Source organism: Microcoleus sp. bin38.metabat.b11b12b14.051, assembly GCF_013299165.1.
GTDB lineage: Bacteria > Cyanobacteriota > Cyanobacteriia > Cyanobacteriales > Microcoleaceae > Microcoleus.
Genome location: NZ_JAAFKD010000003.1, coordinates 292,066 through 349,736 on the forward strand (window position 1 = coordinate 292,066; position 57,671 = coordinate 349,736).

Annotated in this window: 45 protein-coding genes, 1 tRNA gene and 1 pseudogene; 19 read left to right on the forward strand and 28 right to left on the reverse strand. The window is 46.2% G+C overall.

Going from position 1 to position 57,671, the window contains the following annotated elements:
* Nucleotides 1-472: 472 nt before the first annotated feature.
* The 10 genes from QZW47_RS05565 to thrS form a co-directional block, all read right to left on the reverse strand.
* Nucleotides 473-739, reverse strand: coding sequence for a hypothetical protein (locus QZW47_RS05565; protein WP_293124855.1), 267 nt, complete (start codon nt 737-739; stop codon nt 473-475).
* Between the two features lie 81 nt (nt 740-820).
* The gene (locus QZW47_RS05570) at nt 821-1,450 is read right to left on the reverse strand and encodes a fasciclin domain-containing protein (protein WP_293124857.1); all 630 of its coding nucleotides are present in this window, start codon (nt 1,448-1,450) and stop codon (nt 821-823) included.
* A gap of 168 nt (nt 1,451-1,618) precedes the next feature.
* Nucleotides 1,619-2,401, reverse strand: coding sequence for an MBL fold metallo-hydrolase (locus QZW47_RS05575; RefSeq protein WP_293124859.1), 783 nt, complete (start codon nt 2,399-2,401; stop codon nt 1,619-1,621).
* Between the two features lie 439 nt (nt 2,402-2,840).
* A complete protein-coding gene (locus tag QZW47_RS05580) occupies nt 2,841-3,428 on the reverse strand; it encodes an aminodeoxychorismate/anthranilate synthase component II (protein WP_293124861.1) in 588 nt (195 codons plus the stop codon).
* Between the two features lie 180 nt (nt 3,429-3,608).
* The gene (locus QZW47_RS05585) at nt 3,609-4,067 is read right to left on the reverse strand and encodes a diacylglycerol kinase family protein (protein ID WP_293124863.1); all 459 of its coding nucleotides are present in this window, start codon (nt 4,065-4,067) and stop codon (nt 3,609-3,611) included.
* A 213-nt stretch (nt 4,068-4,280) separates the two neighbouring features.
* Nucleotides 4,281-4,817, reverse strand: a complete 537-nt coding sequence (gene ybeY / locus QZW47_RS05590) for an rRNA maturation RNase YbeY (RefSeq protein WP_293124865.1) — start codon at nt 4,815-4,817, stop codon at nt 4,281-4,283.
* 442 nt (nt 4,818-5,259) lie between these two features.
* The gene (locus tag QZW47_RS05595; RefSeq protein WP_293124867.1) at nt 5,260-5,481 is read right to left on the reverse strand and encodes a DUF3285 domain-containing protein; all 222 of its coding nucleotides are present in this window, start codon (nt 5,479-5,481) and stop codon (nt 5,260-5,262) included.
* 302 nt (nt 5,482-5,783) lie between these two features.
* Nucleotides 5,784-7,496: a tetratricopeptide repeat protein gene (locus QZW47_RS05600; protein WP_293124869.1), complete on the reverse strand. Its 1,713-nt coding sequence runs from the start codon at nt 7,494-7,496 to the stop codon at nt 5,784-5,786.
* A complete protein-coding gene (locus QZW47_RS05605) occupies nt 7,453-8,808 on the reverse strand; it encodes an AAA family ATPase (protein WP_293124871.1) in 1,356 nt (451 codons plus the stop codon). The genes QZW47_RS05600 and QZW47_RS05605 overlap by 44 nt, the downstream gene beginning before the upstream one ends.
* A gap of 378 nt (nt 8,809-9,186) precedes the next feature.
* Nucleotides 9,187-11,010: a threonine--tRNA ligase gene (gene thrS, locus QZW47_RS05610; RefSeq protein ID WP_293124873.1), complete on the reverse strand. Its 1,824-nt coding sequence runs from the start codon at nt 11,008-11,010 to the stop codon at nt 9,187-9,189.
* A gap of 329 nt (nt 11,011-11,339) precedes the next feature.
* Between thrS and QZW47_RS05615 the strand changes: the two genes are divergently transcribed.
* Together QZW47_RS05615 and QZW47_RS05620 are read left to right on the forward strand one after the other, a co-directional pair.
* The gene (locus tag QZW47_RS05615; protein ID WP_293124875.1) at nt 11,340-11,669 is read left to right on the forward strand and encodes a DUF2605 domain-containing protein; all 330 of its coding nucleotides are present in this window, start codon (nt 11,340-11,342) and stop codon (nt 11,667-11,669) included.
* Nucleotides 11,670-11,828: 159 nt separating this feature from the next.
* Nucleotides 11,829-12,140, forward strand: a complete 312-nt coding sequence (locus QZW47_RS05620) for a DUF2973 domain-containing protein (RefSeq protein ID WP_293124877.1) — start codon at nt 11,829-11,831, stop codon at nt 12,138-12,140.
* A 549-nt stretch (nt 12,141-12,689) separates the two neighbouring features.
* Here QZW47_RS05620 and QZW47_RS05625 read toward each other — a convergent pair.
* Both QZW47_RS05625 and QZW47_RS05630 read right to left on the reverse strand, forming a co-directional pair.
* Complete coding sequence (locus QZW47_RS05625; RefSeq protein ID WP_293124879.1) at nt 12,690-13,625, reverse strand: cobalamin-binding protein; 936 nt, start codon at nt 13,623-13,625, stop codon at nt 12,690-12,692.
* A 204-nt stretch (nt 13,626-13,829) separates the two neighbouring features.
* Nucleotides 13,830-16,490 carry a phospholipid carrier-dependent glycosyltransferase gene (locus QZW47_RS05630; RefSeq protein ID WP_293124881.1) on the reverse strand — a complete coding sequence of 887 codons (2,661 nt, stop codon included), beginning with the start codon at nt 16,488-16,490 and terminating at the stop codon, nt 13,830-13,832.
* Between the two features lie 130 nt (nt 16,491-16,620).
* Here QZW47_RS05630 and QZW47_RS05635 point away from each other — a divergent pair.
* Nucleotides 16,621-16,693 (forward strand) — tRNA-Phe (locus QZW47_RS05635).
* A 189-nt stretch (nt 16,694-16,882) separates the two neighbouring features.
* Here QZW47_RS05635 and QZW47_RS05640 read toward each other — a convergent pair.
* Entirely contained in the window at nt 16,883-18,247 is a 1,365-nt protein-coding gene (locus QZW47_RS05640; protein WP_293124883.1) for a DUF4339 domain-containing protein, read from the reverse strand.
* A gap of 157 nt (nt 18,248-18,404) precedes the next feature.
* A complete protein-coding gene (locus QZW47_RS05645) occupies nt 18,405-18,599 on the reverse strand; it encodes a type II toxin-antitoxin system ParD family antitoxin (protein ID WP_293124885.1) in 195 nt (64 codons plus the stop codon).
* A 422-nt stretch (nt 18,600-19,021) separates the two neighbouring features.
* Between QZW47_RS05645 and ribBA the strand changes: the two genes are divergently transcribed.
* The 7 genes from ribBA to QZW47_RS05680 all read left to right on the forward strand — a co-directional run bounded on the left by ribBA (nt 19,022) and on the right by QZW47_RS05680 (nt 30,955).
* Complete coding sequence (gene ribBA / locus QZW47_RS05650) at nt 19,022-20,806, forward strand: bifunctional 3,4-dihydroxy-2-butanone-4-phosphate synthase/GTP cyclohydrolase II (RefSeq protein WP_293124887.1); 1,785 nt, start codon at nt 19,022-19,024, stop codon at nt 20,804-20,806.
* A gap of 33 nt (nt 20,807-20,839) precedes the next feature.
* Nucleotides 20,840-22,273, forward strand: a complete 1,434-nt coding sequence (locus QZW47_RS05655) for a pentapeptide repeat-containing protein (protein WP_293124889.1) — start codon at nt 20,840-20,842, stop codon at nt 22,271-22,273.
* Nucleotides 22,274-22,760: 487 nt separating this feature from the next.
* Complete coding sequence (locus QZW47_RS05660) at nt 22,761-24,497, forward strand: ATP-binding protein (RefSeq protein WP_293124891.1); 1,737 nt, start codon at nt 22,761-22,763, stop codon at nt 24,495-24,497.
* A 1,120-nt stretch (nt 24,498-25,617) separates the two neighbouring features.
* Complete coding sequence (locus QZW47_RS05665; RefSeq protein ID WP_293124893.1) at nt 25,618-26,622, forward strand: RNA polymerase sigma factor, RpoD/SigA family; 1,005 nt, start codon at nt 25,618-25,620, stop codon at nt 26,620-26,622.
* Nucleotides 26,623-27,081: 459 nt separating this feature from the next.
* Nucleotides 27,082-27,591 (forward strand): hypothetical protein, encoded by a 510-nt coding sequence (locus QZW47_RS05670; RefSeq protein ID WP_293124895.1) that lies wholly within the window; start codon nt 27,082-27,084, stop codon nt 27,589-27,591.
* A gap of 458 nt (nt 27,592-28,049) precedes the next feature.
* Complete coding sequence (locus tag QZW47_RS05675) at nt 28,050-28,208, forward strand: hypothetical protein (RefSeq protein ID WP_293124897.1); 159 nt, start codon at nt 28,050-28,052, stop codon at nt 28,206-28,208.
* Nucleotides 28,209-28,405: 197 nt separating this feature from the next.
* A complete protein-coding gene (locus tag QZW47_RS05680) occupies nt 28,406-30,955 on the forward strand; it encodes a CHASE4 domain-containing protein (RefSeq protein WP_293124899.1) in 2,550 nt (849 codons plus the stop codon).
* A gap of 93 nt (nt 30,956-31,048) precedes the next feature.
* On the opposite strand, the gene cobO is transcribed toward QZW47_RS05680, so the two are convergent.
* From cobO to QZW47_RS05695, 3 genes are all read right to left on the reverse strand, one after another.
* The gene (cobO, locus tag QZW47_RS05685) at nt 31,049-31,684 is read right to left on the reverse strand and encodes a cob(I)yrinic acid a,c-diamide adenosyltransferase (protein WP_293124901.1); all 636 of its coding nucleotides are present in this window, start codon (nt 31,682-31,684) and stop codon (nt 31,049-31,051) included.
* 520 nt (nt 31,685-32,204) lie between these two features.
* Nucleotides 32,205-32,783, reverse strand: coding sequence for a Uma2 family endonuclease (locus tag QZW47_RS05690; RefSeq protein ID WP_293124903.1), 579 nt, complete (start codon nt 32,781-32,783; stop codon nt 32,205-32,207).
* Between the two features lie 155 nt (nt 32,784-32,938).
* Nucleotides 32,939-33,562 (reverse strand): hypothetical protein, encoded by a 624-nt coding sequence (locus QZW47_RS05695; protein ID WP_293124905.1) that lies wholly within the window; start codon nt 33,560-33,562, stop codon nt 32,939-32,941.
* 112 nt (nt 33,563-33,674) lie between these two features.
* On the opposite strand from QZW47_RS05695, the gene glp reads away from it, so the two are divergent.
* The 3 genes from glp to rimM all read left to right on the forward strand — a co-directional run bounded on the left by glp (nt 33,675) and on the right by rimM (nt 36,645).
* On the forward strand, nt 33,675-34,949 hold the full coding sequence (gene glp, locus QZW47_RS05700) for a gephyrin-like molybdotransferase Glp (RefSeq protein ID WP_293125065.1): 1,275 nt from the start codon (nt 33,675-33,677) through the stop codon (nt 34,947-34,949).
* 198 nt (nt 34,950-35,147) lie between these two features.
* A complete protein-coding gene (locus tag QZW47_RS05705; protein WP_293125067.1) occupies nt 35,148-35,780 on the forward strand; it encodes a response regulator transcription factor in 633 nt (210 codons plus the stop codon).
* Between the two features lie 217 nt (nt 35,781-35,997).
* A complete protein-coding gene (rimM, locus tag QZW47_RS05710) occupies nt 35,998-36,645 on the forward strand; it encodes a ribosome maturation factor RimM (RefSeq protein ID WP_293124907.1) in 648 nt (215 codons plus the stop codon).
* 238 nt (nt 36,646-36,883) lie between these two features.
* Here rimM and QZW47_RS05715 read toward each other — a convergent pair whose 3' ends face one another.
* The 5 genes from QZW47_RS05715 to QZW47_RS05735 all read right to left on the reverse strand — a co-directional run bounded on the left by QZW47_RS05715 (nt 36,884) and on the right by QZW47_RS05735 (nt 45,681).
* The gene (locus QZW47_RS05715; protein ID WP_293124909.1) at nt 36,884-37,345 is read right to left on the reverse strand and encodes a phosphate-starvation-inducible PsiE family protein; all 462 of its coding nucleotides are present in this window, start codon (nt 37,343-37,345) and stop codon (nt 36,884-36,886) included.
* Nucleotides 37,346-37,677: 332 nt separating this feature from the next.
* Entirely contained in the window at nt 37,678-37,983 is a 306-nt protein-coding gene (locus tag QZW47_RS05720) for an RNA-binding protein (RefSeq protein WP_106151106.1), read from the reverse strand.
* A 625-nt stretch (nt 37,984-38,608) separates the two neighbouring features.
* Complete coding sequence (locus QZW47_RS05725; RefSeq protein WP_293124913.1) at nt 38,609-40,792, reverse strand: molybdopterin oxidoreductase family protein; 2,184 nt, start codon at nt 40,790-40,792, stop codon at nt 38,609-38,611.
* 800 nt (nt 40,793-41,592) lie between these two features.
* Complete coding sequence (locus QZW47_RS30100; protein ID WP_366930811.1) at nt 41,593-43,545, reverse strand: nitrate ABC transporter ATP-binding protein; 1,953 nt, start codon at nt 43,543-43,545, stop codon at nt 41,593-41,595.
* Between the two features lie 105 nt (nt 43,546-43,650).
* Nucleotides 43,651-45,681, reverse strand: a complete 2,031-nt coding sequence (locus tag QZW47_RS05735; protein ID WP_293124915.1) for a nitrate ABC transporter ATP-binding protein — start codon at nt 45,679-45,681, stop codon at nt 43,651-43,653.
* 30 nt (nt 45,682-45,711) lie between these two features.
* Between QZW47_RS05735 and QZW47_RS05740 the strand changes: the two genes are divergently transcribed.
* A complete protein-coding gene (locus QZW47_RS05740) occupies nt 45,712-45,843 on the forward strand; it encodes a hypothetical protein (protein WP_293124917.1) in 132 nt (43 codons plus the stop codon).
* A gap of 83 nt (nt 45,844-45,926) precedes the next feature.
* Here QZW47_RS05740 and ntrB read toward each other — a convergent pair whose 3' ends face one another.
* The 4 genes and pseudogenes from ntrB to QZW47_RS05755 all read right to left on the reverse strand — a co-directional run.
* A complete protein-coding gene (gene ntrB / locus QZW47_RS05745) occupies nt 45,927-46,796 on the reverse strand; it encodes a nitrate ABC transporter permease (protein ID WP_293124919.1) in 870 nt (289 codons plus the stop codon).
* Nucleotides 46,797-47,010: 214 nt separating this feature from the next.
* Nucleotides 47,011-48,345, reverse strand: coding sequence for a CmpA/NrtA family ABC transporter substrate-binding protein (locus tag QZW47_RS05750; RefSeq protein WP_293124921.1), 1,335 nt, complete (start codon nt 48,343-48,345; stop codon nt 47,011-47,013).
* A gap of 181 nt (nt 48,346-48,526) precedes the next feature.
* Nucleotides 48,527-48,856 (reverse strand): 2Fe-2S iron-sulfur cluster binding domain-containing protein, encoded by a 330-nt coding sequence (locus tag QZW47_RS30105; protein WP_366930817.1) that lies wholly within the window; start codon nt 48,854-48,856, stop codon nt 48,527-48,529.
* A gap of 15 nt (nt 48,857-48,871) precedes the next feature.
* Nucleotides 48,872-50,401, reverse strand: a pseudogene (locus QZW47_RS05755) (ferredoxin--nitrite reductase); the annotation flags it as partial.
* A 611-nt stretch (nt 50,402-51,012) separates the two neighbouring features.
* On the opposite strand from QZW47_RS05755, the gene QZW47_RS05760 reads away from it, so the two are divergent.
* The 5 genes from QZW47_RS05760 to QZW47_RS05775 all read left to right on the forward strand — a co-directional run bounded on the left by QZW47_RS05760 (nt 51,013) and on the right by QZW47_RS05775 (nt 53,659).
* Nucleotides 51,013-51,228, forward strand: a complete 216-nt coding sequence (locus tag QZW47_RS05760; protein ID WP_293124925.1) for a hypothetical protein — start codon at nt 51,013-51,015, stop codon at nt 51,226-51,228.
* Nucleotides 51,229-51,480: 252 nt separating this feature from the next.
* Nucleotides 51,481-51,780 (forward strand): YjbQ family protein, encoded by a 300-nt coding sequence (locus tag QZW47_RS05765; protein ID WP_366930812.1) that lies wholly within the window; start codon nt 51,481-51,483, stop codon nt 51,778-51,780.
* Between the two features lie 5 nt (nt 51,781-51,785).
* Nucleotides 51,786-51,920, forward strand: a complete 135-nt coding sequence (locus QZW47_RS30110; RefSeq protein WP_366930813.1) for a YjbQ family protein — start codon at nt 51,786-51,788, stop codon at nt 51,918-51,920.
* Between the two features lie 148 nt (nt 51,921-52,068).
* Nucleotides 52,069-52,290: a hypothetical protein gene (locus QZW47_RS05770; protein ID WP_293124927.1), complete on the forward strand. Its 222-nt coding sequence runs from the start codon at nt 52,069-52,071 to the stop codon at nt 52,288-52,290.
* Nucleotides 52,291-52,747: 457 nt separating this feature from the next.
* Nucleotides 52,748-53,659: an XDD3 family exosortase-dependent surface protein gene (locus QZW47_RS05775; RefSeq protein WP_293124929.1), complete on the forward strand. Its 912-nt coding sequence runs from the start codon at nt 52,748-52,750 to the stop codon at nt 53,657-53,659.
* A 147-nt stretch (nt 53,660-53,806) separates the two neighbouring features.
* Here the strand turns inward: QZW47_RS05775 and QZW47_RS05780 are convergent, their stop codons facing one another.
* Together QZW47_RS05780 and QZW47_RS05785 are read right to left on the reverse strand one after the other, a co-directional pair.
* The gene (locus tag QZW47_RS05780; protein ID WP_293124931.1) at nt 53,807-56,461 is read right to left on the reverse strand and encodes a C39 family peptidase; all 2,655 of its coding nucleotides are present in this window, start codon (nt 56,459-56,461) and stop codon (nt 53,807-53,809) included.
* Nucleotides 56,462-57,064: 603 nt separating this feature from the next.
* Nucleotides 57,065-57,505, reverse strand: coding sequence for a peroxiredoxin (locus tag QZW47_RS05785; protein WP_293124933.1), 441 nt, complete (start codon nt 57,503-57,505; stop codon nt 57,065-57,067).
* Nucleotides 57,506-57,671 lie beyond the last annotated feature (166 nt).

The window sequence follows — 57,671 nt, forward strand, 5'->3', positions numbered from 1 at the left end:
GTATCTGATACATTGATGCCTGATGATGCAACTTTTGAAGTTTTATCATGCTAGCAATAGCCCTTAGGCGAATCTAAGCTGAGGTATTTTTCAAAGACCTTGAGTTAGTCCCAAAGTCACTCATAAACCAATACGGTTCGGTTAACGTTTTTTGTGATAGACAGCTCGCCCGCTCCTTCGTAGCGAGCTGTCTATCGCAGCCATCGCAGTATCTGTTTTTCACAGGTATTGCCTCCAGCACAGTCTTCTCTCAAGCGTATTGACTTACAAACACCTGTGTTTGCGTCTTGGTTTTGACGCTCACCGATCTATTCAGACCGACTTCGGCCGCAAAACCGTCCCAGCATTGAGACTGGTTAGGCGCCCCACTGCGTATCTCTTGCACTATTATACTATCCTAGAGCTATTTGATATCGTGCCACAGGTATCGGTTGTTGGCTTTTGATATCGCGATCGCGGTTGCTGTTTTTCTTCAACGGTGGCGATCGCCTGGAGTTTTTCTCGACGGATAGCAGCACTCGCGCTGGCTGCTATCCGTCATATTTTCGATTTGAGCCTGAAGGATGACTGCATCAAACGTGGGAAACACTCGCGGGCGGGGTGGCATTCTTTTTTTGCAATTCTTTTTTTGCAACGGTATCAGCAGAGCCAATGCTTCTGGGAAGCTACCGCAGCGCCGACTCAAAATGCCACTAAAGCTGAAGTTCCGCTCTCGGGGAACCTCAGCTTCAGCTAACACTTTCCTAAAAGTATGCCGCCGTCTCCTTAAGTTGCGTTCATTTCACCAAACCGATCTCATTTGATGCAAACAACGCCAGTCCTACTTAGCATCAGCCGGAAGCAGCACCTTGTCAATTACGTGAATAACGCCGTTGCTAGCTTTGATATCAGCTTTGACAACATTAGCGCCGCCGACAGTAACTTTACCTGGTGCAACTACCACTTTCAGCGAGGAACCTTCCACACTTTTAACATCACCAGATTTCAGGCTAGTAGATAAAACCGCACCAGGAACAACGTGGTAAGTCAAAATCTTAGTAAGTTTGGCTTTGTTGGCTGGTTTGAGCAAATCATCCAAGTCTGCTTTTGGCATAGCAGCAGCAAATGCCGCGTCTGTCGGTGCAAACACAGTGAAAGGCCCTTTTCCTTGTAAAGTTGTCACCAAACCTGCTGCTCCCAAAGCCTTCGTCAATGTCTTGAATTGAGCGTCGCCAGATGCAATTGCGACAATATCCTTAGCAGCGCCAGTAGATGCCGGCGAAGCAGTTGGTTTTGGTGAAGCAGCGATTTTCACATTTTCTGCAACTTGTTGAGTTGGAGTCGTATTAGCAACAGTTGTGTTGGAGTTGATGTGAGCCCAAGCGGGGAAACCTATCAACGCGCTAGCGCCGATTACTCCTGCGCAACCTGTGAGTTGTTTCATCCAGCTAGGTACGTTTTGATTTTTCATTGCGCTTGCTTTTCCTTATGACAATAAAACAGTGAACATGAATTCTTATGTTAGCCAAATTTTCTCAAAAGGTAAGGTTGGGAAAGGCTAAGATAGACAGAAAAATTTCTCGGATTGTCGATCGGCTCACAACTCCCTAACTATAGCGCAAGCTAACGGATAGTCGCCTCAACCGTTAAATCTGTAACTCAAAACCTCAATCACCGAACCAGTTGGCGGTAAGTCAGTAGATTTGACCGAAATCGTGTCATTATCCAAGCGGCGCATCGGCGTGCCCTGCATCAGCCCCAAGAATTCATCTACGGGCACCAAATCGCACGCAGCAGCATCGGCGGCTTGGGTTTTGAAGTGCGTGGGAATCACCATTTTCGGTTTGAGAAGTTGCACAGTTTGCTTTGCTTCCGCCGGAGTGTAAGCTTTCGGCCCTCCGCCCACGGGAATTAGCAAAATATCCGGCCGCCCAATCAGGATTTGTTCTTCAATGCCGATCGGGCCAGCGACTCCACCCAAGTGTAAAATCTTAACACCAGCTTGCTGCCAGAGCCAAGCCACATTCACCCCAAACCGCCTTCCTCCCTCACGGTCTTTTTGCGTGCGAATGCCTTGAATCCGCAGCCCGTTCGATCGATAAGTGCCAGGTTCGTACAACAGACCGGGATTGCCCGAAAATCCGTCCACCGCCCCTTCATCGAGCAATCTGCTGCTAATCAGAATCAAATCAGTTGGCACCTTAGGAGAACGATAGCCTGCGGTACAGCCCAAGGGGCGAAAAGGATTCACCAGCACCCTCGCACCGCCACCGGCGAACAAGAAGCAAGTGTGGCCCAACCACTGAATCGACAAAGAACCAGCAGTTTGAGCTTGATAGCTTTCCCATCCAGAAGGCAAACCAGCGAAGAAAGCTGCTAGCAAACCCGTCTGTGCGTAACGTATTAATTGTCGCCGTTTCATCTTGTGGTTGGGTTATCGGGTGTTGGTCGTTTGTTGTTATACCATAAAATGTCACAAGGTGCGAAATGTGCGATCGAGTTTTACAGTAAAGTGTGTATTGCGTACTCTACAAATCTAGAGAAATTCAACTAAGGAACGACAATTTAATCACTTAAACACCTTATTAGGACTTACGCACGGATGGCCAGAAACCGGGTTTTTTGCGAAATACTTCGTTGGCGCTACGAGATTCGGTAAAAAACCCGGTTTCTTTGGTCTTGATGCGTAAGTCCTGCTTATATATCCTTTTTGCTATAAGCTGCGAGGTAAAATGAGGCAGAGCCTCAAGATATTCGTTACCAGGCTCTGCCTGGTAACAAGAAATACGTATCGATAAAAAGCTGGCTGTGTCTTCTTCCTTCTTCCTTCTTCCTTCTTCCTTCTTCCTTCTTCCTTCTTCTTAAAGTCTTTCCAAGAAATTCCGTAATAATTGCTTTCCCGCAGTCGTCAAAATACTTTCCGGGTGAAATTGTACGCCTTCAATGTGCGGATATTCCCGATGGCGCACGCCCATAATCGTGCCATCTTCCACCCAAGCCGTAACTTCCAAAACCTCCGGACAACTCTGTTTTTCAATTACCAAACTGTGATAACGAGTTGCCAACATGGGAGATTCTACACCTACAAAAACTCCGACTCCTGCGTGTTCTACCTGAGAAGTTTTGCCGTGCATTAATACTGGTGCAGACACAATTTTGCCGCCAAATACTTGACCGATACTTTGATGTCCGAGACACACGCCTAAAATTGGTAGAGTCGGCCCCAATTCTTCGATTAATTTCAGAGAAATCCCCGCATCTTCCGGCCGCCCTGGGCCTGGAGATATCACCACTGCTGCGGGCTGCAATCGGCGAATGTCTGCTAAACTAATTTGGTCGTTGCGGTAAACTTGGACTTCACTAGCTACAGGCAAATCAGCACCTAGTTCTCCTAGATACTGTACCAAATTATATGTAAAACTGTCGTAGTTATCGATGACTATAATCACGGGTTAACTGGGATTTTAGGTTTTAGAATTGTGATTTTAGATCGAGTCGCTGCCTGAATGCAATAGTTTGAAGATTTTAGATAGATGCCCAAGATTAAAATAGCTGCTATCTTGTTACGAATAAAACCAAAAATCTCAAATTGGTCATCTAAAACCTAAAATTTAGCTTGCTCAATCAGCTTAACGGACGATCGCAATTTGAACCACTGTCCACAACGGAGGAAGCAGAAGCGCACCAGCAACGATTGTAGCAGCCATTGCCGATACCAGCACAGCTCCGGCAGCGCAATCTTTAGCAATTTTGGCTAGTTCGTGGTAAGATTGCCCCACGGTTAAATCTACCACCGATTCGATCGCCGTATTCAACAATTCCATTGCTAAAACTATACCAATAGTGACGCCGATCACTGATATTTCTACAGGTTTGAGGTGCAAAAATAGCCCGAGTCCGATCGCCAAAGTGCCTATAACAGTGTGAATCCGAAAATTGCGCTGAGTTTCAAAAGCATAGGTTAACCCACCCCAAGCGTATCTAAAACTGGTAGCTAAGCTAGATGCGATTTTCCAGGACAACTCTCGCTTGTATTTCAAGGGTTTTTTAGGCTCGTGGACTGTCGGAGTGGCAGAGTCTTGAGGCATAATCGCAAACTTTGCAATGTTTGATGAAATTGACGGTTGATCTAGTGTCATAAACAACCAACTTTAAGTTACAGAGATTAACGAAAGCTAGACTTTGAAAATTTCCTTCATCAAGTCTAGTTAACTTTCCTCAGTTTTTACTAAAGTTTTGGTATGATTTCAGAAAGTTATGTTTTGCTAGACATGATTTGTTAACTGACGATCCCGCGTCAGTTATGCTGTTTGGATCTCTAGTCCGATCGCCCGCAGCAGTGTTTCTTGTCGATCGAGCATTTGAGTCAGACTCTCTTCATCCGGGTGATCCCACCCCAAAAGATGCAGAAAACCGTGGGCTGCGAGCCAAGCTAGTTCAGTCTTCAGGGGATGTCCTTGCTGCTGGGCTTGTCGCTGAGCCGTATCGATCGAGATAATGATATCACCCAAGTATAGAGGTTCCGATGACTGCATCTCCTCTAGCTGAGGACAGTCTACTTCCAAAGCTGCGAAAGCTAATACATCGGTCGATCGATCTTGTTGACGATACTGGGCGTTGAGGGCTTGGATCTCAGCATCGGCGGTTAAACGCAGACTGACTTCGTAGCCTGGGGCCTCTGGTAAATCTGCTTGTTGGTTTTCCAGCCAAATGCTAAACCAATTTTCCCAGGTTTCGGGTAAAATCTCACTGCTGGGTGTTGGCCCACGATGGTTAGAACTATCGATCGACTGCTGAGAAAGTCCATAACAATCTTCGACGTTCACCTCAATTAGCATTATCCGGCTCTCCTGTCAAGGGATATATTCAATTTTTCGACAATTGTAAGAATGGGCGATCGGGCTAATCGACTTTGTGGTTGTAGCAGGCAGATTACAGGAATCTCTAGAAAATTGCAACAGGTCGATCGGGCGATCGAACAAAACAAAAATTTCACCCCCCCACTCTTCAACCCGCGGAGGTGGTCGCTGAGCTTGTCGAAGTGCGGGTTTTGTCTGTGTAGACGCGGTTTCAACCGCCGGGTTTTCTTCAACCCTCGGAGGCGGGTTTCGTCTGTGTAGACGCGGTTTCAACCGCCGGGTTTTCTTCAACCCTCGGAGGCGGGTTTCGTCTGTGTAGACGCGGTTTCAACCGCCGGGTTTTCTTCAACCCGCGCACCATCCGGGTTTCGTCTGTATCGACGCGGTTTCAACCGCCGGGTGTTGTATCGCCACATTGAGACTAAGAATTGAAATATCGATCGAGAAAAGCCAAACCGACGAGTACGCCCAAAAGTCCAGCCGCCGTCAAAGCAAAATGAAACAGAGAAGTCGCCCGCTTGCGAACCATATTCCGCATCGCCAGCTTCACATAACTCGGTGGAGGCGCATTGTTTGTGGGCTGTGTCGCAGTTTCGGCGACGGACTCTTCGGGGGCGGGAGTTGTGGAGGGAGGTTGATTCATAATCGTTAGTTTAGGAGGTTAACAGAGGGGCTGCTGAGCACAGACTCGCCACGATGTTAACAAATATGTAACGTTTTGTGTAGGATTTTTTTGAGAACTTACTCACCAACAGTCAGAAACCGGGTTTTTCACGAAAATACTCGCCACACATCGCAAAAACCCCGAAAAACCCGGTTTCTTTGGCCCCCACAGCCAACTCAGAAACCGGGTTTTTCTCTAAAAATCCTTGATTGTCACCGACAGATTAGCTAAAAAACCCGGTTTCTTTGACCTTAATTGCACATCCTAGATAAATCCCAAATTCAACCATCAGCCATCTGCTGAACTCTAGCAATAATTTCCTTCACTGTCTCCGCGTCGGGAGAATCCAAATGCTGTAAAATCTCCAAAGATTGCTGTAAATAATTCAAGGCTTGCTCAAAATTTCCCTGCGATGCTAACAATTGTCCTAACATTGCGAAACTAGCAGCTTTCCCTTGAACATTGCCAATTTTTTCCTTAAGTTCGAGAGATTGTTGATAAAGTTCGATCGCCTCTTCTACATCCCCTCGATGGGCATAAATTCCTGCAAGACAGTGCAAACTAGCAGCTTTCCCTCCAACATCGCCAATTTTTTCCTTAAGTTCGAGAGATTGTTGATAAAGTGCGATCGCCTCTTCTACATCCCCTCGATTCGCATAAATTCCTGCAAGTTGGTGCAAACTAGCAGCTTTCCCTCCAACATCGCCAATTTTTTCCTTAAGTTCGAGAGATTGTTGATAAAGTGCGATCGCCTCTTCTACATCCCCTCGATTCGCATAAATTCCTGCAAGTTGGTGCAAACTAGCAGCTTTCCCTCCAACATCGCCAATTTTTTCCTTAAGTTCGAGAGATTGTTGATAAAGTGCGATCGCCTCTTCTACATCCCCTCGATTCGCATAAATTCCTGCAAGTTGGTGCAAACTAGCAGCTTTCCCTTGAACATCGCCAATTTTTTCCTTAAGTTCGAGAGATTGTTGATAAAGTGCGATCGCCTCATCTACATCCCCTCGATTCGCATAAATTCCTGCAAGTTGGTGCAAACTAGCAGCTTTCCCTTGAACATCGCCAATTTTTTCCTTAAGTTCGAGAGATTGTTGATAAAGTGCGATCGCCTCTTGTTTATTTCCCGAATCATTTTCAATCCAGCCTAATTCATATAAAGTATTGGCCTTTAAAGATATGAAATCTTCATCATCTTTCGCCAAATCTAACGCTTGTTTCAAATAGTATGTTGCTGTTTTATATTCACTCCGGGTGCGATAGGCAATTCCCAAATCATTCAAAACTCTAATGCGAGTTTTCAAATCCTCGTGAGTTTCCTCGCGTCCATTCGATGGAGTATATTCAATCAATAACCTTTTCAATAAATCGATCCGTTCCTGCTTTTCCGGCAACTCACAATAGCTAATCCCTTTGCTAGCATCCAGAGTTTGAGAAATCGCATCATCTCTAGTATTTGCAGGAGTCTTAAATACAAAAGTTCCCGAATTCCAGGCCCAGAAATCCGGCGCAAAATTAGCAACTCGCGTAATCGCATAATCCGGCAAACAAAACAGCATTAGATGCGGCACTTTAACCGGATAAGCATCTCGCACCCAATTAAAATCAACCAACATCGGCGGGTATTCTCCCGTCATCCCGATCGCATTTTCCACCCCCCGCACTATGAAAATCAACTTCTTATCTGGTTGAACCTTGACTGTTGGCAAAACCTTCAGAATTTCATCCATCAAAAAGCGCATATCAGGATCGGGAAAATCCCAAATCTCAAACTGCATATCTTGACAATCGGGATGATTAATCAATGCCTGAATAATCGCATCTCTATCCTTCGCAAAATTACTTTGGATAAATCCCAAATCAAAGGCATCGTCGGGAACAATATCAACAAATGTCAGCAATTCGTCAAAAGATTGTTGATTGAGTTCAACAATCCTTTGTTGGTATATTTCAGGGATTTTCTTGGATTGATTTAAGGGCTTGTTGGAAAGCATAGCTTTGTTTTACGAGTGGGTTGACATAATTCCACCGACTATTGCCGTTATATTCCAAAACGGAAAGATTGAATAATAACTGTTGTCCGATTTCGTCTTTAGCGATATCTTTGTCGATGCAAACTCGCGCTAATATAGTATAATATTCTGGTGTAGGAGTAGACCTTTCAAAATCAAATTGCTGTTGATTTAAAGCGTAAGTGACATCTTCAGCCAAAATTTTACTGTGTTTGCGAGTAATGGCTGTGCGACAAGCCGATCGAGTCATCTGCATCAATTGTCGCACATGACCACCACTAGCTTTTGCCAAATCTAGTAGTCGTTGTCGATCGTCAAATACGGCACTAACATCAACCCGCTTCTCGATCAAACTGGCAACTCCCTCTAATTTTTGCTGATTATGATTTAAATCGCACTCAGTACGATTAGATTCATAAATATTCACCATTGGCACGATATTGGGATTGTTAAACAAGTTGCTAACATTTTTATTGGAATAAATCACCGAAATCGGCACTGTATAGATAATTGTAGAGTCTAATTCTTGAAGTTGAGGAGCGTAATCAAAAAACAAATGATTACCAACATTTGGAGGAATCCGGTCTAAGTTATCAACAATTAGCAAAAATCCTTTTTCGTAGCGGCCTGAATATTTTCGTATCAGCTTTTCAAAAGCATTTTTCAATAACAAATTAATATCTGTTTGCAATCGGGACAAATTACGCTGAAGAGTTTCCCGAATCACTTTTTTTTGTTGACTCGAACCTTTGATTTGACCGAGTAATTTCGCTGTCAACTTAGAAACAAACGGAATTTCTAAACCTGCGCTTGCTTCAGTTTCGAGGCTGACGGAAGATTGAACAATTTCTTCATTTTCTTGAGTAATATCTTTAAACCATGATTCAAAACTCTCTAAAAGTTTGGAGTCAAACTTCAATCCTAATTTAGTTAAATCATCAGCTACTTTGTTGATAACTAGCAAATACAAATCGGTATATTCAGCATCAAGAACATCTAGTTCCTGATCGAATTCTATATAAATCACCCGATATTCATTTTGCCATCGCGACTGAATCCGTTTTAATTCTGTACTTTTGCCGCATCCCCGATGGCCAGTAAACAAAATTGTGCTAAATTCTCCCGATTCTTGAATATCCAAATCCGTGCTAACACCGTCGATCGCTACTGTGTTGCGTACTGCGGACAAATCCACATAATATCGTGCAATATCATCGCCCGTTAGAGGCTTGACATCGCAAGCGCGGTAAGCTTCTTTAAGTGTTTTCGCGCGGTTGGTGGGGAGTGAAGTCATGGGATGAGTCGGGTAAATGGGAATATTGGTAGATTTTAAGATTGATGGAACCTAATTTTAGCATGAGGTTTGGCTGCTGTGGCCAAGGAAATTTCTTGCTTATTTAATTGCACAGTTTCGCCGTTGGTGCGGCTGGAAGCGAGAAACCCGGTTTCTGAATTCTGTGAAACGGGCGTCTCGATCCCGGTTTGTAGTGAGGACTTCAGTCCTTCTTAAAAGTTTGTAATCAAGAAGGACTGAAGTCCTCACACGGGCGTCTCGATCCCGGTTTGTAGTGAGGACTTCAGTCCTTCTTAAAAGTTTGTAATCAAGAAGGACTGAAGTCCTCACTACGAACCTAATTTTATTGTTACTGTTCAAGCAGATACAATATTTAGCTTAAAAATCGCCATAACTACTAATCGCAGCCTGCAATCTCCCAAGAACTTCATCAACCGAAATCGACCCCAACTCCCCAGAAGCCCGAGTCCGAATATTCAAACTATTCGCCTCAACCTCCTTAGCGCCCACAACACACATCACCGGAATTTTATCCTTCTCAGCATTGCGAATTAACTTGCCCAAACGCTCGCTACTCTCAACTTCTGCGCGAATATTCAGCGCCTTCATCCTCGCTTCTACTTCCTTAGCAAACGGCAAGAATTCCTCGCTCACAGGCAATAACCGCACCTGAATCGGCGCTAACCATATCGGGAAATCCCCCGCATACTGTTCGATCAAAATTCCGATCAAGCGTTCCAAAGAACCAAAAGGAGCGCGGTGAATCATTACCGGACGCTGGCGAGTCCCGTCTTCAGCAACGTATTGCAAATCAAAACGTTCTGGCAAATTGTAATCTACCTGAACAGTTCCTAATTGCCATTCTCTATCCAACACGTCTTGGAAAATGAAATCGAGTTTCGGGCCATAAAAAGCGGCTTCGCCAATTCCCTCAAAATAATTCATGCCCAAAGTTTCCACCGCGCGGCGGATTGCACCTTGAGATTTTTCCCAAGCTTCATCAGAACCGATGTATTTGTCAGATTCTGGATCACGAAAACTCAGTCTAACTCTGAAATTTTTTAGCTGCAAACTCTTAAATACGGACAGGGTTAAATCCACCACATTTAAAAATTCTTGATCCAACTGTTCCGGTGTCACGAACAGGTGGGAGTCATCCTGCGTAAATCCGCGAACTCGGGTTAAGCCTCCCAATTCACCTGACTTTTCGTAGCGGTAAACCGTGCCGAATTCTGCCAAGCGCATTGGCAGTTCTCGATAAGAACGCAGTTCGCTTTTGTAAATTTGAATGTGAAAGGGACAATTCATCGGTTTGAGTACAAAACCCTGCTGTGATTCTGCCGCTTCTTCATCCTCTGCCATCAGCGGAAACATATCGTCTTTGTAGTAAGGCCAGTGTCCAGAGATTTTGAACAAATCGACTCTGGCGATATGCGGGGTAACAACTTGCTGGTAGCCGCGTTTTACCTGTTCCTTTTTGAGAAAATCTTCTAAAATACTTCTCACAATTGTGCCTTTGGGTGTCCACAAAGGTAAGCCGGGGCCCACCGGATCGGCAAAAATAAACAAGCCTAATTCTTTGCCGAGTTTGCGGTGATCTCGCCTTAAGGCTTCTTCTTTGCGGTGCTTGTATGCGGCCAATTGTTCGGGGGTTTCCCAGGCTGTGCCGTAAATCCGCTGCAATTGAGCTTTGGTTTCGTCGCCGCGCCAGTATGCGCCTGCGAGACTCTCTAGCTCGATCGCCCTTCCGTTCAACTCACTGGTATTATCCAAGTGGGGCCCAGCGCACAAATCCCACCATTCGTCACCCAAATGGTACAGAGTAATCGGTTCAATCAAACCCGCCAAAATTTCTAATTTGTAAGGTTCGTTTATCTCCTCTATTCGGCGTTGGGCTTCCTCGCGGCTGACTTCTTCCCGAATTACAGGCAATTTGCGATTGATGATTTTGATCATTTCTTTTTTAATTGCCTTGAGATCCTTTTCAGTAAAAGGTTCGGGGCAATCAAAATCGTAATAGAAACCGTTTTCAATCCAAGGGCCGATTGTGACTTGGGCCTTGGGGAATAATTTCTGTACCGCCATCGCCATAACATGAGATGTGGTGTGGCGAATTTTTTTTAGTTGTTCCGACTCACTCGTGCGGGGCAACTCTATCTTAACGGACTCTTCTGGAGCGTTCATGGATTCTGAGCTAGACATCGGCTAAATTAGCAATTAATTTCTTTGCAGTTGCTTCTATCTTACTCAGAATGGGGCGACAAGCGCCGAATTCCGGCTGTGGAGGACTCTTATAAGAGTGGGAATTTGTAGTGCTAACTAACCGTGGGGTGCGTCAGCGGGGCATTTTATTGAGTATGTGTCCGTCACTTTGGGCCCGCTGACGCACCCTACAATAACTGCTGACACTGTTAAATTTATTTACACCCACCTGCTAATTTTTGTGAAATTATTGAATTTTTATTAAAAATATGTTACAATTTGTAAAGCACGTTTAAGGTTAGAATAAATAAATAACCCAATTTTAATCAATGCTTAATTCCAATTTGCCAGAATCAGAATTGCTCAAATCCCTACTGGAACCGCTGTTAGAGGATTTTAAATACTGGTTCGAGCGATCGGCTACTCTATTAGAAACTGAGGAAATTCATTTTCTGAGCGGCGACGATCAATCCAACTTGTTGGCGCGAGTCAAACAGGCTCAGCAAGAAGTAGCGGCTGCTAAAGCTCTATTTCAAGCAACCGGAGGGCAAGTTGCCATAGAAACCGCAGCACTGATGCCCTGGCACAAACTGCTCGCCGAATGCTGGCAAGTATCGGCGCGCTTTCGCTCATCGCAGTCACATTCCCCTGGAATATAAAGAGGCGAGTTCAAGTTAAACCGGCAGTCAAATCCCAAACCTTGGGAAATGTCCCGCCTCGCTTGACAAGCTCGAACAGATTTCCAGTTAATAAGTTATTACTTGCTGAAACACTTTTGTAAATTGCTGTGTGGCTATCAGAGCCCGGAGGAGAAAATAATGTTACACCTGCTTTATATTTTAGCTTTCACCGTTCTGGCATTTTTGGCTGTCGGTAACTTAATCCGCAGTCTTGTCACCGTAGGTATGGAATCCCAACGCCCCCAACAATTCAGGGCAAACAATCGTTACGCATCCTATTCCCGCACCCAAACCGTACCCCATCCCGAATTGTTAGATGAATACGGAAACTTTGTCAACGAGCCGCTGTTAGTGATGCGCTCGCTGACTGTCCAAGACGCTCGCGAGCAATTAGATGCTCTCTACAAATCATCTCCCGGCGGTAGCGATGAAGAAGGCGAATTAGCCTGAACCAGGCACAGCCTGTATATTTGACATTGACTCGGAAAATGAATCAGGGAGCTTAAATAAAAGTCTAAATTTTAAGCCGCTTTAAAGATATTCTGTAGGGACACAACATTGTTGTGTCCTTATTTGTATAGCAACCGCCACGTCGGTGAGGACATAAATAACTTCATGAATAGAGCTGATACCCGTCAGTCATCAATGGTTTGATTCCCGTTATGCAACTGTCAACTGTCAACTGTCAACTGTCAACTGCTATATATCTGGCTATTCATATCATATTCGGTCGATTGACCGCAATAAGGAATGAAAATTTAATAACTTACACTTTTCTTCTTGTGGGATGGGCGTCTCGCCCGTCCCGAAAGGGCGGGCGAGACACCCCACAAACTTGTGTAAATTATTTAATTCGCGATCCTAAGTAAGGATATGTACCCACGCAAATCCGCAGCATGAAAGCGGACGCCAGGACGCACTACGAACCGTTTTTTTGGTGTTAATCGACTGGACACTATCTCGGAATTCGTATAGATAAAAATCTTACGCTGCTGGCATTTATGAAAATCGCTGCCAACCTTTTTCTCCAAATCCCAAATCGAAGATTTCCGGATGCAGAATCTCTGCTAAAATTTCTAACGAATCAACTAATCTCGGCCCTGGTCGATTAAAGTAAGAATTGCCGTCAGTTATGTAAACTTTCCCGGTTTTTACTGCTTGCAAATCTTGCCATTCTGCGTATTGAGTTATCTGCATTGCTTCGCTGCGGGTGCGGTTTAAATCAAAGCCGCAAGGCATGAAAATAATTACATCGGGATTAGCTGCTACTAGCGATTCCCATTTTAACCAAGGCGAATGTTCCCCGACAATGCCAAACAGCGAAATTCCTCCCGCCGTGGCTACCAATTCCGGAATCCAGTTTCCCGCAGCCATCAAAGGTTCTATCCACTCGATGCAGGCTACTGTCGGAAGTCTCTCTTTTGTGTTAAGAATAGATGATGCTGCTATTTTGGATGTAACAGCAGCGATGCGGGATTGCAAAAGTGCGATCGTACTTTTGGCATCTACACCCAAAGCAGCAGCAACTCGCTCAATATCCGTCCAGATTTCTGCCAGCATATTTGGCTGCAAAGAAATAATTTGCGGCTGGCTATTTACCAGCGCCCTCGCAGCTTGTTCAACCTCTGCTAGAGAACAAGCGCAGACTTCACATTGAGCTTGCGTAATGATGTGAGTTGGCTGCAATTTTTCCAAAATATCTATTTCTACTTTATAGACGCTCAGCGCATTTTGCAACAATTGAGTCACGCGGTTGTGAATTTCGCTGCTACTTCCTTCGGGATTAAATTTTGGCTGAGTGCAAACAGGTAAATTTGGGATTTCCGAGGGATAGTCGCATTCGTGAGAACGGCCGACAAGGGCATCAGTTAATCCTAAAGCTGCTACAATTTCTGTGGCACTGGGAATGAGCGAGACAATTCTGAGTTGATTCATAATTTAACCCGATTTTTTGTTGATTATTCGTTCTGACTTGTGTTTAAGTAGATGAGTGGAAAAAAATCAATGTATGTCCGAAGAGAGCGAAGCGAAGCAATCGCAGAGGTTATGAAAGCTTTACGTTCTGTTACGTAACTAATTTATTTGCACCTACCTACTTACCCGCGAAATCGAAAAGCTTTCTTCCTGCTGTTGTAGTTGTTAGATTTTCAATTTTTTTAAGAATTGCAAATCTTGCCACGCTTGGATGAGATTGCCTTGCATCAAAGCCGCTAAACCGTTTAAAATTCTAATTTCCGGCAGGTTGGGGTTGAGGGCGAGAGCTGGTTTTAACGCTGTTTCGGCGGCTTTGGGATGCCAGCCGTAAATCTGGACGAAGGCGAGATAAGCATAAGCGTAGGGGTTTTGAGAGTCGAGTTGAGTAACTTTTTCTAAAGCTGCGATCGCACTTTCGACATTCTGCTGCAATACTCTAGAAAATGCCAAAGCATAAGCGAATTCTAGATTGTTCGGTTCCTGCTTCAGCCGATATGCTAACGCTTGTTCCGCTTGCACTGTATAATCTTGAATTGGATCGTACTGATTGATCCGCCCAATCTGCTCGAACACAGGTTCTAAACCGGGCAATCCTTTCGGTAAATTAACCGCCATCTCGCGCAATTGAGTTACTAAATCTAATTCCGGCACATCCTCGTTTTTAGGCGCTGTTTCGGCAATTTTCAACTTTTTATCGTTTTGGGTCTCGGTTCGACTCTGGGAAGCAATGACCGCAGGCTCAGCGTCGATTTCAAATGTTATCTGCGGCACTTTCATCGGATAAGTTTCGCCGGTTTGGCGATCGAGATAAGTAGCTTGCAGGGCGTACCTTCCCGGTGCAATATTAGCATCCGTCAGCATCGCCGTGCGATCGACAACTCGAAACCCCACCGCAAATTTATCCGCTTCCAGCATCCCCGGATGCAAAGTTGCCTGGGCGATCGCGCGATCGTGTAAAATCCTCACAGTCTTTCCCGATGCAATATCGCCAGACTGCTGATTTTGCCACGTTAGCAACACTAAACCAGACTGCAACTGCTGCCAAGGCCCAGACCAAATATAAGTCACCGGCAGCGCCACACCGGGAACGGGTTTTGCCAGGAGAGTCACTTGCTCTAATTGTACTTGCGATCGCGCTTCAGGCAACGGCTGTACTTCCACCAAGTGCGATCGCTTGCGATAAAGATTCAAATTCGTATTGTCAGGCAAAACCCAACTTTTTTGCAACTGAAACTTTCCACCAGTTTCAATCGCCGCCACCGCAGCATTTTGAGCTTTTTTAATCCGTTCGCGAATCGAACCTTGCGGCCCCGTTTTAGTTAAAAACCAAGCTAGCGAGCGCACATCTTGCGGCACCTCTTTTAAATTAGTTCCCACCTGCCGCCCGTAAACCTGAAAATTCGCCAAAGCGCCGTAAAAATTCAAATTGTGCTGGTTAATTTCCGGCGTCGAAGGCAACACGCCCAAAGTCGATTGCAAATAAGGTTCCGTATCAATAATTTCGGCAATTACCTCTTCGTGCGGCCACTCTTTCCCCAAGTAAGGATAGCTGGAATTGCCCGGACTGACAACTTGAACTAAGCTATTGCCCAAACCACCTCCCAAAGGCCAAATATGAAATAGCATCGCCAGCATTCCTAAGCCAATTGTACCCCAGCGAATTTGCCGCCCCCACCGAGCAGGCCACAGCGTTAAACAATAAGCTAAAAAGATGGCGACTATTGGCAAATAAGGTATCACATATCGGTCATCTTTGTTGATATTTAGGGAATTAATTAAATAAGCTCCCACCCAGAAAACAGCCAACCACCGACAAGATTTAAGGTACAAGGCTGACTGACTGTCTGCTCGATTTCGCCAATAAAAAAGTATAAATCCAACTAACGGAATTAGTAGCAGAGGCCAAGAAACGTGTTCGGGTAAGTGCTGAATATAGTAAATCCAAGCATCGATGGTATTCAGGCCCGGATCTCCCTCGGCGATCGCAGAATCCAACGTCGCCCGTTTTCCCCCGGTCAAAATTAACAGCCAATTTGTTTTCGCCCAAGGCCCGAACACCGCCGCCGACAGCAACAAAGCACCAGCTAATTGACCTAATCTGCCCCAAGCTTTTTGCCGCACAGCACCAAAAGCCAACCACACAATCGGGGTAAATAAAAATAATACAGTAGTGTGTTTGACTAATATTGATAAACCCAGAGAAATCCCAAAGGCGATCGCCCAAAAGAAAGATGAGCGGGAGAGGGGGTGAGGGGGTGAGTTGGTGAGTGTTCCTTCTTCCGACTTCCCTCGGACTTCTTCCGACTTCCCTCGGACTTCTTCCTTCCACATTGTCAGACAATAGAAACAAAAAGTAATCGCAGCAGTCAGGGGGAAATCCAGCAAAAATTGCAAGCGAAACCGATAAAGTCCCGGCAACAAAACGCAAATTGCAGCAGCCCACAAACCCACTTGTCGGTTAAATAATTTGACGCCCAGACTGTAGACTGAAGCGAGCAGAATAGCACTAAATAATAAATGAACGAGGGTTGCCCGATCGCCCCCAGTACCAAAAATATGCAGAAACGGCACCGTTAAGATGTACACCAAGGGCGGAATCTTCGTCGAAAGCAGCCAAAAGTTTGTCCACCACTCCCCCGAAAACCACTGAGGATGCTGCAACGCCTGCAAGTAATTCAGCGTGCTAGTGAGGTATTCTGCCTGATCCCAGGCGGGTACAGATCGATCGAACGCAAACCAGAGGCGATCGCTAATTGCCCCCAGCAGCCAAATTATGCCCAAGACAAGCAGACTCTTGTCCCCGCTGTCCCGATGTTGCTGTGCCATGGCGATTGTAGGATTGTGTGCAGCTTTTAGCTTACAGGCAGGCGGTTCCGGGCGCTCTAAAAAATATTTTGAAAAAATGCTTGCTAAATTCCGTATGTGTCTGCTAGTGTAGTTAAGCGCGAAAAAACAAGCCGAGATAGCTCAGTTGGTAGAGCAGTGGACTGAAAATCCACGTGTCCGGAGTTCAAATCTCCGTCTTGGCATCGCAAAGCCCTCACAATGTTGAGGGCTTTTTTTTAAGGAAATGCGGGCTATGCAGTCATATCGTCTGCTGTCGATTGACCATAATAAGTAAGGTTCGTAGTGTGGACTTTAGTCCGCTCTCCGGCTGCGGACTAAAGTCCACACTACGAACGGTTTTTGTGATGGTAATGGATCGGACGTGATATCAATTATTTCTGAGTCAAAAACGCCGCTAATTCTGGAATTTCCCCAGCGCGCTGCCATTCGGCTTCGCCCCGCCGCACCTTGGTGCGATCGGTAATCTGCTGCACATCTCGCAACTGTCGCTTAGTATAAGGCCCCTCGGCTTTACCGCTGCGGAATACATACCACTTAGCCTGCTGTGACTTAGGCTTTTGAGTTGTTGACGCGGGTTTTCTGACAGCCCTCATCCGAACATCGCCTAACTCCGCTGCAAGCTGGTTGAGTTCGACTGCAACCGGATCGGCAGGAGGTAAATTACGATCGCGCGATCTCTTTTTACCTGAAGGTTCCCCGCTAGCAATTTCTACTTCGCGACGCCACCCCCCAAAATGCCACTGCGCCACCCAAACCAGCGCCACGGCAGATCCTAACATTTCTTCTTGTGTTTCTGACCATTTTGACGGTTCTCCAAACAGCACAAAAGCGATCGCACCACAGACGATCGCGATCAGATAGAAGTAAATGAAATAGGTAGTATCATTAGCCGCTAAATGCCAACTGGTTGTATGCCGAACAAAAGATTGAGTGGCTGCTGTTTTGTTGTGTTTCCACGCTTTTCTAGCTTGAATCCGACTGTAACCAGGAGAGTCAGTCGGCCACCATGTCGCGGCCCAATTAACTAAATGCGCTGACCAATATTGCAAAGCTGCATATCCGACTATTCCGCTCAGCAGTACCCAAACAACTAACAGAAATGTTGTCAGTGGTAGTAACTGTTGTGGTATAATTGGGGCCGTCGCAATAGTTAGCTTTAAAAACGGAGTACCCGTGATTGTTGGAACTAGCAGAAGTTCTAATATCTTGAGCAAGTCTGCATAGAAAATCCAGAGGAATTTGACCAGAATTTTTAGCCGCTTGGCAAAGCCGAAGTGATACAAATAAGCAGATGCGATCGCAGTTCCGAGAATTAAAGCAACAATTGAGCTCGAAGAATCCCTGAGCGGCAGCATCAAAAAGGCGATCGCCGGAATCCCCATGACGATCGCAGCCGGCAGCGTGGCAAAGGCGATAATCCCTTCCCTCCAGTGCAGCCAAGGCGATACTGCTGCTGTCGGCGGTTGCTTGTGGCTGCGACTTTCCACCCACTCGGCAACTTTCGCTAATCCCCAATGGTAGAAAGCAAATAACGGTATCTGACACAGCCAAGCAAATGCGATCGCGCCTTCAAAATCAGAGCTGCTGATGCTGCGCCAGTACATCGCGCTAAATCTGTAATAGTAGTAATAATATCCAGGCAGCAGTACCGAAACAATCAGCCAAAAACCGCTGCTTAATGCAAAACCTTTTGCCCACGATGCAGGATGGGGGAGGAACTTCGGCCAGTTATTCATGAGAGGAAGCTGGGGGGGATCTCAATATTGTCCCACTACACTTGAGCTTATGCAATTGCTTTAGCGTTCAGACAAAACATTGACTCATTCCTGAACCTCTCGTGCTTTGCGAAACTTTTCTGGCAATTGCTCTCGCACCGTCTCTAAAGGAATTCCTTCACCCCTTGAAGAGTTCCGCCTCCGCTTGCTCAACGGACTCACGCACTTGTTCCTCCCAGTCCGAATAATGCTTCTGGGTTTGGGCCAAAGTCTGGAGGGCTTTGGTAATCACTTCGGAGGCTGAACTAAAAGGCCCCTGCGCCAATTGCGCCTCGATCAATTGCATCTGTTCTGGACTTAAAGTAATATTCATCACACGACCTCCCTTAGACAGATCCTTGTTTTAAGAATAGCGCTACATTCGCTCAGGGCGATCGCCCCGAAACCGTGCCGAAGAAGTTCAAATCCGATCGCCTGTCGCTGCTTTCGTCCTCGCCACAATTGCTAAATCAACAATTCAACCGCGCTATAACGATCGCAATTAATATCGCAACAAGTCCGATTTTGAGTCAACATAATTTTCCCGATCTTTCCCTAAAATCCTCGCAATCTCGATCGCACTCATGAAATACTCCGGTAAATTTTGATTGACAAATAGCAATATTTATAGTAGAAAGGCTCAAGAATATTGTAAAAAGGATCTGGATACAGCAATCCCCCTGCCGGAAACAACAGGTTACAATCAAAAATAGATTCTATTTCGATAACAATACTGTTTATAGCTTGAAGTCCTCAGTGCCCTACAACAACAGCTCAACTCAATCTTTTCAATTTGACTCGGTTGACGGCGCCCTCGCAGACCTGAAAGCAGGTCGGATGCTGGTAGTAGTCGATGACGAAAACCGCGAAAACGAAGGCGACGTAATTTGTGCCGCCCAATTCGCCACCCCCGACAACATCAATTTTATGGCAGTGAACGCCCGGGGTTTGATCTGTCTGGCCTTGAGCGGCGACAGGCTCGATCGCCTGGAATTGCCCCTGATGGTCAGCAAAAACACCGACAACAATCAAACAGCCTTCACCGTCAGCATCGATGCAGTCAACGGCGTCAGTACCGGTATCTCCGCCGAAGATAGGGCGCGCACCATCCAAGTCGCCATCCACCCGGACACCAAACCTCAAGATTTGCGCCGTCCCGGTCACATTTTCCCGCTGCGGGCGATCGACGGTGGCGTCCTCAAACGCGCAGGCCACACCGAGGCCTCCGTTGACCTCGCCAGACTCGCCGGCCTCTATCCCAGCGGTGTCATCTGCGAAATTCAAAACCCCGACGGTTCGATGGCGAGGTTGCCGGAATTAATCGAGTACGCTAAAACCCACAACCTCAAAATCATCAGCATTGCTGACTTAATTAGCTACCGCCTGAAGCACGATCGATTTGTCCGCCGCGAAACCGTCGCCAAATTGCCGACTCAATTCGGCGAGTTTATGATTTACGCCTACCGCGACACCCAAGACAACTCAGAACACGTTGCAATTGTCAAGGGCGATCCGGCAGAATTTAAAGACAAACCCGTGATGGTACGGGTGCATTCCGAATGCCTGACCGGCGATGCTTTGGGCTCCCTGCGCTGCGACTGTCGGATGCAACTGCAAGCGGCACTAAAAATGATCGAAAATGCCGGTTCTGGCATCATAGTTTACTTGCGCCAAGAAGGTCGGGGCATTGGACTGGTCAATAAACTCAAAGCTTACTCGCTACAAGATATCGGATACGATACCGTAGAAGCTAACGAGCGGTTGGGATTTCCCGCTGACTTGCGAAACTACGGCGTTGGAGCGCAAATGCTTAACGATTTGGGAGTCCAAAAAATTCGGTTGATTACTAACAACCCGCGCAAAATCGCTGGTTTGAAAGGTTACGGCATTGAAGTAGCCGATCGCGTCCCCTTACTTATTGAAGCTACAGATTACAACTCGATATATCTGGCCACAAAAGCCGAAAAACTCGGGCATATGCTGCTGCAAACTTATTTAGTAACAGTGGCGATTCATTGGGACGAAACGAAGTCCGATGGAAGTCGGAAGAAGGAAGAAGGCGCTTCGGCTTCGCTCAGCGTAAAAAGAGGGAAGAGGGAAGAAGGAAAAGAGGAAGATTCTGCCATCCAAAATCGCTATGAACATCTCGAAAAACTGCGACATTTGGCGGCTAGCCACGACTTGCTGCTGCAAGAAGAAGCGCGACCGGTGGGCATAGCTTTGTTTGGAGAAGGCTCTCTGATCGTTCACCTAGGCTTCGATCAAGCCGGACTCGCGGCCTCCGACTGGTACTCGGACGCCAACCATCCTTACGTCAAGGCGATCGCCAAAATTCTCGGCGACCTCAGCACAGAGCCAGACTTGCAAAAATTAGAATTCATGGTTTCGGGCGGCGGCGATCCGCTTAAAACCCTGCAAGTTCAGCTCGATCGAGAAACCTTCCCCCTCGGACAAGTCGCGTCCGTATGTGCGAGGCTTCAACCTCAAATAATCTACAGTTTTTCCCTTATTCCCGATTCAGCCCTCGAAATGTCAAGCTAGGGTCAAGAATAGAAGGGGCAAATTTACATGGACATGAATGTTGGTGACTTTCTGCACCGGCTCGACCTCAGGGGACAACCGCTTAAAGGCACCAACCTCGGCGGTGCAGAACTCCGGGGAGCAAACCTCAGGGGAACAGACCTCCGAGAAACCAACCTCAGTAACGCTATTCTCAAGTATGCAGATTTGATCGAAGCCGACCTCACCCGCGCTAATCTCAGCGGTGCAGATTTAGCTGAGTCGTTTCTGAATCTAGCCAACCTCACCAGAGCCGATTTGAGCGGTGCTATCCTCCGAGAAGCTACTTTGGTAGGAGCAGAACTCACGGGAGCAAACCTCAAAGGCGCAAGTTTGATCAAGGCTAATTTAGTGGGAGCAAATCTCCAAGAAGCTAACTTAACCAGAGCCAACCTCAGCGGAGCGGATTTGCGCGGTTCTCAAATGACCGACGCCATTTTAGACAAAGCTGTCTACAACAACCGCACAATCTTTCCCGAGGGTATTGATCCAGGCGCAAAGGGAGCAATTTTGCTAGCTCCCAACGCCTCGCTCCCGGGATTAAATCTGATTATGGTAGATTTGACCGGAGCGGATTTAAAGGGAGCCGATTTGCGGCGCACCAACTTATACAAAGCTATTTTATTTGGAGCAAAGCTCGATCGGGCAAACTTAGCAGGAGCCAACCTCAGCGGAGCCGACTTGAGAGAAGCCACTTTGAGCGGCACCATTTTAGAAAAAGCTGTTTACAGCAATACAACCTTGTTTTCAGAAGGCATTGACCCCCGTCTCGGCGGAGCTTATTTAATTGCTCCCAATGTATTGTTGCAAGGGGTAAACTTAACCGGAGCCGACTTAAACGGGTCAGATTTAAGCGGAGCTAATTTGAGCAATTCTAACTTAAGTTCGGTCAATCTCAAAAATGTAGACCTCAGCAGAGCCAGCTTAAAAAAAGCTTACCTCAAAGGTGCAAATTTGGAAGGAACAGATTTGAGAGGAGCCGATTTAAGCGGCGCAATTTTGCACCAAGTAAACATGAGTTCTGCCGACTTGAGGGGTGTAGACTTAACCAGGGCTGACCTCAGCGGCGCTAATTTGAGCGATGCCGATTTGAGGGAAACAGATTTCACCGGAGCTACTTTGCTGTTCGCTAACTTGAGCGGCGCCGACTTGAGAGGTGTAGACTTGACAAAAGCTGACCTCAGCGGTGCTAAGTTAAACGAAGCTGACCTCAGAAAAGCAGATTTGATGAGAGTAAATTTGGAGGGAGCAGATTTAACTGAAGCAGACTTAAGCGACGCTCATTTATTCCGAGTTAATCTCAGAGGTGCTAACCTAAAAGGTGCAAACCTCAAAGGCGCAAGTTTAAAAGGGGTATCTTTGACCGATGCTTATTTGAGCGAAACAGATTTGACCGATGTAGAGCTGAGTCCGAGTTTCTTTGAACTGCCATTAGAATCGGAATGGTAATTAACAGTTGACAGTTGACAGAAGAGCCCGCCCGCGGAGTCGAGGGGTTGACAGTTGACAGTTGACAGAAGAGCCCGCCCGCGGAGTCGAGGGGTTGGCCGTTGACAGTTGACAATTGACAGTTACTAATAACTGAGCCAATAAAAAATAATAAAAAAGCTGACAACTAACAACTGATACCATTTTTTAAAAGTCATGAGAAACTTTCATGAAAAGGTAAAGGAAATAATTACAAACCCCAATTGTCCTGTATCTCTATCAAATCTTTAAAAAATGGTATGACCATAACAAAAATGGTTCGTAGTGTGGACGCAAGGACGCAATAAGAGCGTCCTTGCGTCCACACTACGAACCTTATACCATTTTTTTAAAGTTATGATAGAGTTTCATGAAAAGGTCAAGGAGATAATTACAATGTCCAACGGTAGTTTATCTCTATTGCATCTTTAGAAAAATGGTATGCCAACTAACAACTGACAACTGACTAATGATTAATGACAAACCGTTAGGCTCTGTTATTCAAGGTTCCCTCAGCAAGGGATTAGAAGTGCGACTGCACGCCGATGTTTCGGTGGAAGATATGAGGGTGGGGAAATTTCTAGTAGTGCGGGGGGTACGATCGCACTTTTTCTGTATGCTCACCGATGTATCTCTCGGAACATCGAGCGCTCGCATTTTATCCAACCCTCCCAACCCCAACGACGATTTTCTCCTCGCAGTCCTCGCTGGTAGCAGCACCTACGGTACGATCGAGCTGGCGCCGATGTTGATGCTGACTGCGGAAAAAGAAAAATCTCAAGCAATCTTCGATCCGAGAGGTAACGGAGTCCCCGATAAAAAGTTAGCCTTAGGGAATTTGGGTTCGTTTGAGGCACAAAGTGGCGCTGATATGGAGCTGCTACCGGTTAAAACGATTCCCAGCCACTTTTCCCAGGTGTTTGATGCCAAAGAAAGTGATTTTCGGGCGGTTTTTGGCTGGGAAGATGACCCGTACCGTTGCAATTTTGCGATCGGGAAACCGATTGACATGGATGTGGCTGTGTGCTTGGATTTAGACCGATTTGTGGAACGCAGCAACGGAGTTTTTGGTAAGTCGGGAACCGGAAAATCTTTTTTGACGCGCTTGCTGTTGTCGGGAATTATTCGCAAGCAAGCTGCTGTCAATCTAATTTTTGATATGCACTCGGAGTACGGCTGGGAAGCAGTTTCGGAAGGGAAACAATTTAGCACTGTTAAAGGTTTGCGACAGTTGTTTCCAGATAAAATACAGATTTATACGCTCGATCCAGAATCTACTAAACGCCGGGGCGTCCGTGATGCTCAAGAGTTGTTTTTGAGTTTCGATCAAATTGAAGTGGAAGATATCTCGCTGGTGCAGCGGGAGTTGAATTTGTCGGAAGCTAGTATCGAAAATGCAATTATTTTGCGAAATGAGTTGGGTAGCGGTTGGATAAATAAGTTGCTGGACATGAGTAACGAAGATATCCAAATGTTCTGTGAAGAAAAGCGCGGGAATAAATCTTCGATCATGGCCTTGCAGCGAAAGCTAGAGCGTTTGAATGATTTAAAATACATTCGACAACGCTGTCCCAAAAATTATGTAACTGAAGTTTTGCAGTGTTTGGATAGTGGAAAAAATGTAGTAATTGAGTTCGGTTCGCACTCGGATTTGCTGTCATATATGTTAGCAGCAAATGTGATTACTCGCCGCATTCACGCATCTTACGTGCGGAAAGCTGAAAAGTTTTTGATGAGCAAAAATCCGTGCGACAAGCCACAACCGTTAGTGATTACCATTGAGGAAGCCCACCGCTTTCTCGATCCGGCGATCGTCCGATCGACTATTTTCGGCACGATCGCCCGGGAAATGCGAAAATACTTCGTAACTCTGCTGATTGTAGACCAGCGTCCCTCCGGTATCGACGGCGAGGTGATGTCGCAAGTCGGTACGCGGATCACAGCTTTGCTAAACGACGATAAAGATATCGATGCTATCTTTACGGGGGTTTCTGGAGGCCAGAGTTTGCGATCGGTTTTGGCCAAACTCGACTCGAAACAGCAAGCTTTAGTTTTGGGGCACGCGGTACCGATGCCGGTAGTTGTGCAAACTCGTCCCTACGACGAGCAATTCTACAGGGAAATCGGGGATATTGACTGGCAAGAAATGCCCGACGAACAAGTGTTTGCCGAGGCAGAAGCTGCTAAAATGGATTTGGGATTTTAGATTGAAAATTGTTATAGCAAAGGAAGTTCGGCAGCTAATTGTGTAACGGATGGAACAAGAGACAAGATTGCATTCATTTACCTTCAATTCCTTCAACTATCTGCATGTATAGCGGTTCTCAAAAACATGAGGATAGCCCTATGCCCTATGCCCTATGCCCTATGCCCTATGCCCTATGCCCTATGCCCTATGCCCTATGCCCTATGCCCTATGCCCTATGCCCTATGCCCTATGCCCGCCCGACATACCTCACCTTTTTGAGAAAGGCTATATCTGTGTTTATCTGCTTCACATCTGCGGTTTCTGTATCAATCATTGTCAAGAAAAACCCGGTTTCTTGTTACCCGTGCGTAAGTCTCGGAAAGTGCGATCGACATTCAAAAAAAATATTCCTCCGGCTTTAGTCAAGGGCTTTTGCCATCAGACCTCTTACCCCTCATCCCTAACTCTATAAAATTTGGATAAGCTCAAATATTATTCAGTCGATCGCCAAAATTCAACTCAAATAGCCCAAAATCCCGGTCTTAATATATCTTTACTCACTGATAGCAGAAGTTGATTAGCATATTTTAATAAAAATGTCAAGAAATATTTTAAACGGTAAGTTGCACCGAATACGGCGATCCAGTTCGGTTATCTCGCATCGCAGCATCTAGGCAGCGAGAAAAATTCAAGCGATGATAGAACAGAGAGCAAAACAAAGCCCTCGAATTGCATGAGTCTGTTTGCCTGAGTATATTTGCATGAGTATTGTGAAGTTGAGTTGCAGTTAAAACTAGCAGGGAATGTAAAACCTTAAGGGAAAGTATAGAATCTTGACCTTAAGACAGAGGTTTTGACCCTTTACGATCCTCAAAATTTGGAATAGTATTGAGAAAAGTAAACTCTTGCTTCACTTCGCCTGAAACTAGCTGTTAAAGCTAGCGAGCTACGGAAAATCGACGGGGATTAATAGAAAATCAAGCAGAAAATTAATCCCGAACAACAAGCTTCTACCGATCGTCACCGATAAACAGGAGGGGTAACATCCCCCCTGTAGCAGTCTTTATCCCACTTGTAAAAGTGGGACAGGGTATCACCAACTTTTTATCTGTTGTTACAAGGAGTGCAATACTCACCCATGTCCACCACCACCCCCAAAACCAAAACAGTGAAAGCCGATCGCATGGGCACCCGGCCATACTCCTCAACGGATACGGTTCGTACCTATCTGCACGAGATCGGTCGCGTACCGCTGCTCACCCGAGAAGAAGAGATTGTTTTCGGGAAGCAGGTACAGCAAATGATGAAATTAATCGAAGCAAAACAAGAACTTACCAAAGAATGGCAGCGGGAGCCGACTCAGCTAGAGTGGGCTGCGGAAATGGAGTTGACCGAAGCCGAACTGAGCCGGATATTGCAGTTAGGGCGGCGCGCCAAGCAAAAGATGATTGAAGCGAATTTGCGCCTAGTAGTGGCGATCGCCAAAAAATACCAGAAACGCAACATGGAATTCTTGGATTTAATTCAAGAAGGCACCCTCGGTTTAGAACGAGGAGTAGAAAAATTTGACCCGATGCGGGGATACAAATTTTCTACCTATGCTTACTGGTGGATTCGCCAAGCAATCACTCGCGCGATCGCCCAACACGCCCGCACCATTCGATTGCCAATTCACATCACCGAAAAACTCAACAAAATCAAAAAAGTGCAGCGGGAACTAACCCAGCAGTTGGGCCGTTCTCCCTCGCCTGCGGAAATTGCCACCGCCTTGGAACTGCAACCTTCCCAAATTCGGGAATACCTGCTGATGGCTAGACATCCAGTTTCTTTGGACTTGCGTGTAGGAGATAACCAAGATACCGAACTGCAAGAACTCTTAGAAGATGAAACCGCATCTCCAGACAACTACATTACCTCGGAATTGCTGCGGCAAGACCTCGATACTTTGATATCAGAACTTACCCCCCAGCAACGAGATGTGATCGTTCTGCGCTTCGGTTTGGAAGACGGCACCGAAATGTCTCTGGCGAAAGTCGGAGAACGGCTCAATCTCAGCCGGGAAAGGGTGCGGCAGCTAGAACATCAAGCCCTCGCCCACCTGCGGCGCCGCCAATCTCAAGTTCGAGAATACTTGGCTAGCTAGTCACTAAAAGAGTTGAGATTCTCAAGAAATCTCAACTCTTTTTTTGTCTGGGTGCTTTTAGGGATTGTTCGATCGCGATTGTTACGGCACTCGTAAGGTATGTGAGGGAAACAGAACAGTTAGGGATACGGCATTGCCGTGTCCCGTAAGGACTCTGGAATCTACCCCATAAATCTGCAATATGCTGTCATTGAGTGAGGTACAGATCGGTAATTGATCATTAATAATTAGTAAGCTGGCGAGTAGCTCACTATATTCTAGAACCGCTATATTTGAGAGGTAGATCGCCCATTAGTCAAGGCGATAGTAAAATTTGTCTCAACTAATTTTAGGTGAGAGTTCAGAAACCGGGCGGGCGATCGTTCCTTCAAGTTAATAGCCTGCCTTAAAGCAGATACCCGGTTTCTGTACAAGCTGTTTGAAACTGTTACTAGAGGCGCACTGAAGCGGCTATTATAAATGTTGGGGTCTGGAGTGGTTTTGACATATTGGATATTCACAAGCAGTTTAGAAGTCATGGCGATCGCCCTTGCCGTCTCGCCCGGTAACTTCAGCATCGCGGCTGCACGCGGGCCAAAAGACTCGATCGTCAAATCCGGCGCTTTGACCTCGCAATCTCCGCCAAATCCGGCATCAGATACAGCTAGCAGAGGTTTAGGAGACGGTATTTACCTCTACGGTCAGTCCAGCAAGCCAGATGAAATTAAGAAAGAATATTTTGTATTTGAACTGCGAGAGAGTAAAGTAGTTGGCGCTTTTTACCTGCCTCGGTCTGCTTTTTACTGTTTTTATGGCACTGCTGCGCGAAATCAGTTAAATTTAACAGTAGTGGACACTTACGACGGCACTCGCTCTCCCTACTCGGTAAACCTGCCACAGTATTACCCTATTGCTGCTATTAGCGAGAACGATCGGCGAATTTTGGGTATTTGCAAGGAAGCTCACAAACACGAAGTGTGGGGAAAGTAATACAATTTGAAAGTTGCTATTTTTTGATGGGAAATTTGAAGTTGAAAAAGGGGAATGAGATAGCGGAGCGAACTCTCATATCGGGAATTCACCAATTAATTAACAATTGGTGAATTCCCAAGTACCCCGTTGTTCAATCTCAGCTTCTCCAGAAATCAGAGAGTCGGCTATATGATGTCCGGCTCTCTTAGCCCCATCTGTAACTTGCCAGCAACGATGCTAATTGCCCGATCGCATACTGCTCATTCTCTGCGGACATGATATAACTGAGCAAATCAAGCTGTGGAACATGAGTCTAGAGCGGGATGCTTGTTGGTGGCTGGTGTTAAAAGTGGGACGAAGCACAAATCTGCCTGCTAGAAAAACATCCAGAAATCCAATTTTTTCATCAATGCTTTGCGATGAACCTGCGATTAATCCCAAAAAGCAGGTTTCTTTAACCAATACAGATACTTTTTATGGCTTTTTCAGGCACAGCCAAGGGAAACGACGACGCATTTGTTGAGTACCCGATCCTCAATCAAACCTACTTTTTTAGAGGATTGGCTAATTTGGCAAAAATCTGGTTTAATCAAAAATCTGTTCCGATGAGCGCACCGGAAGCCCGCAGGTGTTAGTTGTATACTATTTAACAAGGCAGCGCTAGAGTCCGTCAGACACCAAACAGGAAATCCGAGAAAATGTGAAGCTCCGGCGTACCCTACAACACTCCCTCGTGGCATACTGGCACCGCCCCAGGAGTCAGGGCTCAAGAAACAGCAGTAAAATTGCTTCTGAGTTGAGAATATTGGACGGACATCACACACATGGCAAGATGAAACTGCGTCGCAAAACACTATCAATCGTTGGTCTTACTATCGCTGGACTGACTGGCATTCTGTATGCCACCTCCTCCAGCATCCTTTTGGGCAGCCTTATCAAAGCAGAAGAACAAGAAGCCACACAGGTTGTCAAAGGAGTGCTCAGCGTGTTCGGACAAACCGCAGACGATTTCAACTCGCGCTTTGCGGACTGGTCAGCATGGGATGACACCTACACTTTCATTCAAAACCGCAACTCAGAATTTATCGCCTCCAATTTAGTTCCAGAAGGACTGGCTAATTTAAGAGTTAATCTAGCCGTATTTGTCAATACTTCTGGCAAAATAGTTTACGGTACCAGTTTAGACACTCAAAAGCTGAAACTAACGCCTGTTCCATCCGCCTTAAAACAGCACATTTCTCTGAGCGACCCGCTGTTGCAGCACCCCAACGTCGAAAGTAGCGTCGCTGGTATCCTGCTGCTGCCCTCAGGGCCGATCCTGATTACTTCCCGGCCAATTGTCACTACAAAAAACACTGGCCCGATCCGAGGTACGGTGATATTCGGGCGCAATTTAGATGCTGCCGGAATTGCCAAGCTGTCTAAAATTACTCGTTTGCCGCTGATTGTACACAGCATTAATGAGCCTCATTTACCCGCCGATTTTCTAAAAGCGCGGCACAAACTGTCGGGAAAAAAACAGATTTTCGTGCGTCCTGTCAGCGAAGATTTAATGGCGGGTTATGCTTTGATCCAGGATATTTACGATCGACCGGCGCTGCTGCTGCGGGTGGATATGCCCCGAGAAATCTACCGTCAAGGTCAAACCAGTTTGCTGTATTTGCTAGTGTCTGTAGGGTTAGCGGGCATGGGGTTTATCGGCTGCACTCTGCTGCTGATTGAGCATTTGGTGCTATCTCGGTTGAGCAGTTTGGCAAAAGCAGTCAACCGCGTCAGCAGCAGCCAAGACCTCTCGGTGCGGTTGCCGGTGACGGGCGCAGACGAGTTATCCGACCTTGCCCATACTATCAACGGAATGCTGTCGGCGATCGCGCTAGCCGACAGCGAACAACTAGAAGAAAAAGCCCGCTACCGAGCCGTAGTCGAGCAAGCTACAGATTGCATTTTCCTGTGGGACGCTCAAACCAAACGTCTTTTAGAAGCCAATACAGCCTTTAGAAACTTGCTCGATTACAGTGTTGATACGATGATTTCGCAACTGACTGTTTACGATATCGTCGCTTACTCTAAAGACCTAATTGACAGCAATATTGAGTTCCTGCTGGCGGACAAACAATTGAAAATTGGCGAAGTTCTCTACCGCCGCCGAAACGGTTCCTGCGTAGACGTGGAAGTGAGCGCCAGCGTGATTTCCTACGGCGGCCGCGAGATTATTTGCACTGTTGTCCGCGACATTACCGAGCGCAAGCAAGCCGAAGCTGAACTGCGAGCATCAGAAGAACGCTACAGACTTTTGTTTAAAAATAACCCCCATCCGATGTGGGTTTACGATTTAGAAACTCTGGAATTTATAGCCGTTAACCACGCTGCTATAGAGCACTACGGCTACAGTCGCGACGAATTTCTCAACATGACAGTGGCCGACATCCGTCCCTCTCAAGATGTGCCGAGATTGCTAAAAAATATATCCCAAGTAGATGCAGGTATTGATTTTGCAGGTGTGTGGCAGCACCAGATCAAAAACGGTACAATTATTGATGTAGAAATTACTTCTTATGCCTTGATATTTGATAGTAGAAATGCCGAATTAGTCCTGGCTCACGACGTGACAGATCGCTTGCAAGCCGAGGCAGAACTATACAAGGCAAAGGAAGCAGCAGAAGCAGCTAATTTGGCTAAAAGTCAGTTTTTAGCTAACATGAGCCACGAACTGCGAACTCCTCTGAATGCGATTATCGGTTACAGCGAGATTTTGCAAGAAGAGGCTTTAGATTTTGGGGAAACAGATTTTGTGGAGGATTTACAGAGAATTCACAATTCAGGCCACCATTTACTAGCATTAATTGATGATATTCTAGATTTATCAAAGATTGAAGCCGGTCACGCGGAACTGGAATTAGAAGCTTTTGACGTATCCGAGGCAGTTCGAGATGTAGCGAGGACTGTGGAACCGCTATTTATCCGAAACAACAATCGGCTGAATATCGAGTGTCCTAATAATATTGGCAAATTGCATTCCGACAAAACTAAGCTTACTCAAATTTTGTTTAATTTGCTCAGCAACGCTGCTAAGTTTACTCAGAAAGGAACTGTTACATTAGCTGTTGAAAGAATCACCAATCAGGAGAATAGTTGGGATTGCGAACAGTTAATTTTTAAGTGTACTGATAGCGGAATTGGGATGACGCAGGAACAGCTACAAAAATTATTTCAACCTTTCACGCAAGCTGATGCTTCGACTACACGCAAGTACGGAGGAACCGGTTTAGGTTTGTCAATAGCGCAGAAATACTCTCAGATGCTGGGGGGAGAAATCACTGTGGATAGCGAGTTTGGCAAGGGTTCAACTTTTACTCTCATATTGCCAGCATTGCTATCATAGCATCTCAGTTGCGATGCGATCGCTCGGAATGCGAGTCCTCTCCAAATAAGCTTTAACTTAATCAGGACTCGCATTCCGAACAATCCAACGATATTAATACTCTATACCTGCTTGAGCTTTAATCCCTTGTTCTCGGAATGGATGCTTAACCAAAGTCATTTCTGTCACCAAATCAGCGCGTTCGATTAGTTCTGGCGGCGCGCCTCTGCCCGTGAGAATAACGTGAGTTTCTGCGGGTTTTTGTTCTAAGCCGGAGAGAACTTGTTCTACTTGCAAATAACCCATTTTTAATGCTATATTAACTTCATCTAACAGCACTAATTTAAATTCGGGATTACAAATAAAAGTTAGGGCTTTTTCCCAAGCTTTTTGAGCTGTTTCGATATCTCGATCGCGGTCTTGCGTGTCCCAGGTAAAACCTTCACCCATCGCATGAAATTCTAGCTGTTTTTCCCAGAGTTCAAAAACGGCTTTCTCTGCGGGTTCCCAGGCTCCCTTGATAAATTGTACTATGGCGACGCGGTAGCCGTGACCGAGCGATCGCACAACCATGCCCAAAGCCGCCGTAGTTTTGCCTTTACCGTTACCCGTATTGACAATTATCAAACCTTTATCTGGGGCTGCATTAGCAATTCGCTGCGCCTGTACCTCTTGGCGGCGCTGCATTTTCTGTTTGTGCTGCTCGGCAGTTAAGCCCGTGGTTGTAGTCGTTTCTGTATTAGTTTCCATGAGATTTATTGTAACGGCAAGATGAGGTATGTATGGTGATTGATAATTGGTAATTAGTAATTTGTACTCAACCAGCTTTTCGGTGATTGCTGATTGCCCGTTACCAAACGTAGCTCATATTTCTGAGAACTACTATATATTTAGGATGTCTATTTGTAGCATTTTTCCCAAAAATGCAAATTTAGGGAATCTCCAAACCATTATCCAGTATAGCAGTGGGTCTGGGACAGTTGCAGAGCAAGAAAATCAAACCGTTTCTGCGATCGGGCTAGAGGCTCTATTCATGAGGTTATTTATCTCCTCACCGCTGTGGCGATTGCTATAAATCCTCCCAATTTACAGCATTTTTCAAGTATGTGAGGTACACCAAAAAGGTAGGGACACGGCAGTGCCGTGTCCCTAGGGGGTTCTTGATGTACGGACGAAGCCTAAAATCTGCTGTAAAACTTGTACAGACCGAACTAGAAGTATCTAAAATCCCAAATCCCAAATCTCAAATTTCAAATCTCAAATCATCATATTACGCCCAGACTGCTTGCAAGTTTAGCACGAAACCGGGTAAAATATCTTCTCCTGAAAGCTCTGCGGGACATTCCAGAATTTCTTTGTCTTGTCCTTGGCGGTAGATTTCAACTCGGCGCGTTTTGCGGTTAATTAACCAGCCTAATTTTACTTGATTGTCCATGTACTCTTGCATTTTGTCTTGAGTATCTTTGAGACTGTCCGTCGGCGACATTAACTCTAAGACAAAATCTGGTGCAATCGGAGGAAACTTTTGTTTTTGTTCGGTAGTGAGTGCATCCCATCTGTGTTGTTCGATCCAAGAAACATCGGGAGAACGATTGGCACCGTTGGGTAGCTTGAAACAAGTTGAAGAATCGAAACAAACTCCCAGTTTAGTTCGTCTGTTCCAAATTCCAAAATCAATAGATATTTCAAAATTATAATTTCCGGTTTCTCCTCCTGTGGGCGACATGACGGTTATTTCTCCTTGGGCGTTGCGTTCAAATTTGACCTCGGGGTTTTGGCGGCACAGTTGATAAAATTGGTCGTCGGTGATTTTGGCGATCGCATTAAAGTTGATGGTAACTGCTATCATGATTTTAGGGGCTGCACTTGGAGTGTTGAAATTGCAGGTGAATGCCGGTCGATGCAGGTTGTGTAAATCCTAAATATCGATTTTAAACTGGTGAAGGCTGTTTTTTTAACTGGGAAGATTTGAAGTCAAACGTGTGGTCTCATTATATCACAACTTTATAAGTATCTACTATAATTATCGTGAAAACCTTTTTGAATGAAAGATTTGCAGACATACCAATAATAAAAGGCAATGTTGATTTCGCTCAATAACTTGGGAACTCCTTCTAGCAAAATACCTAATATTTTGCTTTCTAACTTCAGCGCGTCCATACCGATCGCAAAAAACAACAATCCCAATCCAGCTAACAAGATTTTGTAGGGAGTATATCTGAGTTCTAGCCGAAAAAACCATCCGTAGGAGAACACAAAAATAGCATAGATAAAACTAACTCCTAACTTGGGAATTCCCCAGGCGTTAATATATAGATGAATCCTGTAAATTTCATTAAGCAGAAATGCGCCTGTCAACAAAGCAGAGGACAGAATAAATCGACTTTCCCAAGGGCGCGGCTGCATAGTTTTTGCGAGCCCGTAGCTAAAACTACAAACAATAACTGGCACAGCACATAATACTTGAAACGTGCGAGTCAACAAAGCAACATTGGGATTGGGAGAGAAAAAAGGGTGAAAGAATAAATCACTGACTTGCAAGCCGGAAATTTGAGTCAAGACAACCAGAAATCCCACCAGCAAAAGTGACCAACAATTGAGTCGAAAAGCTGAGCGAAAAATAGTCATGAGCGAGGGAGAACTAAAAGACAGTTTACCGCAGCCGAATCAAAAAATACTTTTCCACTATAGCTGGTGATTTGCTAAACTAATAAAAGTCTTGTCAAATAGGGTGACACTGATGCTGTCGGTAAAAGAAGCAGAATCGATCGTTCTAAATTTAGCGGCACCTCTCGACAGTCAGCGGGATGTAGAAATTGTAGACTTGCTGGCAGCATCGGGGCGCATTTTGGCTGCACCCGTCACTGGTTCCCTCGATTTTCCTTATTGGGACAATTCGGCGATGGATGGGTACGCGGTGCGGTTTGCGGATGTTGAAAATTGCAGCGCTGACAAACCAGCGGTACTCGAAATCGTTGAGGAAATTCCAGCGGGATATCTGCCTCAATGTACCGTGCAATCAAGCCAAGCGGCGCGAATTTTTACGGGCGCTATGATGCCGGATGGTGCTGATACGGTGGTAATGCAGGAAGAAACGAGGCGTGAGGGCGATCGCATTTTTATCTTAGTTTCTCCTGAAAAGCCACAAGCATTTGTCAGGCACAAAGGCGCTTTTTATCAAGCAGAAACAACTTTGCTAACACCCGGTACAGTTATCAACGCCCCAGAAATCGCGGTGTTGGCAACTGCACAGTGCATTCAAGTTCCTGTTTATCGGCGTTTGCGGGTGGCTATTTTTTCGACTGGCGACGAATTGGTATCTCCAGACCAACCTTTGGTACCGGGAAAATTGGTAGACTCGAATCAGTATGCTTTGACTGTTTTGTTAGCGCAAATGGGATTTGAGCCGCTGCGATTTGGGATTGTTCCTGACAGTCAAGATGCGCTAACAAAGGCAATCGCTCAGGCTATTTATACCGCCGACGCGGTGATTTCAACGGGCGGCGTTTCGGTAGGAGATTACGATTATATCGAGGATATATTAACCGAGTTGCAAGGGAAAGTTCACATTAGTTCTGTGGCGATTAAGCCGGGAAAACCTTTAACTGTTGCTGCGTTTAAACGAGATAAAAAAGAATATAACTCGCCTATTGCAAGTTCGGATTGTCTTTATTTTGGTTTACCGGGAAATCCGGTTTCTGCTTTAGTTTGCTGTTGGCGTTTTGTTGTGCCTGCTTTGCGAAAGATGGCCGGGCTGGGCGCGGAGGCTTGGGGCCCGGAGTTTGTCAAAGCTCGATGTCATTCTGAATTGCGATCGCACGGATCGCGCGAAACTTATGTTTGGGGTAAACTGCACTTAGTGGCCGGAGCGTGGGAATTTGAACCTGCTAGCGGCAGCCAAAATTCAGCGAATTTGATAAACCTAGCCCATACAAGTGGTTTAGCAGTTTTGTCCGCATCAGAAACCTCGATTTGCTCCGGCGAATTCGTTGAAGTTTTAAAAGTTAGTTATTAATCATCTTGCCCGAAGAGCGCAGTCGAAGGGTGGTCATTAGTCATTAGTCATTAGTCATTTGTCATTTGTCATTCGTCATTCGTTTCATGATTGGTACTCTTTGTTTATTCCCTCTTCCTTGCTTCTTCTTCCTTCTTCCTTCTTCCTTCTTATTCTTCTTCCTTCTTCCCTCTTCCTTCTTCCTTCTTCCTTCCTATGATGAGAATTTTAATTGTTGAAGACGATCCGATGATGCAACTGGGATTAGAGCAAGTTTTAGCCGATTCCCCAGAAATAGAAATAGTAGGACAAGCAGAAGACGGTTATTTAGGAGTAGCAGCGGCACTGAAACTCAAACCTGATATGATTGTGATGGATATCGGTTTGCCGCGACTCGATGGCATAGCAGCGACGCAGCAAATTAAAGCGCAACTGCCGGAAGTTAGAGTTGTAATGTTAACTTCTCATACCGCAGAAACTGAAATTATTGCTGCTCTTTCTAGCGGTGCTGATGCTTATTGTATTAAAGGTGCTTCCATAGACAGGCTGTTAGCGGCGATTGCGGCGGCTGCTGAGGGTGCTACATATCTTGACCCTCAAATTGCGCGGACTGTGATCGAACACCTCAAACCCCCGATTCCTGCTTCTACAACTACTTTTGGTCAGTTGTCACAGCGGGAATTGGAGGTGTTAAGATTAATGGTGGAAGGTAACAGCAATCCGGAAATAGCAGCGGCACTTTATTTGAGTCCAAATACTATTAAAACTCACGTTCGCGGTATTATGAATAAGTTGGCTGTGGATGACCGCGTGCAAGCAGCAGTTGTGGCCCTGAGAACTGGTTTGGTCTAATGACAGTTGACAGTTGACAGTTGACAGTTGACACAAGGAAGAGCGAAGAAAGAAGAAAAATCATTAAATTTTTTTTAACTTCCAATTTTTAATTTCCGCTTCCTTATTCCCAATGACCAATGACCAATGACTAATGACTAATGACTAATGACCAATGACCAATGACCAATGACCAATGACCATTGACCAATGACTAGCAATTTGAGTGATATAATCTATGTCTGAGTGGATAGAAATCGGTACAATTGTAGCGGCTCAAGGTTTATGCGGGGAAGTGCGAGTTTATCCCGATTCTGATTTTCCGGAAAGGTTTATTGAGCCGGGGAAGCGGTGGATTTTGCGCCCTAAAAAAACTGAACCGGAGCCGATCGAGTTTTTGGGCGGCCGCTACATTCCGGGCAAAGGGTTGTATGTTGTAGAGGTGGAGGGTGTGGAAGACCGCGATGGGGCTGAGGCGCTGCGGGGCTGCAAGTTGTTAATCGAAAAGGGATCTCGACCTTACCTCGAACCTGATGAGTTTTACGTCCAAGATTTGATCGGTATGGAAGTGTTTAACCAGTTAACCGGCGAAATCTTGGGTAAAGTAAGTGATATTATTCCCGCGGGTAACGACCTTTTAGAAGTAGAAACAAATTTAACAGCGCCGGAACCTGTCGCCCCTGAACTGTCCAAGCCAAAACGGCCGGAAACTCCCACAGCAAACGCTGACCCCAGAAATACCCGCAAACCTCGAAAAATCAAAGTTAAAGAGCCTAAATCAACTAAAATTTTGATTCCTTTTGTACAAGAGATTGTGCCAATTGTTGACTTGGAGAAAGGCAGACTTGAAATTGTGCCGCCTCCTGGTTTGTTGGACGATATCTAGATTATAAGGCGGTTGAAACCGCCCGTTTTTCTAGAAAATCAAGCCAATGATTATTAAAGGCAATCCAGAGGAAGTATTAGTTCTTAATAATTCCCAATGACCAATGACCACCCTTCGGCTTCGCTCAGGGCGAGATGACCAATGACCAATGACCACCCTTCGGCTTCGCTCTGGGTAAAATGACAAATGACTAATGACCAATGACTAATGACTAATGACCAATGACTAATGACCGATATTAATCTTTTACTTTATTTGAGTACCGCACCATCAAGTAACTGATGGAAAGAGCGAAAATGGCTGCGGCCAAACCAATCAAGTCCGCTGCGGTTTTCTTTTCTAGGTCAAGAATGATGATTTTTCGAGATACTGCTATCAAAGAAGTTACAATAACTAGCTCTACTTGAATTACGTGCTTTTTTAGATAAGCTGTGATATTTTCTAAGATTTCCAGGGCAATTAACACATTTAAAAACAACCCAAATATGACAAATAACGTATCTTTTAATAAAAAAGTTTCGTGGTCATCGAATAATTCTTTTGATAAAAAAATCAATAAATCGCAAACACTGACGATAATTACTACAATCATCGCTAGTGAGAGAATTTTTGATATTATGACTTCTACATTTTCTGTAAAATGCAGAAAGTTTTCATCACTGCCTAACTTAGAAATTTGTCTAAATAGTTTTTTCAGCATACCTCTGTCTCATATCGGTTGAATTGCCCGCTATCACCTGCGATCGCATGGTGGGGCGAGTTCATATAGATTGTTTGTGTGAATTATATATGGTTTGTGGAACCCACCGCTACAAATATTACGGTTAATTTACCGGCCATCCTAGGATTTAGTCAAAATTCAATACAATTTTTCCATAAAAAAGCCTCAAATTATTGCCTAGCAATATTTGAGGACTTTAAGACGCGGTACGATCGCAGAACCAACTATCTATTCTCAACAAATAACGATTGTTGACTCTGTTTTCGACCAGTCAAATACACGATCCAGCTAAAAGTTTAGCTTGGGTCGGTTTAGTAGCGGCGAGAAGAGCGGTCGTTGTTGCCCCAGTTACCGCTGTTGGAAGAACCACGTTCTTCACGGGGTTTTGCCTTGTTGACCTTGAGGTCGCGACCCATCCACTCAGCACCGTCAAGAGCCTCAATCGCTGCGGTTTCTTCGGCTTCAGTAGACATTTCTACGAAAGCGAAGCCACGCATCCGGCCTGTTTCGCGGTCAGCAGGCAATTGAATGCGCTTTACTGTGCCGTACTCTCCAAAAGTCTGGCTGAGGTGCTCCTGCGTTACTTCGTAGGATAAATTGCCGACATAGATAGACATTGAACATTCTCCAGAATCGAGGTTGTAGAGATTTAAATCCGGAGGAACGCCGATCGAACGAACTGTACTGCCGAAAATAAAGCCTTATAAAAAGATCATAGCACCTATACGCACAGACTGCAATTTTCCGATCCGCCCATCGATTAAAAAGAACCAAGAAGGTGCTTCAGCTAGGGTGGGAGGGTAAAAAGCAGAAGGAACGAAGAACGAAAAACCCACCCTCAACCACGAAAAGCCGATCGTAAATACATTTATTTTTTTTATTGCCTGGTTTTGCCAGGGTATGCAGCTTGTGGACTGTGCCATCGCATAACGATTCTTGATTTTTGATTTGATAATTTTCCAAGTTTAAATCCAACGCGATACAACCTCCAAACCCTTATGCAGTCAGTCATTCTCAATGATTAAATCAAAAATCAAAAATGGTGTGAGATTGGGAATTTGGGATTGGAGATTTATTATGTAGCGTGGATAACCGCTCAAAATGGATCGGACAGGTTTTGGCGAAGTGTAGAGCGGCCTGGTATGCGATCGCAACAATAGCCCAAAAACCGGGTTTCTTGACAAAAAACAAGGATTTTATGCGAGTCTGTGGCAAGAAACCGAGGTCTAATTGGAGATTAGCTCAATTCGAGACCGTGACGGTGGATTTTGCCCAATTAAATTCCCCAACTTCTGCGACAACTTCGGGATCGGTTTCTGCGCCCACGAGTACCAACTGCACCGCACAAGCTTTTAATTCGGGCTGTTTGGAATCCGGACAGCTTGTGGCGTGAGTCATGGCATTGGCTTCAGCAGATTTTGCCCACAGAGCACCCCAGTGCATCGGTACAAATAGCGTACCAGGGGCGATCGCCTTGGTGACTTTTGCTGGAAACTGCGCCTTGCCGCGGCGCGATCGAACTTCGAGCAAATCCCCCTCCTTAATCTGCAATTTCGCAGCATCGCGGGGGTGAATTTCCAAAAATGGTTGCGGGTGCAATTGATTAATTTTGTCGGTTCTGCCCGTGCGCGTCATTGTGTGCCAGTGCCCGTAAACTCTCCCCGTAGTCAACACAAACGGATAATCTGGATCTGGAGGTTCGGCTAGTCCCCGGGAGTGATAGGCCGAAAATCTCGCCCTGGCGTCGGGAGTGTGAAAACGCCTATCAGTGTACAGCCGTTTCGCTTCAGTCGCTGGATGTAAAGGCTGATTTTCGGGACACGGCCATTGTTGGGGGCCCATCTGGCGCAGATACTCGTGGCTGAGGCCTGTTACGTCGCAAGGCCTGCCCCCTGTCAACTGGACGTACTCTTTGTATATGTCAGCGCTGCTGTCGAAAGCAAAGTGTTCGGCAAAACCCAAGCGGCGGCCGACTTCTGCGAAAATCTTCCAGTCGTCGCGGGCTTCCCCGGATGGTGGATCGAAACCGGGACAAAGCGTCACGCGGCGTTCGGAATTGGTCATCACTCCGGTTTTTTCGCTCCACTGGGTTGCCGGCAGCAGGATGTGCGCGTAGGCTGAGGTTTCCGTGGGATAGTAGGCTTCTTGATAAACGGTAAAGGGCGATCGCAGTAAAGCGGCTTTTGTACGTTCCAAATCCGGCATACTCACCACTGGATTAGTAGCTGCAATCCACAGCAACTCCACATCGCCAGTTTCCAAACCGGTAATCATATCCCAAGCACTGCGGCCCGGATTCGGGGAAATGCTTCCCGGTGCGATTCCCCAAAACTCCTCGACTTGGGTTCTGTGTTCGGCATTTTTGACAAGCCGATATCCTGGGAGTAAGTTAGACAGTCCGCCCGCTTCCCTGCCTCCCATGGCGTTTGGCTGGCCGGTCAGGGAAAACGGGCCGCATCCCGGTTTACCGATTTGACCGGTCATCAAGTGCAAATTAATTAGCGATCGCACCTTTGCCGTACCTTCGGAGGATTGGTTGATGCCCATCGACCACAGCGACAACACCCGCTGCGACTGTTCCCAGTAACTGGCGGCCGTTTCTAACTCGGTGACAGTAATTCCACAGCGCGAGGCTACAAAATCCGGCGTGTAGCTGCTGACAACTTCTGCAAAAACTGCAAAATTCACCGTGCATTCTTCAATAAATTCCGGATCTATTGCCCGCTTTCGCAACAGCAAATACGCAATTCCGTTGAGTAAATCTATATCCGTCCCCGGTTTAATTGCCAAGTGCAAATCCGCAGCTTCAGCAGTCGGAGTCCGCCTCGGGTCTACCACAACCATCTTGACATTGGGGTGCTTTTTGTGGTACTTTGCTAATCGGTTAAATACAATCGGATGACATTCTGCTGTATTGCTGCCGATAATAAAAGCGCAATCAGTTAACTCTAAATCGTCGTAACAGCAAGGCGGCCCGTCCGAACCAAAACTTTGAACGTATCCCGAAACTGCTGAAGACATACACAATCGAGAATTCGCATCAAAATTATTAGTTCCCAGACAACCTTTGATCAGTTTCTGAGCAATATAATAATCTTCTGTAGCGAATTGACCGGAACCGTAAACGCACAGAGCGTCTGGGCCGGTGCTGCAGCGAATTGTTTGGATGCGGTTAACAATGGCATCGAGAGCTTCGTCCCAACTAGCGCGGCGGAACGGTTGGTCGAGAGTATCTCGCATCATCGGATGCAGTAGCCGATCGCTGCGAATAGACTCTGTAACGGTTGCTCCTTTGATACAAACCATACCCTGACTTGATGGGTGATTGCGATCGCCCCGGACTTTCCAAGTTTGTTTTTTGTCTGCAACAACTTCTAGACCGCAACCTACACCGCAGTAAGGGCAAAGAGTTTTTATAGTTTCCATCTGGTGATTTTAGATGCTAATTTTTGAAAGCTAATGGATAATTCGTAATTCGTCATTATAGTCGGAACGGAGGGTTCCGGCCAATTATGTATCAAAAATTACCAAATTACCGCAAAAAGGCTTTACATAAGCGGAAAATACCCTGATTCTAAATTAACCACTACCTGACTAAAATTGGCGATCGCTCTACCTTCTAGCCAGCTTGTCGCCGATCCTAAATCCCCCTCAAACATAGGGAATTAATACCTAACTCTTGTTATACCAAATTCTGCGTTAGCGACCCCTCGATCGTTAGGCGGTTTCAACCGCCACTATACAAACTGTGCCTGCTCCAAGCGGACTAAAGAATCGAGGGGTAGCCAACTCGTCGTCGGATAGCGTATCGTATCATGCCCGCAACAAACGACCATACTAAGATTGGTTTGATCGTTCGGAATGCAATTGGTCACGAACAAGGACTTGCATTCCGAACAATCAAACCAGTTTTACATTTATGGAGCGTGCGGAGGTGATATCATTCCCAATTCAAAACCTCCAATCCAAAATCGCAAAAGGTATAAGTTACCAGAAAGAATTGGTTGAAAGCCTCTGGCTTGAAGGCGAGAAATTAAAATCCGACGATTCATTAGTCGAAGGCTCTTAGTTTCAGGTAGAGGTAGCTATCAACTGTCAACTGTCAACTGTCAACTGTCAACTGTCAACTGAGGGCGGGCACAGGGGCACCGCCCCTACCAACTGTCAACTGTCAACTGTCAACTGTCAACTGTCAACTGTCAACTGTCAACTGTCAACTAAATGAACTACTTCGCTCTTTTAACTTCAAATACGCCGCCGTTGGTGGGGCTAAAAGTTACTTGGAAATCAGCAGTTTTTTGAGTGCCTGCTGCTGCACCCGCAGGAGTTTGCAAAATTGGCAGAGGAGTTTCTTTGACGAAATCTTTAGCTGCTTTATTTGTGGGCTCGAACTGCAAGATATCTCCGTTTTGTTTAACTTTGACTCGATAAGTCAAACTTTCGGTAAATGTCGGAGTTGTCTTCCAATTTTGGTCAATTTGTGCATATAGCTGGTTTCCGATCGCATCGAGTTCGGGTTTGTCAGAAATCCCTGAAGTGGCACTGGTTGCTGCTTTGGGTGCGGCCGCAGGACTTGCAGTCGCAGTCGGTGCCTTGGTTGCAGCCGCACTCGGTGCCGTGCTTGCAGTCGCAGTCGGTGCTGGGCTGCCGGTCGCAGTCGGTGCTGGGCTGCCGGTCGCAGTCGGTGCGGGACTGGCGATCGATGCGGGACTTGCAGCAGCACTCGGTGCGGGACTGGCGATCGACGCAGGACTTGCAGCAGCACTTGGTGCGGGACTGGCGATCGACGCAGGGCTTGCAGTCGCACTCGGTGCAGTGCTAGCGATCGATGCAGGACTTGCAGCAGTAATCGGTGCTGGGCTGGCGATCGATGCAGGACTTGCAGCAGTAATCGGTGCTGGGCTGGCGATCGATGCAGGACTTGTAGCAGCAATCGGTGCCGTGCTAGCCATCGATGCAGGACTTGCAGCAGTAATCGGTGCGGGGCTGGCAACAATTGGTGCGGGGCTGGGGGGAGAACTGACAACCGCCGATGCAGTTGGCGCCGGTGCAGTTTCTGCTAGTTTCGCTTGCTTGAGCTGGCTGGAAACAGCAGATGTATTGACAGCAGCTAAAGTCGCCATTGTTACCAACCACGAAACTGCCAGGACTGCGCCTTTGATTGGCGAAGCTTCTACGGGCTGTGCAGCGTGAGGCACAAAGGATACCCGTGGCATGGGCTTGTCAGCAGTGGCCCCAGGCTTTTTGCTAGCTGGTAATGGCAGGACAACGGGTGCTATCCCCGATTCTGTTGTATCCTCTTCGTGGTGCGCGTAGCGAGAGAACAGGAACTCTAGAGCAAAGTTGCGGAGTTCGTAATATTTCGGGTCTTCCATCATCCGCGTGCGGTTGCGGGGACGGCTGAAGGGAATGTGCACATCTTCGCCGATCGAAGCTGCCGGGCCGTTGGTCATCATCACGATACGATCGGATAAAAACAAAGCTTCGTCAATATCGTGAGTAATCATGACGATCGTAATTTTGTACTCGCGCCAGATTTTTAGCAATTCTTCCTGCAACTCTTCCCGGGTAATCGGGTCTAGAGCTCCGAAGGGTTCGTCCAAAATCAAGAGTTTGGGGCGAGTTGCTAGGGCTCGGGCGATCGCCACCCGCTGTTTCATACCCCCGGACAATTGGCCCGGTCTTTTGTTGCAAGCTTCGGTCAGTCCGACTAATTCCAAGTTATCCTTGACGATCTTATCGTGTTCCTCTGCGGACTTGTCTGCATAAACAGTTTCAACGCCGAGATGGATGTTTTCTGTAGCAGTCAGCCAGGGTAGCAGTGAGTAGTTTTGAAACACCACCATGCGATCGGGGCCTGGTTCAGTAATCCGTGAACCGGCCAGAGCAACTTCTCCGCTTGTCGGGCCGTTGAATCCCGCAATCATGTTTAGCAAAGTTGATTTGCCGCAGCCGGAGTGACCGATCAAACAAATAAATTCGCCTTCATTAATTGTGAGGTTTACACCATCGAGAATGACAAACGGTTTTTCTGGTTCTTTAAGATTTGGGTAGACTTTCGATACATCTTTAATAGTCAAAAAACCTGGTTTTTCTGTTTGAATTTTTGTGGTTGCCTGGGGCGTTTTTACAGTTTGCATATTTTCAGGATTGGGTTTGGGGTTTGGGGGATTAGACATGACTATTTAGGATTAAGGATTTGTAAGAGAGGGAATTAGGAAGCGGGAAATGTGGAGTCTTGTTTCCTGATTCCTTACTCTTGACTCCCTCTTCCTATTTGCTGGTTATGCAGGCGTTTTGATGGAACACTGACTGCCTATTTGTTCTATTAAGATTTCTTCAATGCGGACGCCGCGCTTGATTTTGACATTCTGAAGATAGTCGATCGGGTCGTCTAGATTAAAGACTGTGCCGTCAAATAGTTCGATCGTCCGGCGAGCTCTGGCGATATCCGGCAAACCCAACTCGCGCACTGCTTGACCGAACACATCGGGCCGCAAAACTCGATCGACCACTTCCACCCAGTTTTTCGGGAACGGAATCAGTCCCCAGCGGGCCATCTGCGCCATTACCCACACCATTTCTAGGCGGTCTGGACAATTGGTTTTATCAACATAGAACTGGTTGAAATTGTAGAGCATTTCGGGCTGTGCCTCGGTACCAGAGTTGTACGGGTCGAGGAACCCCGGACGGATGTCTTTTGGATCGGCGCCGATGTATTGTTCTTGGCAAATCAATTGTAGGATTTCTTCGCGGTTGCGGCGATCGTCGCAGTATTCGCAGGCTTCCAAAAGCGCTTTGACGAGGGCGACGTGGGTTTTAGGATATTTCTGAGCCCAATCTTCGCTAACGCCGAGAACTTTTTCGATGTGTCCGGGCAGAATATCGAGGGAACGGGCCATGACAAAACCCGTACCGTCGTTGACCGCCTTGGAGTTCCAAGGGTCGCCGGCACAGTAGCCGTCAATGTTGCCTGCTTTTAAATTCGATACCATCTGCGGGGGCGGAAGCATGGTCAACGCCACATCTATGTCGGGGTCAATACCGCCGGCGGCCAGCCAGTAGCGGAACAGCAGATTGTGCATGGAGGCGGAGTGTACCATGCCCAAGGTATGACCTCGATCGGGAGTTTTGGCGATCGCAGCTTTGAAATCCTTTAAGGTGCGAATGCCTTTGTCGTAAAGGTGTTTCCCGAAAATAATCGAGTTACCGTTGCGGGACAGGGTTAAGGCGCTGTTGACAGGAACGGGGGCTTCGCCGTCCAAGCCCAACAGCATGGCGATCGGCATTCCTGCAACCATTTGCGCCGCATCGAGCCTTCCTTGGGCGATACCTTTAGCAATTTCTTTCCAGCTAGGTTCGCGGCTGAGGGTGACTTCTTCTAAACCGTGGGCTTTAAAAAATCCTTTTTCTTTTGCTACGACTAAGGGTGCACAGTCGGTGAGGGGAACAAAGCCGATGTCGAGATTGACTTTTTCCAGGCCGTTGCGGGCGATAACTACGGCTGGGGCTTGTTGTTTTGCCCGACGCTGTTTCACGCGTTTTTGTTGGTTGAGGAAGTAAACCATTTCGTTACGCAGGGCGTAGTAACTCGGATGGTTGACCACTTCCATGCGCTTGCGGGGGCGGGGAATGTCCACTTCGAGGATTTGTCCGATTTGCGCTTCCGGGCCGTTGGTGAGCATCACGATGCGATCGCTCAGCAACAAAGCTTCATCCACGTCGTGAGTTACCATCACGCTGGTCACTTTGCTTTCTTCGCAAATGTTCATCAATTGGTCTTGCAAACCACCGCGAGTTAAAGCATCGAGGGCCCCGAAAGGTTCATCTAATAGCAGCAATTTTGGGCGGATAGCTAGGGCGCGGGCGATCGCAACTCTTTGTTTCATCCCCCCAGAAATTTCGCCCGGACGTTTGTTTGCTGCTGCCCCGAGTCCCACCAATTTAATATGGTATTCGATTACCAACTCGCGATCTTCTTGAGAGTTACCGCTGTAAATTTCATCGACTGCTAGAGCAATATTTTCGCGAACAGTCAGCCAAGGTAGCAGCGAGTAATTTTGAAATACCACCATTCTGTCCGGGCCTGGATCGCGGACTTCACGCCCTTCTAAAGTAATCCCGCCCTGACTTGCTGTGTCCAGCCCGGCGATAATATTTAGCAGTGTAGATTTGCCACAACCAGAGTGTCCAATTAAGGTGATAAATTCTCCCTTTTTTATTTTAAGTTCGATATTTTTGAGGGCGATATATTGCTCACCATTCGGCAAGTTAAATACGCGGTCTACGTGGTCTACTTCAATAAGGATTGACATGATTATTTTGGGTTAGTTTGTATTTTGTAGATGCTGATTATTAATTGGGCATTGGGCATTGGGCATTGGGAAGAAGGCCCGCGCAGGGCATTGGCCCGCGCAGAGCATTGGGCATTGGCCAAACAGGGCATTAATTTACAACTAATTTCTAGCAGTTTGTAGTTGGCAACCATTCCCCATTCCCCATTCGCCATTCGCCATGCCCTATGCCCTATGCCCTATGCCCTATGCCCTATGCCAAAATCTTATTTTTGTTCTTCAGGAACAACTTTGGAAGCGATGAAACCAACCAGTCTGTCTAGAATCAAACCGACGATTCCTACATAAAGCACTGCCAGAATCACGGCGCTGAGTCGAGAACTGTTGTAAGCGTCCCAGATGAAGAAGCCGATACCGACACCGCCGACTAACATTTCCGCAGCCACAATCGCCAGCCAAGACAAACCGATACCAATTCTCAAGCCTGTGAAGATGTAAGGAACTGAAGACGGTAGCAGGATTTTCCAGAAGTATTTTTGGTTGGGGAGGCGCAAGACGCGGGCGACGTTTCTGTAATCTTGGGGTATTTGTTGGACGCCTACTGTGGTGTTAATCAGAATCGGCCAGATTGCTGTAATCAAGATTACGAAAAGCGCTGAAACTTCGTTAGCCTTCACCCCCAATCCTTCAAAGGGATTGAACTGTTGAAATACTGCCAGGGCGATCGGCAGCCAAGCCAGGGGCGGGATTGTTCTGAATACTTGAAACAGCGGATCTAAAGCATCGAACATTAAAGAGTTGGTACCGATTAATATTCCTAAACCAATGCCGAGAACTGCTGCGAGAGTAAAGCCGATCGCCACACGCTGCAAGCTGGCCGCCAGTTGCCAAAATAAGCCTTTGTCTGTGCCACCGTTATCGAAGAACGGATCGATAATGTACTTCCAGCTTTCTTGGACGGCTTTAATCGGGCCGGGTAAGGTGGATGTCGGGTCGTGGCAGAGGATTTGCCAAACTACGAGCAGAACTGTGATCGCAACTAACGGGCGGAGAATTTTTTTGCGGTTTTTTTGAACCAGATCCAGCACAAAATTTGCTGGATTTTTACTTTTAGAAACAGAAAGATTTGTTGCCATTTGTCTATTTGCTGTGAGTAATTATGAGTGAATGGATAATTGCTTATAGATGCCTTGACCTAATTTTAATAAGTACGAAACTTAAGATTTTAGAATAACCTGCTAATTTTCCGGCTTCTCATAAATCACAAATTCCGAACCGTAAATCACAAATCGATTTACTTGCTAATGGTTAATATCAAGCCGTTAACCATTAGCACTGTTTACTTTGCGATTAGGCTTTTTTGATTACCAGAGCCTTCAGATATTCTTCGGGTTTTTCTGGGTCAAACTTCACGCCGTCAAAGAAGGTTTCGACGCCGCGAGAAGTGGTAGCAGGAATTTGGGCAGCGGGAACGCCAAGTGCTGTCGCTGCTGCTTTCCAAATATCTTCGCGGTTAACTTTATCAACCGTGGCTTTGATGTCGGTAGTTGCCGGCATATAACCCCAGCGAATATTTTCTGTGATGAACCAAGCATCGTGGCTCTTGTAGGGATAAGACGCATTGTCAGCCCAGAATTTCATGGCTAATGCACTTGCAGGTTCAACGCGGCCGGTACCGTAGTCAATTTGACCTTTAGCGCGACCGATAATATCTGCGACGGGTACTTTTAACCACTTATCTTGAGAGATGATTTGGCACATCTCGTCTTTGTTTTCTGGCTTGTCGCACCACTGCTGGGCTTCCAGTACGGCCATGGTAATTGCTTTAGTAGCTTTAGGATTTTTGGCAACCCAATCTGCTCTTAAAGTTAAGGCTTTTTCTGGATGGTCTTTCCAAAGTTCTCCAGTTACTAAGGCGGTGTATCCTACCTTTTGAGCAACGAGCTGGGCATTCCAAGGTTCGCCGACGCAAAAGGCTTCCATGCTGCCGGATTTCATGTTAGCTACCATTTGGGGTGGCGGTACAGGAATGACGGAAACTTCTGTATTCGGATCGATGCCGCCGGCTGCTAACCAATAGCGCATCCAAAGGTCGTGGGTGCCGCCGGGAAAGGTAATAGCAACTTTCTGATTGGCGAGGGCTGCTTTGAGTGGTTTGCTGTCTGTACCTACTTTTAAATCTAAGTATTTTTTGCTGACGGAAATGCCCTGACCGTTAGTATTTAAACGGGCGACAATGTTCATCGGCACTGGTTGGTTGCCTTTGGTAATTGTGCCTAATGTCATTTGGTAAGGCATGGGAGATAAGATGTGACCTCCGTCAATCCCGCCTTTTTCAGAACCGAGTTCTAAGTTGTCGCGAGTAACTGGCCAAGATGCTTGTTTGAGGATTTGTACGTCTTTCATGCCGTACTTGGCAAACAACCCTTTTTCTTGGGCGATGATTAAGGGTGCTGAGTCGGTGAGGGCGATGAATCCGAGTTTGGCTGTGGTAACTTCGGGGGCGTCGGCTGGGTTGATGTTGACTGCTGGGGCGGCGCTGGGTGAGGCTGCACCGGCTGCGGGGCTGGAGGTGGGGCTGCCGCTAGAAGTGCTGGAACCTGAACTGCAACCGTGGGCGAGGAGGGTGCCTGCTGCTGTGGCGCCGGCGGTGATGATGAATTTTCTTCTGGAAAGGTTGCTCATTTGTCTTGAATTATTGGTGTACTTTAAGATACGAGAAATGTGAGATGCCAGATGTGAGATGGCTTGACGACCTTGGCAATGACATAATTGTGTTCGCAATGAGAGGATATCATTCGCGATGACATAATTTTGTTCGCAATGACATAGTTCTGTTGGCCGCCTCGCATCTCACATTGTGATTTTAGGCGTCGATCGACACTTTGCCGATCGCCCGCGCGCTACAAGCTAAGATAAACCCTGGTTCAATATCGCTCAGCGCGTCGAGTTTTCCGTCGTAGGCGACATCGCCTTCTAGGAGTTGCTGCTTGCAGGTGCCGCAGGTTCCCGATCGGCAACTGCTGTCGAGTTCGATTCCGGCGCGATCGGCAACGTCGAGAATGAACTCATCTTCGCTGCAAGCAACTGTTTTGCCCGATCGAGCGAAAATGACAGTAGATGTCTGAGGTTTGGCCACCAGAGCCGTTTCGTCCCTCTCAACCGTCAGTTGCAGTTGCCTGTTGAGGGCAGCCACATCTCCTTGAGCTTGATTGGGAACAGCCCCAAACTTATCAATTAACAGTTGATGCAGCACGGGTTTGAGGTCTTCGCAAGGAATGCTCTTTTGGACGCAAGTACCCAAATGAGCATCTTTGCCAACAGTTCCTCCCATGTAGATGTCCACACCTTCGAGGGTTTTGCCGTTCTTGCGAACTTTTGTGCCCATCAAACCGATGTCCGCTACTTGGGGTTGAGCGCAAGAATTGGGGCAACCAGTCCAGTGAATTCTGACCGGTTTGGGAACGGACAGTTCGGCTTCCAGTTCCCGAATCATTGCTACAGAACGGGCTTTGGTTTCAATGAGGGCGAAGTTGCAAAACTTGGAGCCGGTGCAGGAAACCAAGGCGCGCATCAGGGGTGCGGGGTCGATGGAAAAACGCTGCAACAGCGGTTCTTTGACGAGCGATTCCAGCCGCGAGTCGGGAACGTTGGGAACAATGACGTTTTCTTCGACGGTGAGCCTGAGTTCGCCACTGCCGTAAACCTCGGCGATTCTGGCCAAATCGTACAAATCCGCTGCTTGCAAGCGTCCTACAGGAACGTGCAACCCTACATAGTTGAGCCCTGATTGTTTTTGCGCGTAGATGCCGATGTGGTCGCGTTTGTCCCAGATAATTTCATCTTTGGCAGCGGCGGGGTGCAAAGTACGGCCTACTTGTTGTTCGACGGCGGTGCGGAATTGTTCGATGCCGAGTTCGTCAATCAACCACATCAAGCGCGATTTTTGGCGGTTTGCTCTCGGGCCTCGATCGCGATACACAGTTAAAATTGCTCTGCACAAATCCACAACATCGCTAGGACTAGCCCACACGTTGAGAGGAATTGCAGCTTCGCAGCGTTTGGCGGAAAAGAAACCGCCGACTAAAACGTTAAAGCCGATGTTGCCGTCTTGATAAGCGGGGATGAAGGCGATGTCGTTGATTTCGGCGTGGACTGAGTTATCGCGGCAACCTGCGATCGCAATATTAAACTTTCTCGGCAAATTTGAAAACTCTGGGTTGCCTTCGCCGCTGTTGGTAATCATGTCTTGGACTTGATTCGCCAATTCCCAAGTATCTATTAATTCGTCGGCGTCCAAACCTGCGACTGGGGAACCCGTGATGTTTCGCACGTTGTCCATGCCAGACTGAATGCTGGTCATCCCCGCTTCTTTGAGGCGGCGGAAGATATCGGGTACATCTTCGATGCGAATTCCGCGCAGTTGCAGGTTTTGTCTGGTGGTGATGTCGGCGCTGCCGTCGGAGCCGTAGCGCTGTACGATTTCTCCTAGAGTTCTAGTTTGATTGCTGGTAATGACGCCGTTGGGCAAGCGCAGCCGCATCATGAATTTCCCGGGAGTTACTGGCCGAAAGAAGATGCCGAGCCATTTGAGGCGGTGCTCGCGGTCTGTTTCGTCCATTGCTTCCCAGCCGATTTGGGCAAACTGGTCGAGTTCGGCTTTGAGTGCTAAGCCATCTTTTTCGGCTTTGAGTTTTTCAAACTTGTTCAAGCTGGCTTTGGGTTCTACTGTTTGGGTCATTGATTTACCCTCGCTGCTGGTTTATTCCCTGAGATATTGACTTGGAGCATAAAATGTGTGTTTCCTGCTAACCTTAATGAGCCTATGGATTTAAAACTGTATATTTAGTTACTAGAACGACTTTCTTTTAAGCATGGTTGGTCTTCTATATATTTGAGCTTTTCTGGGCGCTGTCTCGAATGCCGCCAAACTATGTATGGTTATAGTTGCTACCGATGGTTTGATCGATCGCTGCGTTTCGATGCACCTTTGTTATGAACTAATGTAAAGCGCATGACCGTAAATATTCGTAGCTATTTTTACAAAATGTTGAGTTATATGATATTTTCGCATACTATCGATGCGTTTTATACATTGGAGATGCGTCAAAAGACATACAAAGTTGAAAAATCCCTATAAATCTTTAGATGTAGAAACCCAGATGGGGAAATTGGCAGCTCTGAGATAATACTGTGACGGCGATCGCAGACTGGAAGCGATGCCCGTCACACAATGATCTCCGTGGTATCACAGAGTTAGCCTGAAAACATCACCTTCTCTGCTATGCCAGCGTCACTCTTGATTTTTGGAGAACGAGAGATGATACAAGTATCGAATTCAGGGAACGTCTCATGTTTTTAGTTCAACTTATCCCCGGCGCTATTTCCGAAATACTTGCCTCTGTTACGGATACAGGGAGTTTGACTTTAGCCGATCGCTACGGCTTGATGGCGGCGGTTTTGGATGACTCTCTCGACGAGCAAGACAGACATTCGCTCAACCGCCTGCTGCGCTCCGTGATCAAGGGAAAAGTCAAGATCGTCAACGAACTCTCCGCGATGGGTTAAGAAGAATTCGGAAAAATTTGATTGGTGCAGTGCCACAGCTTGCAGAAACAACCGCCGCCCTCCTCATACCTGTAACTCAAGGTTCGAGGAAAAAACCTGTGTTTCAGTCGTTCCCAACACTTCATTTGTAGCAATGGTTTAGAGAAACCATATAATTTTGGGCGATCGGCATTTGAGGAATTTCAGGGCTAAAGCCCGATCGATATAACGTCATTATAGTGATTGAATAGGGCTGGAAATGAGAGACAATTTATGAAAATTATTAATCAAACAATCGAAATAATCACAAAATCAGGCATCGGAATTTATAACATAACGCCTCAATTTGTCCTGATTCTTGACAGCAGCGCCATAAAAAATGGACAATTCCTAGTATTTTCCAAACACACCACTACAGCTTTAGCAATCAATGAAAACGAAGAAAGATTGCTAGCAGACATCAAAGTATACCTGGCAAAGTTAGCGCCTCCTGACGACAAATACCTGCACAACGACTTGCATTTAAGAATAGTTCCACTCTTAACGAACCGATCAACGCTCACTCTCACCTGATGGCAATGACACTCAGTACCAGCGAAGTAATTCCAGTTGCTGAAGGTAAATTAGCACTGGGGACTTGGCAATCTGTTTTATTTTTTGACTTAGACGGGCCGCGAAACAGAACTTTATTTATGCAAATTATGGGCGAATAGAATCAATTTTGGAAAAATGATTGTCGCAGCAGCGGGCATAAATTTTGTGACTGTCAGCACCTGAAAGCTTGTTGTGTAACAAGCTTTTTTAGAAATGATATAACACCTCCATGTTCTAGCCCGGTACTGTTTCGGGTGTTAACGGCTGGTGGTAGCTGTTCGCCGTTTCTCAGTACGGGTGCCAATGATTAGCGATGCTTTGGGTGATGCTGCGGTAGTTTTATTTGCTAGTTTGTTCGCAGGTTTATTCAAGCAAGCTGGGGTTTTGTTGAGTAAACCAGTGTGGGTGATGGGTTTGGGTAATCTTGTGCTGGTTGTGGCGGGAGTTTCTTATTTAGTTACCATGCGTGACAAATTGTTGCTACACTGATTAAGCGTATACAAATTATATGTCATTATCATAAATTGCCGGAGACGGCAGTGCCGTATCCCTACAGGTAAAAACCTCTAATTTATTTTTGGTAGCAATGTTTTTTGAAATTGGTATTACTTACCACAAAGAATATGTTGAATGCCTCTCCCTTGTCGGAGAAATTAAAATCAGACTATTCATTACTCGAATCCTATTCCTTCAAAGTAGAGGTCGCTGTCAACCGCAACGACTAGCGAGTCGGCTCTTCTGTCAACTCTTCGACAAGAGCTCTTCGGGAAAACTGTCAACTGTCAACGGAATGAAGGGTATGAGTTAGTTCTTTTGGATCTAGTTGAAATTACGCAATCCACCCGAAAAAAGCTTTACCAAAACTTTAAGAACATCTGCCGGAATATGTGATTTACTAGAAATAAAGAGCGTCGATTTAGCAGACTTAATAATTTAAAACTCAGCCATGACGAAGATTTTTATGGATTGCATTGCTAAAACTAGGATTTACTTGACTTACTCAGCGGCTGTTCTCTGTGCGGCGATCGCACTACAGCCACAACAGGCTTATTCAGCAACGCTATCTAACGGCTGGAATTATGCGATCGATTCCTTCAACGACGGGGTGACAGGGCCGCAAATTGGCGGCGGCGACTTTGAATTTTACGGCATCGCCGTTAAAGAAACATCAGATACAGCTTTCGTCGCCATCAACTCCAATCTAAGTTTAGCAGGATATGCCGACAGCGCCGCTGCCAGAGGTAACATCAACTACGGCGATTTGTTCTTCAACTTTTCCGGTCAAAACTTCGATACAGCTAACGCAAATCGCAACTTATTTGCCGTTCGCTTTGCCGCCGGAAATGACTCAGGGGTCGCTGCAACAGGCGTTTACAGTAATGTTACCGCTAAAAACGTCACCGAAATAAACTCCGGCTTTCTGAATTTAAATCAATTCAACACGACGGTTGCATCGGCAGGCGGAACCCCATCTACGGGCGATTTAGCAGCCACTGACCCGTATTTTAACCAAACTGGAAACTGGACAGTTCTTAACTCAATCGCTACGGGGACAAAAGTTGCAGATATTAATTTTTTAACGCCAGCAAATTTGAGTGCTCTCGGTCTGAATTTTGGTCAATTTAATGCAGTAGGTTCTCAAACAATCGGATTTAGTTTCAATAAATCCGCAATGCCTTCTGGAAGTTATATTGCTAATTTGTTTGCTGAGTGCGCTAATGATGCGATCGCCATTAAAGCCTCGTTTCAGAATGCAGAAGCTGTACCAGAACCTTCTACTTGGTTCGGTACTGTAGTAGGATTGAGCTTTTTAGGTATGGGTGCGGCGAAACGCAAAATGAAGCGCAAGGTTGCTTGAGGCGCTGGATTGTGAGGAACGGGCAAGATGCCCGTTCCACAAAAAGTAAATCTTCTAGTGGAACTGGCATCTTGCCAGTTACCAAACACAAAAACTAAATGTTGGGGTGGAACTGGCCGAAGAGCCAGTTCCTAAATACTCCCAACTTTATCGCGAGATAAAATGCGCCCAAACATTGCCATCTGGGCCCGCAACTTGATTGATGTAGCCGTAGGGATACATCAACTTTCTGCCCTCAGTATCGCTGTAACCGGTGAGGGCATCTCCCCAAGGATCTTGCACGATATAACCGTCAGAATTGTAGCCAATTAAAGTGATAATGTGACCTGCGGCAGTAAAATCTCCTGCTAACACTACGGGCCGCCGATTCAACAATTGCGATCGCACATCCGCCCACTGGCGAGTCGTACTAAAACTCGTCTTAAAGCCGTAAGCCTGAATCAGCGCCGAAAGCACGTTGTGATCGGTTTGAGAACCCTGGCCTGCATAGTCGAAACACCACTGCAACAACTCATCCTCCAACTGTCCGCCCCACTTAGAACGAACGCCGTAATAATACATCACCATGGCGATCGCAGTGACGTTGCAAGTAGACCAGTCAAAACGCGGATTGTCCCGCTGTGAAAAATACGGCACATTCAATTCCACATTGTTCGGAACCGGATCGAAAATTTTATCCCCACGCTTGAACTGAACAAAACTCGGAAAAACATAACCTGTATTGCCAAAATTTTGCACTTCTTCCGTCAGAGAAACTTTCAGGTGATCGGCTTCCAAACCGTAGCTTTCCACGCCGTAAACTCGACCTAAAGGCAGGGTACTTCTCTCGGTAGCAGTCAGCTTCGCAGCATCTACAGGACGTTTTTTAAACACAGTTGGTTGCAGCATTGTCATCGTCAAAGCATCGGGGTCAAAGGCAACTTCTTTGCCGTTTTTCTTGATTTGAACAGACTGCCAATAGATAAATCCTACATTGCCGAAACCGGGAATAGATTCGGCGAGAGTTACTCGAAAATGACCCAAAATGCAGGCATAACCGGTGATAGCGTAGGTGGTGCCTAAAATTAGGTCAGCTACTTGATTGGCAGGGAGTTTCGATGAATCTACTGGTTTACCTTTAATCACTGTTGTTTGAGTTACCAACAGTTGAGCGTTCCCGTTGCTGTTGGGTACGTCGGCTAGGTCAAATTTGAGGATTTTGTTACCTTTGGCAAGCTGAACGTCGGGTTCGTAAAAATAGCCAAAAGTGCCGATCGGCGAAATTGCCGAATCCAGCAGCACCTTGATATGCCCGTCAATAAATCCGTACTTGCTAACCGCTAAAGTCTGACCTGCTTTGACCAGAACTTTTTGCTGGTTGTCGAGGCGGGAAGAATCGACCGGGGCTACCTTAAACCAAGTGTCAGAAAGTAGCTTTAAACTCAAATTTTTGCCGACAGTCAGAGGATCGGAACTGACTGTAATGTAAATTATTTGGCTGCCGACAATGTTACCTTTGCTGTCTGTTGCGCGCAACCTCAGCCACCGAGCTCCGGGTATGCTAAATCCTTTGGGCAAATTGACTTGCCAAGTGCCGACAGTTTGGTTTAGTGTTACGGTTAGGGGCAGTTTGTCCTCAGCTATCACCTCAACTTTTGCTGCTTCTTGCTTGTCAAAAGTACCGGAAAGGGCGATCGACTGATTCACCAAAACCTCCGTCGGGCCTTGATAAGTTAAATTCGGCGCTGGGTTAAAAGATTTGCCTGCGCGACTGAATTGCACGAAATCGGGATAAACGAAACCTGTATTGCCAAAAGGTGGCAAATTTTCAGTCAGCGAGACTTTAACGTGACCTTGTTCGATCGAGAATCCAGAAATGCCGTAAATCATTCCCGCCGGCAAAGTAATTTTTTCTGGCGGTTGCAGGTTGACAGCATCTACCGGCCGCTTTTTTAACGCAGTAGTTTTGACAACTGTCATGGTAACAGCGTTTCTGTCAAAGGAAATTCCCTTGCCGTCTTGCAAAATTTGGACGTGTTGCGAGTACATGAATCCCGAATTGCCAAAGTTGGGAATCGGGCGATCTAGGGTAACTCGAAAATGATTTTCTACGCAAGCGTAGCCGAAAATATTGAAAGTTTCGCCCTGGTAAAATCTGACTTTTTGATTTTGTCCTAAAGTAGCCGAATCTGCGGGGTTGCGCTTTAACCAGGTTTTCTTGTTCACCCACAGCAACTGCATTCCAGGCGGCGGGGCGGGTAGTTGCGCGCGATCGAATATCAGGATTTTGGCGCCTTTGCTGACAAGTACGTGTTTTTCGTAAAAAAAGCCGGACTTTCCCACCGGAGAAATAGGATTATTTAGTTGAACGTTGAGGTGTCCGTCTTCTAAGTCGTAGTCGGTAATTTGATAAGTCTCACCTGCTGGTATTGCCGCTTTTTGCTGATCGTTGAGACTGGCTGAAGGCACTGTTCCGGCTTTTAATTGAGTGTCTTGCAGAGTAATTAACGTAAAGAATTGTTGCGAGGAATTAGAAGCAGGATTAACTTTGATGTTAATTGTTTGCTCTCCGATAACTTTGCCAGTCTTATCAATTGCTTTCACCTGCACAGTGCGAGTACCGACGCTATCAAATCCTTTGTCTAAACCAATGTTCCAAATGCCTGTAGATAAATTTATCCCCGCCTTCAGAGCCTTAGAACCTTCGGCTGCTGTGATTGCCGCCACTTGATTTTTATCAAAAGTGCCAACTAAGACAGAGGCTCGATTGACCTCAATTTCTTGTGGGCCCAAGTAACTCAAAATAATCTTGGTGCTTGTCATTATCTATCCGCCTACTTACTTAATTATTCAGCTACAGCAAGGATAACTTCTCATTTTATCAAACACAACGATCCGATCCCGGACAAAATCGCTCCTAGATTCATTCTACGGGCGGTTGATGCCTTTTAAAGTATCAATTTTTAATGGTTGGCGGGATGTTAGCAAGAAATCTAAATGTAGGTTGCGCCACAAGCACCTTACCCGAATTTAGGCTGGTTGAGAGAATTTGCAGCGCAAATTTTCGGGCTAAAAATTTAATAGGAGTAGGTTATTGCCCCCGATACCTTTCACCCCTCACTTAGGTGATTTTAGATTTTAGATTTTAGATTCAGCGATTGAGGGATTGGGAGATTTTAGATTTTAGTCGTAGGGTGTGTCGCCACGAAAAATTTTTAGTTACATATCGACAATTTCACAGCGACGCACCCGATCGCAATAATTTTATCAACAAACACAAAATTTATTGTGTAGCAATCTTTTGTAAAAAAAGTATTACAAAAAAAACCCGGTTTCTACGATAATATTGCGTTAGCAACGAGATATCTCGGAAGAAACCGGATTTTTAGCCCTTTAGTGCGTTCAGGAATGTTAGGGCGACGGCGACTAAACTATGGTGACAAGAATATCTTGAGCGTGAGAGTCAACTTTCAGATTATCTCCTTCATAAACCTGAATAATTTTGCCCGTACCGTCGATGACAAAAGTAACACGCTTGGAATAATCACCTTTCTCAACATCGTAAGCTTTGGTAATCGCGCCATCAACATCTGCTAATAGCTGAAAAGGCAAACCGTACTTCTCAGTGAACTTTTGGTGCGATTCTTCATTGTCACGGCTAACACCGAGAACTACTATATCTTTGCCTTTGTATTCTTCATGGGCTGCTTTGAAGCTTTGAGCTTGTCTGGTGCAGCCGGGGGTGTCATCTTTGGGGTAGAAATACAAGATTACGGTTTTACCGGCGAATTCGGAGAGGGAGACGGTTTTGCCGTTGGTGTCTTTGGCGGTGAATTGAGGTGCAGCACACCCTACTGGTAATGTCATAATTTTGTTGACCTTGCGATTGATAAAGCTATTTTAGTTGATTTTGGGCTGTTGTTGTCAATATCTTAAATTTAGATTCGGAATTGAGTGTCCGTTAGAAAAAATCTGCCTTTGGGAATAGTTTTTCTACCGTAATTTGATGCCTTGACTTGGGGGCGATCTCGTG

Excerpts from the sequence above, each read along its gene's own strand:
- glp (WP_293125065.1), top strand. The coding sequence starts at position 33,675 with ATGCTGTCGGTAAAAGAAGCAGAATCGATCGTTCTAAATTTAGCGGCA.
- QZW47_RS05775 (WP_293124929.1), top strand. The coding sequence starts at position 52,748 with ATGACGAAGATTTTTATGGATTGCATTGCTAAAACTAGGATTTACTTG.
- QZW47_RS05765 (WP_366930812.1), top strand. The coding sequence starts at position 51,481 with ATGAAAATTATTAATCAAACAATCGAAATAATCACAAAATCAGGCATC.
- QZW47_RS05740 (WP_293124917.1), top strand. The coding sequence starts at position 45,712 with ATGCTGATTATTAATTGGGCATTGGGCATTGGGCATTGGGAAGAAGGC.
- QZW47_RS05600 (WP_293124869.1), bottom strand. The coding sequence starts at position 7,496 with ATGCTTTCCAACAAGCCCTTAAATCAATCCAAGAAAATCCCTGAAATA.
- QZW47_RS05645 (WP_293124885.1), bottom strand. The coding sequence starts at position 18,599 with ATGAATATTACTTTAAGTCCAGAACAGATGCAATTGATCGAGGCGCAA.
- QZW47_RS05680 (WP_293124899.1), top strand. The coding sequence starts at position 28,406 with ATGAAACTGCGTCGCAAAACACTATCAATCGTTGGTCTTACTATCGCT.
- QZW47_RS05785 (WP_293124933.1), bottom strand. The coding sequence starts at position 57,505 with ATGACATTACCAGTAGGGTGTGCTGCACCTCAATTCACCGCCAAAGAC.
- QZW47_RS05690 (WP_293124903.1), bottom strand. The coding sequence starts at position 32,783 with ATGATAGCAGTTACCATCAACTTTAATGCGATCGCCAAAATCACCGAC.
- QZW47_RS05720 (WP_106151106.1), bottom strand. The coding sequence starts at position 37,983 with ATGTCTATCTATGTCGGCAATTTATCCTACGAAGTAACGCAGGAGCAC.
- cobO (WP_293124901.1), bottom strand. The coding sequence starts at position 31,684 with ATGGAAACTAATACAGAAACGACTACAACCACGGGCTTAACTGCCGAG.
- QZW47_RS05670 (WP_293124895.1), top strand. The coding sequence starts at position 27,082 with ATGTTGGGGTCTGGAGTGGTTTTGACATATTGGATATTCACAAGCAGT.
- QZW47_RS05735 (WP_293124915.1), bottom strand. The coding sequence starts at position 45,681 with ATGTCAATCCTTATTGAAGTAGACCACGTAGACCGCGTATTTAACTTG.
- QZW47_RS05640 (WP_293124883.1), bottom strand. The coding sequence starts at position 18,247 with ATGAATAACTGGCCGAAGTTCCTCCCCCATCCTGCATCGTGGGCAAAA.
- ntrB (WP_293124919.1), bottom strand. The coding sequence starts at position 46,796 with ATGGCAACAAATCTTTCTGTTTCTAAAAGTAAAAATCCAGCAAATTTT.
- QZW47_RS05575 (WP_293124859.1), bottom strand. The coding sequence starts at position 2,401 with ATGAAACGGCGACAATTAATACGTTACGCACAGACGGGTTTGCTAGCA.
- QZW47_RS05630 (WP_293124881.1), bottom strand. The coding sequence starts at position 16,490 with ATGGCACAGCAACATCGGGACAGCGGGGACAAGAGTCTGCTTGTCTTG.
- rimM (WP_293124907.1), top strand. The coding sequence starts at position 35,998 with ATGTCTGAGTGGATAGAAATCGGTACAATTGTAGCGGCTCAAGGTTTA.
- QZW47_RS05780 (WP_293124931.1), bottom strand. The coding sequence starts at position 56,461 with ATGACAAGCACCAAGATTATTTTGAGTTACTTGGGCCCACAAGAAATT.
- QZW47_RS05660 (WP_293124891.1), top strand. The coding sequence starts at position 22,761 with ATGATTAATGACAAACCGTTAGGCTCTGTTATTCAAGGTTCCCTCAGC.
- QZW47_RS05715 (WP_293124909.1), bottom strand. The coding sequence starts at position 37,345 with ATGCTGAAAAAACTATTTAGACAAATTTCTAAGTTAGGCAGTGATGAA.
- QZW47_RS05760 (WP_293124925.1), top strand. The coding sequence starts at position 51,013 with ATGTTTTTAGTTCAACTTATCCCCGGCGCTATTTCCGAAATACTTGCC.
- ybeY (WP_293124865.1), bottom strand. The coding sequence starts at position 4,817 with ATGCTAATTGAGGTGAACGTCGAAGATTGTTATGGACTTTCTCAGCAG.
- QZW47_RS05620 (WP_293124877.1), top strand. The coding sequence starts at position 11,829 with ATGTTACACCTGCTTTATATTTTAGCTTTCACCGTTCTGGCATTTTTG.
- QZW47_RS30110 (WP_366930813.1), top strand. The coding sequence starts at position 51,786 with ATGACACTCAGTACCAGCGAAGTAATTCCAGTTGCTGAAGGTAAATTA.
- QZW47_RS05695 (WP_293124905.1), bottom strand. The coding sequence starts at position 33,562 with ATGACTATTTTTCGCTCAGCTTTTCGACTCAATTGTTGGTCACTTTTG.
- thrS (WP_293124873.1), bottom strand. The coding sequence starts at position 11,010 with ATGTCTAGCTCAGAATCCATGAACGCTCCAGAAGAGTCCGTTAAGATA.
- QZW47_RS05655 (WP_293124889.1), top strand. The coding sequence starts at position 20,840 with ATGAATGTTGGTGACTTTCTGCACCGGCTCGACCTCAGGGGACAACCG.
- QZW47_RS05675 (WP_293124897.1), top strand. The coding sequence starts at position 28,050 with ATGGCTTTTTCAGGCACAGCCAAGGGAAACGACGACGCATTTGTTGAG.
- QZW47_RS05615 (WP_293124875.1), top strand. The coding sequence starts at position 11,340 with ATGCTTAATTCCAATTTGCCAGAATCAGAATTGCTCAAATCCCTACTG.
- QZW47_RS05585 (WP_293124863.1), bottom strand. The coding sequence starts at position 4,067 with ATGCCTCAAGACTCTGCCACTCCGACAGTCCACGAGCCTAAAAAACCC.
- QZW47_RS05705 (WP_293125067.1), top strand. The coding sequence starts at position 35,148 with ATGAGAATTTTAATTGTTGAAGACGATCCGATGATGCAACTGGGATTA.
- QZW47_RS05625 (WP_293124879.1), bottom strand. The coding sequence starts at position 13,625 with ATGAATCAACTCAGAATTGTCTCGCTCATTCCCAGTGCCACAGAAATT.
- QZW47_RS05725 (WP_293124913.1), bottom strand. The coding sequence starts at position 40,792 with ATGGAAACTATAAAAACTCTTTGCCCTTACTGCGGTGTAGGTTGCGGT.
- QZW47_RS05570 (WP_293124857.1), bottom strand. The coding sequence starts at position 1,450 with ATGAAAAATCAAAACGTACCTAGCTGGATGAAACAACTCACAGGTTGC.
- QZW47_RS30100 (WP_366930811.1), bottom strand. The coding sequence starts at position 43,545 with ATGTCTAATCCCCCAAACCCCAAACCCAATCCTGAAAATATGCAAACT.
- QZW47_RS05595 (WP_293124867.1), bottom strand. The coding sequence starts at position 5,481 with ATGAATCAACCTCCCTCCACAACTCCCGCCCCCGAAGAGTCCGTCGCC.
- QZW47_RS05750 (WP_293124921.1), bottom strand. The coding sequence starts at position 48,345 with ATGAGCAACCTTTCCAGAAGAAAATTCATCATCACCGCCGGCGCCACA.
- QZW47_RS05665 (WP_293124893.1), top strand. The coding sequence starts at position 25,618 with ATGTCCACCACCACCCCCAAAACCAAAACAGTGAAAGCCGATCGCATG.
- QZW47_RS05605 (WP_293124871.1), bottom strand. The coding sequence starts at position 8,808 with ATGACTTCACTCCCCACCAACCGCGCGAAAACACTTAAAGAAGCTTAC.